At 39.9% G+C, this 56,643-nt stretch carries 70 protein-coding genes and 2 other annotated features (1 of these 72 only partly in view); of the genes, 2 read left to right on the top strand and 68 right to left on the bottom strand.

Annotation, left to right across the window (positions count from 1 at the left end; all coding sequences use genetic code 11):
• The first annotated feature begins 101 nt into the window (after positions 1–101).
• On the top strand, positions 102–908 hold the full coding sequence (locus AAFN87_RS17560) for a hypothetical protein (protein ID WP_347792370.1): 807 nt from the start codon (positions 102–104) through the stop codon (positions 906–908).
• 46 nt (positions 909–954) lie between these two features.
• Here AAFN87_RS17560 and AAFN87_RS17565 read toward each other — a convergent pair whose 3' ends face one another.
• Complete coding sequence (locus tag AAFN87_RS17565; protein WP_347792371.1) at positions 955–1,641, bottom strand: KinB-signaling pathway activation protein; 687 nt, start codon at positions 1,639–1,641, stop codon at positions 955–957.
• Positions 1,642–1,788: 147 nt separating this feature from the next.
• On the opposite strand from AAFN87_RS17565, the gene gerD reads away from it, so the two are divergent.
• Entirely contained in the window at positions 1,789–2,418 is a 630-nt protein-coding gene (gene gerD / locus AAFN87_RS17570) for a spore germination lipoprotein GerD (protein WP_347792372.1), read from the top strand.
• A 138-nt stretch (positions 2,419–2,556) separates the two neighbouring features.
• Here gerD and AAFN87_RS17575 read toward each other — a convergent pair whose 3' ends face one another.
• The 67 genes from AAFN87_RS17575 to ispF all read right to left on the bottom strand — a co-directional run.
• Complete coding sequence (locus AAFN87_RS17575; RefSeq protein WP_347792373.1) at positions 2,557–3,609, bottom strand: Mrp/NBP35 family ATP-binding protein; 1,053 nt, start codon at positions 3,607–3,609, stop codon at positions 2,557–2,559.
• A gap of 76 nt (positions 3,610–3,685) precedes the next feature.
• Positions 3,686–4,399, bottom strand: coding sequence for an N-acetylmuramoyl-L-alanine amidase (locus tag AAFN87_RS17580; protein WP_347792374.1), 714 nt, complete (start codon positions 4,397–4,399; stop codon positions 3,686–3,688).
• Between the two features lie 50 nt (positions 4,400–4,449).
• The gene (locus AAFN87_RS17585; protein WP_347792375.1) at positions 4,450–6,252 is read right to left on the bottom strand and encodes an ABC transporter ATP-binding protein; all 1,803 of its coding nucleotides are present in this window, start codon (positions 6,250–6,252) and stop codon (positions 4,450–4,452) included.
• On the bottom strand, positions 6,245–7,984 hold the full coding sequence (locus AAFN87_RS17590) for an ABC transporter ATP-binding protein (protein WP_347792376.1): 1,740 nt from the start codon (positions 7,982–7,984) through the stop codon (positions 6,245–6,247). Before AAFN87_RS17590 ends, AAFN87_RS17585 begins: the two co-directional genes overlap by 8 nt.
• A gap of 18 nt (positions 7,985–8,002) precedes the next feature.
• On the bottom strand, positions 8,003–8,257 hold the full coding sequence (locus AAFN87_RS17595; RefSeq protein ID WP_347792377.1) for a 2-keto-3-deoxygluconate kinase: 255 nt from the start codon (positions 8,255–8,257) through the stop codon (positions 8,003–8,005).
• A gap of 120 nt (positions 8,258–8,377) precedes the next feature.
• Complete coding sequence (gene rpsI, locus AAFN87_RS17600; protein WP_347792378.1) at positions 8,378–8,770, bottom strand: 30S ribosomal protein S9; 393 nt, start codon at positions 8,768–8,770, stop codon at positions 8,378–8,380.
• 28 nt (positions 8,771–8,798) lie between these two features.
• Positions 8,799–9,236 (bottom strand): 50S ribosomal protein L13, encoded by a 438-nt coding sequence (gene rplM / locus AAFN87_RS17605; RefSeq protein ID WP_347792379.1) that lies wholly within the window; start codon positions 9,234–9,236, stop codon positions 8,799–8,801.
• A gap of 191 nt (positions 9,237–9,427) precedes the next feature.
• Complete coding sequence (truA, locus tag AAFN87_RS17610) at positions 9,428–10,177, bottom strand: tRNA pseudouridine(38-40) synthase TruA (RefSeq protein ID WP_347792380.1); 750 nt, start codon at positions 10,175–10,177, stop codon at positions 9,428–9,430.
• Between the two features lie 15 nt (positions 10,178–10,192).
• Positions 10,193–10,990 (bottom strand): energy-coupling factor transporter transmembrane component T family protein, encoded by a 798-nt coding sequence (locus AAFN87_RS17615; protein ID WP_347792381.1) that lies wholly within the window; start codon positions 10,988–10,990, stop codon positions 10,193–10,195.
• The gene (locus AAFN87_RS17620) at positions 10,987–11,859 is read right to left on the bottom strand and encodes an energy-coupling factor ABC transporter ATP-binding protein (RefSeq protein ID WP_347792382.1); all 873 of its coding nucleotides are present in this window, start codon (positions 11,857–11,859) and stop codon (positions 10,987–10,989) included. Before AAFN87_RS17620 ends, AAFN87_RS17615 begins: the two co-directional genes overlap by 4 nt.
• Complete coding sequence (locus AAFN87_RS17625) at positions 11,835–12,680, bottom strand: energy-coupling factor ABC transporter ATP-binding protein (RefSeq protein ID WP_347792383.1); 846 nt, start codon at positions 12,678–12,680, stop codon at positions 11,835–11,837. Before AAFN87_RS17625 ends, AAFN87_RS17620 begins: the two co-directional genes overlap by 25 nt.
• Positions 12,681–13,115: 435 nt before the next feature.
• The gene (rplQ, locus tag AAFN87_RS17630; protein WP_332649187.1) at positions 13,116–13,496 is read right to left on the bottom strand and encodes a 50S ribosomal protein L17; all 381 of its coding nucleotides are present in this window, start codon (positions 13,494–13,496) and stop codon (positions 13,116–13,118) included.
• 53 nt (positions 13,497–13,549) lie between these two features.
• Positions 13,550–14,494: a DNA-directed RNA polymerase subunit alpha gene (locus tag AAFN87_RS17635; RefSeq protein ID WP_347792384.1), complete on the bottom strand. Its 945-nt coding sequence runs from the start codon at positions 14,492–14,494 to the stop codon at positions 13,550–13,552.
• Positions 14,495–14,638: 144 nt separating this feature from the next.
• Entirely contained in the window at positions 14,639–15,028 is a 390-nt protein-coding gene (rpsK, locus tag AAFN87_RS17640) for a 30S ribosomal protein S11 (protein ID WP_332649184.1), read from the bottom strand.
• A gap of 26 nt (positions 15,029–15,054) precedes the next feature.
• A complete protein-coding gene (gene rpsM, locus AAFN87_RS17645) occupies positions 15,055–15,420 on the bottom strand; it encodes a 30S ribosomal protein S13 (RefSeq protein ID WP_347792385.1) in 366 nt (121 codons plus the stop codon).
• A 24-nt stretch (positions 15,421–15,444) separates the two neighbouring features.
• Complete coding sequence (gene rpmJ, locus AAFN87_RS17650) at positions 15,445–15,558, bottom strand: 50S ribosomal protein L36 (RefSeq protein WP_000868344.1); 114 nt, start codon at positions 15,556–15,558, stop codon at positions 15,445–15,447.
• 37 nt (positions 15,559–15,595) lie between these two features.
• A complete protein-coding gene (gene infA, locus AAFN87_RS17655) occupies positions 15,596–15,814 on the bottom strand; it encodes a translation initiation factor IF-1 (protein WP_016839390.1) in 219 nt (72 codons plus the stop codon).
• 421 nt (positions 15,815–16,235) lie between these two features.
• On the bottom strand, positions 16,236–16,889 hold the full coding sequence (locus AAFN87_RS17660; protein WP_347792386.1) for an adenylate kinase: 654 nt from the start codon (positions 16,887–16,889) through the stop codon (positions 16,236–16,238).
• A gap of 73 nt (positions 16,890–16,962) precedes the next feature.
• On the bottom strand, positions 16,963–18,258 hold the full coding sequence (secY, locus tag AAFN87_RS17665; protein WP_347792387.1) for a preprotein translocase subunit SecY: 1,296 nt from the start codon (positions 18,256–18,258) through the stop codon (positions 16,963–16,965).
• A complete protein-coding gene (gene rplO / locus AAFN87_RS17670) occupies positions 18,258–18,698 on the bottom strand; it encodes a 50S ribosomal protein L15 (protein ID WP_347792388.1) in 441 nt (146 codons plus the stop codon). The genes secY and rplO overlap by 1 nt, the downstream gene beginning before the upstream one ends.
• Positions 18,699–18,731: 33 nt before the next feature.
• Positions 18,732–18,914, bottom strand: coding sequence for a 50S ribosomal protein L30 (gene rpmD, locus AAFN87_RS17675; RefSeq protein WP_481886495.1), 183 nt, complete (start codon positions 18,912–18,914; stop codon positions 18,732–18,734).
• Between the two features lie 10 nt (positions 18,915–18,924).
• On the bottom strand, positions 18,925–19,425 hold the full coding sequence (gene rpsE, locus AAFN87_RS17680) for a 30S ribosomal protein S5 (RefSeq protein ID WP_099425582.1): 501 nt from the start codon (positions 19,423–19,425) through the stop codon (positions 18,925–18,927).
• A gap of 21 nt (positions 19,426–19,446) precedes the next feature.
• The gene (gene rplR, locus AAFN87_RS17685) at positions 19,447–19,806 is read right to left on the bottom strand and encodes a 50S ribosomal protein L18 (protein WP_347792390.1); all 360 of its coding nucleotides are present in this window, start codon (positions 19,804–19,806) and stop codon (positions 19,447–19,449) included.
• Positions 19,807–19,839: 33 nt separating this feature from the next.
• Complete coding sequence (gene rplF / locus AAFN87_RS17690) at positions 19,840–20,379, bottom strand: 50S ribosomal protein L6 (protein ID WP_347792391.1); 540 nt, start codon at positions 20,377–20,379, stop codon at positions 19,840–19,842.
• Positions 20,380–20,410: 31 nt separating this feature from the next.
• Positions 20,411–20,809: a 30S ribosomal protein S8 gene (gene rpsH / locus AAFN87_RS17695; protein ID WP_042478650.1), complete on the bottom strand. Its 399-nt coding sequence runs from the start codon at positions 20,807–20,809 to the stop codon at positions 20,411–20,413.
• A gap of 30 nt (positions 20,810–20,839) precedes the next feature.
• Entirely contained in the window at positions 20,840–21,025 is a 186-nt protein-coding gene (gene rpsN, locus AAFN87_RS17700; protein WP_008406949.1) for a 30S ribosomal protein S14, read from the bottom strand.
• 21 nt (positions 21,026–21,046) lie between these two features.
• The gene (gene rplE / locus AAFN87_RS17705) at positions 21,047–21,586 is read right to left on the bottom strand and encodes a 50S ribosomal protein L5 (protein WP_008181719.1); all 540 of its coding nucleotides are present in this window, start codon (positions 21,584–21,586) and stop codon (positions 21,047–21,049) included.
• A gap of 28 nt (positions 21,587–21,614) precedes the next feature.
• Positions 21,615–21,923, bottom strand: a complete 309-nt coding sequence (gene rplX / locus AAFN87_RS17710; RefSeq protein ID WP_347792392.1) for a 50S ribosomal protein L24 — start codon at positions 21,921–21,923, stop codon at positions 21,615–21,617.
• Between the two features lie 37 nt (positions 21,924–21,960).
• Entirely contained in the window at positions 21,961–22,329 is a 369-nt protein-coding gene (rplN, locus tag AAFN87_RS17715; protein ID WP_008406955.1) for a 50S ribosomal protein L14, read from the bottom strand.
• Positions 22,330–22,373: 44 nt separating this feature from the next.
• Positions 22,374–22,637, bottom strand: a complete 264-nt coding sequence (gene rpsQ / locus AAFN87_RS17720; RefSeq protein ID WP_347792393.1) for a 30S ribosomal protein S17 — start codon at positions 22,635–22,637, stop codon at positions 22,374–22,376.
• 24 nt (positions 22,638–22,661) lie between these two features.
• A complete protein-coding gene (gene rpmC, locus AAFN87_RS17725; RefSeq protein WP_124766175.1) occupies positions 22,662–22,859 on the bottom strand; it encodes a 50S ribosomal protein L29 in 198 nt (65 codons plus the stop codon).
• Positions 22,849–23,283: a 50S ribosomal protein L16 gene (gene rplP / locus AAFN87_RS17730; protein ID WP_066542810.1), complete on the bottom strand. Its 435-nt coding sequence runs from the start codon at positions 23,281–23,283 to the stop codon at positions 22,849–22,851. The genes rpmC and rplP overlap by 11 nt, the downstream gene beginning before the upstream one ends.
• A gap of 1 nt (position 23,284) precedes the next feature.
• Positions 23,285–23,941, bottom strand: coding sequence for a 30S ribosomal protein S3 (gene rpsC, locus AAFN87_RS17735; protein WP_347792394.1), 657 nt, complete (start codon positions 23,939–23,941; stop codon positions 23,285–23,287).
• 3 nt (positions 23,942–23,944) lie between these two features.
• Complete coding sequence (rplV, locus tag AAFN87_RS17740) at positions 23,945–24,289, bottom strand: 50S ribosomal protein L22 (RefSeq protein ID WP_332649162.1); 345 nt, start codon at positions 24,287–24,289, stop codon at positions 23,945–23,947.
• 22 nt (positions 24,290–24,311) lie between these two features.
• Positions 24,312–24,590 carry a 30S ribosomal protein S19 gene (rpsS, locus tag AAFN87_RS17745; RefSeq protein ID WP_008181911.1) on the bottom strand — a complete coding sequence of 93 codons (279 nt, stop codon included), beginning with the start codon at positions 24,588–24,590 and terminating at the stop codon, positions 24,312–24,314.
• A gap of 60 nt (positions 24,591–24,650) precedes the next feature.
• Positions 24,651–25,481 (bottom strand): 50S ribosomal protein L2, encoded by an 831-nt coding sequence (rplB, locus tag AAFN87_RS17750; protein ID WP_347792395.1) that lies wholly within the window; start codon positions 25,479–25,481, stop codon positions 24,651–24,653.
• Positions 25,482–25,531: 50 nt separating this feature from the next.
• On the bottom strand, positions 25,532–25,816 hold the full coding sequence (rplW, locus tag AAFN87_RS17755; protein WP_347792396.1) for a 50S ribosomal protein L23: 285 nt from the start codon (positions 25,814–25,816) through the stop codon (positions 25,532–25,534).
• Entirely contained in the window at positions 25,816–26,439 is a 624-nt protein-coding gene (gene rplD, locus AAFN87_RS17760; protein ID WP_347792397.1) for a 50S ribosomal protein L4, read from the bottom strand. The genes rplW and rplD overlap by 1 nt, the downstream gene beginning before the upstream one ends.
• A 26-nt stretch (positions 26,440–26,465) precedes the next feature.
• Positions 26,466–27,095 (bottom strand): 50S ribosomal protein L3, encoded by a 630-nt coding sequence (gene rplC / locus AAFN87_RS17765; protein ID WP_347792398.1) that lies wholly within the window; start codon positions 27,093–27,095, stop codon positions 26,466–26,468.
• A 44-nt stretch (positions 27,096–27,139) separates the two neighbouring features.
• On the bottom strand, positions 27,140–27,448 hold the full coding sequence (gene rpsJ / locus AAFN87_RS17770) for a 30S ribosomal protein S10 (protein ID WP_042478628.1): 309 nt from the start codon (positions 27,446–27,448) through the stop codon (positions 27,140–27,142).
• Positions 27,449–27,915: 467 nt separating this feature from the next.
• Entirely contained in the window at positions 27,916–29,898 is a 1,983-nt protein-coding gene (locus AAFN87_RS17775) for an FtsX-like permease family protein (RefSeq protein WP_347792399.1), read from the bottom strand.
• Positions 29,888–30,649 carry an ABC transporter ATP-binding protein gene (locus AAFN87_RS17780; RefSeq protein WP_347792400.1) on the bottom strand — a complete coding sequence of 254 codons (762 nt, stop codon included), beginning with the start codon at positions 30,647–30,649 and terminating at the stop codon, positions 29,888–29,890. The genes AAFN87_RS17775 and AAFN87_RS17780 overlap by 11 nt, the downstream gene beginning before the upstream one ends.
• A gap of 105 nt (positions 30,650–30,754) precedes the next feature.
• Complete coding sequence (locus AAFN87_RS17785) at positions 30,755–31,642, bottom strand: sensor histidine kinase (RefSeq protein WP_347792401.1); 888 nt, start codon at positions 31,640–31,642, stop codon at positions 30,755–30,757.
• Between the two features lie 101 nt (positions 31,643–31,743).
• A complete protein-coding gene (locus AAFN87_RS17790; RefSeq protein ID WP_347792402.1) occupies positions 31,744–32,427 on the bottom strand; it encodes a response regulator in 684 nt (227 codons plus the stop codon).
• 93 nt (positions 32,428–32,520) lie between these two features.
• Positions 32,521–33,708 carry an elongation factor Tu gene (tuf, locus tag AAFN87_RS17795; protein ID WP_347792403.1) on the bottom strand — a complete coding sequence of 396 codons (1,188 nt, stop codon included), beginning with the start codon at positions 33,706–33,708 and terminating at the stop codon, positions 32,521–32,523.
• A 128-nt stretch (positions 33,709–33,836) separates the two neighbouring features.
• Entirely contained in the window at positions 33,837–35,915 is a 2,079-nt protein-coding gene (gene fusA, locus AAFN87_RS17800) for an elongation factor G (protein ID WP_347792404.1), read from the bottom strand.
• 77 nt (positions 35,916–35,992) lie between these two features.
• Positions 35,993–36,463: a 30S ribosomal protein S7 gene (rpsG, locus tag AAFN87_RS17805; protein ID WP_340750674.1), complete on the bottom strand. Its 471-nt coding sequence runs from the start codon at positions 36,461–36,463 to the stop codon at positions 35,993–35,995.
• A gap of 51 nt (positions 36,464–36,514) precedes the next feature.
• A complete protein-coding gene (gene rpsL, locus AAFN87_RS17810) occupies positions 36,515–36,934 on the bottom strand; it encodes a 30S ribosomal protein S12 (RefSeq protein WP_347792405.1) in 420 nt (139 codons plus the stop codon).
• A 97-nt stretch (positions 36,935–37,031) separates the two neighbouring features.
• On the bottom strand, positions 37,032–37,280 hold the full coding sequence (locus AAFN87_RS17815) for a ribosomal L7Ae/L30e/S12e/Gadd45 family protein (protein ID WP_347792406.1): 249 nt from the start codon (positions 37,278–37,280) through the stop codon (positions 37,032–37,034).
• Positions 37,281–37,409: 129 nt separating this feature from the next.
• Positions 37,410–41,099 carry a DNA-directed RNA polymerase subunit beta' gene (gene rpoC, locus AAFN87_RS17820; protein ID WP_347792407.1) on the bottom strand — a complete coding sequence of 1,230 codons (3,690 nt, stop codon included), beginning with the start codon at positions 41,097–41,099 and terminating at the stop codon, positions 37,410–37,412.
• A 158-nt stretch (positions 41,100–41,257) separates the two neighbouring features.
• Complete coding sequence (gene rpoB, locus AAFN87_RS17825; protein ID WP_347792408.1) at positions 41,258–44,821, bottom strand: DNA-directed RNA polymerase subunit beta; 3,564 nt, start codon at positions 44,819–44,821, stop codon at positions 41,258–41,260.
• Positions 44,822–45,065: 244 nt separating this feature from the next.
• Complete coding sequence (locus tag AAFN87_RS17830; RefSeq protein ID WP_347792409.1) at positions 45,066–45,668, bottom strand: class I SAM-dependent methyltransferase; 603 nt, start codon at positions 45,666–45,668, stop codon at positions 45,066–45,068.
• A gap of 100 nt (positions 45,669–45,768) precedes the next feature.
• Positions 45,769–46,128 (bottom strand): 50S ribosomal protein L7/L12, encoded by a 360-nt coding sequence (rplL, locus tag AAFN87_RS17835; RefSeq protein ID WP_347792410.1) that lies wholly within the window; start codon positions 46,126–46,128, stop codon positions 45,769–45,771.
• A gap of 72 nt (positions 46,129–46,200) precedes the next feature.
• Positions 46,201–46,701, bottom strand: a complete 501-nt coding sequence (gene rplJ / locus AAFN87_RS17840; RefSeq protein ID WP_347792411.1) for a 50S ribosomal protein L10 — start codon at positions 46,699–46,701, stop codon at positions 46,201–46,203.
• 35 nt (positions 46,702–46,736) lie between these two features.
• Positions 46,737–46,880, bottom strand: a sequence feature (ribosomal protein L10 leader region).
• 84 nt (positions 46,881–46,964) lie between these two features.
• On the bottom strand, positions 46,965–47,663 hold the full coding sequence (gene rplA, locus AAFN87_RS17845) for a 50S ribosomal protein L1 (protein WP_347792412.1): 699 nt from the start codon (positions 47,661–47,663) through the stop codon (positions 46,965–46,967).
• 118 nt (positions 47,664–47,781) lie between these two features.
• Positions 47,782–48,207 (bottom strand): 50S ribosomal protein L11, encoded by a 426-nt coding sequence (rplK, locus tag AAFN87_RS17850; RefSeq protein ID WP_042478596.1) that lies wholly within the window; start codon positions 48,205–48,207, stop codon positions 47,782–47,784.
• Positions 48,208–48,557: 350 nt separating this feature from the next.
• Positions 48,558–49,130: a transcription termination/antitermination protein NusG gene (gene nusG, locus AAFN87_RS17855; RefSeq protein ID WP_347792508.1), complete on the bottom strand. Its 573-nt coding sequence runs from the start codon at positions 49,128–49,130 to the stop codon at positions 48,558–48,560.
• Positions 49,131–49,298: 168 nt separating this feature from the next.
• A complete protein-coding gene (gene secE / locus AAFN87_RS17860) occupies positions 49,299–49,484 on the bottom strand; it encodes a preprotein translocase subunit SecE (protein ID WP_347792413.1) in 186 nt (61 codons plus the stop codon).
• A 47-nt stretch (positions 49,485–49,531) separates the two neighbouring features.
• Complete coding sequence (gene rpmG / locus AAFN87_RS17865) at positions 49,532–49,678, bottom strand: 50S ribosomal protein L33 (RefSeq protein WP_347792509.1); 147 nt, start codon at positions 49,676–49,678, stop codon at positions 49,532–49,534.
• A 78-nt stretch (positions 49,679–49,756) separates the two neighbouring features.
• Complete coding sequence (sigH, locus tag AAFN87_RS17870; RefSeq protein WP_347792414.1) at positions 49,757–50,404, bottom strand: RNA polymerase sporulation sigma factor SigH; 648 nt, start codon at positions 50,402–50,404, stop codon at positions 49,757–49,759.
• 70 nt (positions 50,405–50,474) lie between these two features.
• Positions 50,475–50,987 carry an NYN domain-containing protein gene (locus AAFN87_RS17875; protein WP_347792415.1) on the bottom strand — a complete coding sequence of 171 codons (513 nt, stop codon included), beginning with the start codon at positions 50,985–50,987 and terminating at the stop codon, positions 50,475–50,477.
• Between the two features lies 1 nt (position 50,988).
• Positions 50,989–51,735, bottom strand: a complete 747-nt coding sequence (gene rlmB / locus AAFN87_RS17880; RefSeq protein ID WP_347792416.1) for a 23S rRNA (guanosine(2251)-2'-O)-methyltransferase RlmB — start codon at positions 51,733–51,735, stop codon at positions 50,989–50,991.
• Positions 51,736–52,152, bottom strand: coding sequence for a Mini-ribonuclease 3 (locus AAFN87_RS17885; RefSeq protein WP_347792417.1), 417 nt, complete (start codon positions 52,150–52,152; stop codon positions 51,736–51,738).
• Between the two features lie 3 nt (positions 52,153–52,155).
• Positions 52,156–53,556: a cysteine--tRNA ligase gene (gene cysS, locus AAFN87_RS17890; RefSeq protein WP_347792418.1), complete on the bottom strand. Its 1,401-nt coding sequence runs from the start codon at positions 53,554–53,556 to the stop codon at positions 52,156–52,158.
• On the bottom strand, positions 53,553–54,218 hold the full coding sequence (gene epsC, locus AAFN87_RS17895; protein ID WP_347792419.1) for a serine O-acetyltransferase EpsC: 666 nt from the start codon (positions 54,216–54,218) through the stop codon (positions 53,553–53,555). The genes cysS and epsC overlap by 4 nt, the downstream gene beginning before the upstream one ends.
• 104 nt (positions 54,219–54,322) lie before the next feature.
• Positions 54,323–54,541 (bottom strand) — a binding site (T-box leader).
• Between the two features lie 97 nt (positions 54,542–54,638).
• Positions 54,639–56,099: a glutamate--tRNA ligase gene (gltX, locus tag AAFN87_RS17900; protein WP_347792420.1), complete on the bottom strand. Its 1,461-nt coding sequence runs from the start codon at positions 56,097–56,099 to the stop codon at positions 54,639–54,641.
• A 165-nt stretch (positions 56,100–56,264) separates the two neighbouring features.
• On the bottom strand, positions 56,265–56,643 hold the 3' portion of the coding sequence (gene ispF, locus AAFN87_RS17905; protein ID WP_347792421.1) for a 2-C-methyl-D-erythritol 2,4-cyclodiphosphate synthase. It continues 98 nt past the right edge of the window; 379 of the gene's 477 nt are visible here — the last part of the coding sequence; its start codon lies beyond the right edge, outside the window — the gene reads right to left on this strand; it ends in the stop codon at positions 56,265–56,267.

The following is a 56,643-nucleotide window of genomic DNA, read 5'->3' on the forward strand; positions in this document are numbered from 1 at the left end:
CGCTTCCGCTTTCGATACATAAAAACATTTGCTGGCATCAATTTTGATGTCCAAAATTTTTGTTTCATAATTAAATGAAACTTTATTGATTAACGTTTTGCTTGTTCAGTTTTCAAGGTTCATGTTGTTTCATTGTCGCGTCATCTCTTGGCGACTCACTTATAGTACCATCGCACGAGCATGAAAGTCAACACTATTTCATAAGTTTTTTAATAGAAAGCTATTTTTCTGCAAAAAACTATGTGAAAAAAGGGGCGTTTAAATCGCGAAAAGTACTGGTATTACTAGGTTTATCGGTCATTCTATTATTATTCTACAAAAACGAAATTTCTTCTGTTATTCCTGTATTTCATGTAACAAATGAGCCAAATGTAATTTCAAAAGGGCATTATGGGCAAACTTTAATATTAGAAGTTAGCTTTTCTCATGATGGTTTTGAACAATGGTTAGAAAATGTGCAACCTCCATATCCTTTACTTGTCTTACACAGTGATTGGATTGAACGATCACCTTCTACAATTGAAATTATACAAAAAAAACGACTACCGACAGCTTTACTCGGAAATGATAGTGAAACGTATGAAATTGACAGTACCATTCAGAAAGAAATTGGTATTTATGAAAAGCACTTTGGACGGAAGCCATTATGGTTTATGACACAAGATTACACATTCTCTGATGAACTAAAGCAAAAAATATTTGCAGAAAGAGTGAATATGATTACACCGACTGCTCTGTGGCAAAACGATATGCAGTTATCAGAAGGAATGATTATTGCTGTACCTATGCACGAAAGTTCTATTATAGACTTTGAACAATTAACTTCTTTTATGCAGAAGCAGCCGTTTGTTTCTATAGAAGAAAACCTATTTGGCTATACAATTAAAACAAAAAGATTTCCTCAGTAAAAAAATGCCTAGAAAGCATGGAGCATACTTTCTAGGCATTTGATATTTAATTTTGAGTTGCTTGCTGCTTCATTGTTTCTTTACGTGCTTTGCGACGAGCTTCAAGTCTTTTACGATCTTCTTCTGATTTTGAATTGTATTTTGGTAGCATTAATAGTTGGTATGCATTAACCGCTATTAATGGGAATAATAATAGTGCGACGTAAGTGTCGATATTACCTTGACGACCCATTAATGCAATAATCCATTCAAGGGATGTAACAACTATCATAAAGAATATCGCAGGAATTAGTACATATTTTTTCTCTGTCATTTTTGTTTTCTGAATTGCTGTTGCAATAGCCGCGCATACTAAAAATAGTAAGAGTCCTATGTAGAATACCCAGTCTTTGGCTGATTCTGCACCGGGGGCAAAACGGAACATTACTAGGTCAACTAAAACGATAATTATTAATAACATTTGTACCCAGTTCCATAATGTCAAAGTTCGGAAAATGTTAACCCCTACTTGGTGTAATGTTAAATATGCGAAGAACCCAGCTTGCGCAATTACGCTCATTGTAAAACCTAATAAAATCATCCATGCGAATGCAGCGATGAATTCGCCAATTTCACCTGCTGCTAAATATGGTTGGAAAAAGTCCCAACGTATAATGATGCCAGCTACACCCGTAACGCCACCACCAACTATCATTGCCATAAAGAAAAATTTAACCCAATTTCGTATTGTCACGACGTAACGTCCCCCATTTTCTAATGTCCTTTATCATTTTATCAATCGCCACATAAAAAAGCTAATACTCGTACAACCCAATACATATTATCCGTAGAAATGTGAACAATAAATGAAAGAGCCTTGTCAAGAAAGGACGGATTAAGCATGTATCGAATATTATTTGTTTTGCTTTCTTTGCTACTTGTTGCCGGTTGTACTGAATCGGACTCAAAAACCGTGTCATATGATGAAGTGAAAAAAATTATGATTGATTCTATTCAAACGGAAGACGGAAAAAAGGCTTTACGCCAAATTTTAGAGGATCCTACTTTCCGAGAGCTACTCGTACTCGATGGCGAAGAAGTGAAAAAAGCAACAGAGCAAACACTATTATCAAAAGAAGCTGAGGAGTTTTGGAAAAAGGCGTTCCAAGATCCGAAATTCAAAGAGGCATTAGCAAAAAGTATGAAAGAACAGCAGCAGGCCATTTTAAAAGATCTAATAAAGGACTCTTCGTACCAGGAGGATTTAATATCTTTTTTTGGACAAAGTGAAATGCAAAAACAATTAGAGACAATTTTAAAAAGTGCCTCTCTTCGCAAAGAAATGGAAAAAGTAGTTATGGACACAATTGATAACCCAATTTTACAATCGAAGTGGCAAGAGCTCATAAGGGCAAGTGGTGAAGCAGCTAGTAGTTCTGGCGGAGGTGCTGGTGGAGGTGCTGGATCAGGTAATGAAGAGAAGAAAGACGAGAAGAAAAACGAAGGTTCTACTAAAGGCAGTGGCCAATAGCGAGTGCTTCAGCTAGCAGGGATACACAAATAATCGACTATGACAATTAATGTAAAGATAGAAAAATCGAGTAATCATCGTTTATTAATAAAAATAGCAGCTTAAATGGGGAAACCCATTCTAAGCCGCTTTTGTTATTTAATTCGTTAATTTCTCAATTACTTTTCGAGCCATATCTAAATATAGCTGACCTGTTGGGTGATTTTCATCATAAATAGAAGGCGCAAAATCGTCATTTGTCCAGTCAGGTTGTCCTAATGGAATTTGACCAAGTAGCTCGGTGCGTAACTCATCAGCAAGTTTTGGTCCGCCGCCTTTACCAAACACGTACTCACGCTCACCTGATTTTGATTCGTACCAAGCCATATTTTCCACAACACCTAAAATGTCATGGTTTGTTTGTAATGCCATAGCACCCGCGCGCGCCGCTACGAAGGCTGCCGTTGGATGCGGTGTAGTAACAACAATTTCTTTTGAAGACGGTAGCATTTGGTGAATATCTAACGCTACGTCTCCTGTGCCCGGCGGTAAATCTAATAACAGGTAATCTAAATCTCCCCACTCAACATCACGGAAAAATTGATCTAATACTTTTCCAAGCATCGGCCCACGCCATACAATTGGTGCATTATTTTCCACGAAAAAGCCCATTGAAATGACTTTCACACCCATACGTTCAACTGGGTAAATACGGTCATCTTTAACAACAGGCATTTCCTGAATACCCATCATATCCGGTACACTAAAGCCATAAATATCGGCGTCAATTAAACCTACTTTTTTGCCGAGGCGAGATAGTGCAACGGCCATGTTTACAGACACCGTTGACTTCCCTACGCCGCCTTTACCAGAGGCAATTGAAATAAATTGCACGCTCGATAATGGTGATAAAATATCTTGCGCTTCCGCCTCAGTTGCTTGGCCACGGAAAGCTTCTAATGCTTCTGCAGAAAGCTCTTCAAAACGAATACCTACTGATTGCGCACCGTTTTCCTTTAACACTTCTACAATTTTCATTTGCAGAGTCATTTGTTCCGGTGTGTTTGTTTTGGCAATTGCCACTTTTACACTCACATGACCTTTTTCCTCTTTAATTGATACGTTTGTGATCCCGTTCGTTTGCTCTAGCGTTTTATGTAAAAATGGATCTTGTAGTTGTCCTAATAGTTCTCTAACTTGTTGTTCGTTCATCGCATGAAACACTCCCCTATTTTGATGTCCATTAGTAGTATATCATACCCATTATTGATGCATAGTAGTTGGTGCCTTATTCGAATTGTAAAAGGAAATAATTTTCGATGCCGCGCACAATCGCCAGCGCCATCTTTTCTTGATAGCCTGGATCGATTAATAATTCTCGCTCTTCTTCATTACTAATGAAACCTGTTTCTACTAAAATCGCAGGTACTTTGGCTTTCTTTAGTAAATAGATTTTCTCAATAGCCAACGCTTCACGGTCTGTATTTTGCATGTGCTCTCGAATAGATGCCTGAATTGCTTTCGCGAGCGCCTCACTTTCTTCATTACCTTCCTTATGATAAAACACTTGTGCACCACGCCATTTACTGTTCGGAATGGCATTTGCATGAATCGTAACGAATAAGTCCGGCTCACTCTTTTGAATGAGTGTCTCACGAAGGAAAATATCTTGTTTTTTGCGTTCACGTAATGTCGCGAATTCTTCTTTCGGAGCATGCTCAGATAAAACGTCCCCATCTGTATTGCGTGTCATAACCACCTCTGCACCGAGTCGCCCGAGCTGCCTGGCAACCTTTTGAGTAATCGCAAGTGTGATATCTTTCTCAATCACATCTGCCTTTGATGCACCCCCGTCAATCCCACCATGCCCTGCGTCTAATACGATTTTAACTCCTCCAAGTGGTTCAGGTAAGAAAAATCGTTTATCGGATGCACTCGTTTCATAAACAACGACAATCATACAGCAAAATAAAATTACAATTAGCGCTAGCCAACGCTTCATATGCACACCACCTTTTGCTTACTATACGCAAAAGGGGTCAAGCATATGCTTTAGTTCACAAGTTCGTTTTGTAATGTTGCATAAAAACCTTTCTGCGACATTAATGTGCCGTGATTACCGTGCTCTAAAATACGCCCATCTTTAATGACTAAAATTTGATCAGCATTTTCGATTGTTTTTAAGCGATGTGCGATGACAAAACTCGTACGTCCTTGCATTAAGTTATTTAACCCTTTTTGAATATGCACTTCTGTCATCGTATCTACACTAGAAGTAGCTTCATCTAAAATCAATATATCTGGGTCTTCTAAAATAGCGCGTGCAATGGCAATCAGTTGCCGCTGTCCTTGACTTAAATTCATCCCACCAGAAGTTAGGAGTGTGTCGTACTGTTGCGGTAAGTATTTAATGAAGTTATGTGCATACGCAATTTTCGCTGCTTGTTCTACTTCTGCATCGGTTGCCCCCAGTTTACCGAAGCGAATATTTTCTCTTACTGTACCGGAAAATAAATACGTATCTTGCAGTACAACACCAACATGGTCGCGAACATTTGACATTTTATACGACTCGATTGGCACACCGTCTAGTAAGAGTTTGCCGCCTGTTGCATCATAAAAACGCGTTAATAGCTGGATAATCGTCGTCTTCCCTGAGCCAGTAGGACCTACCAGTGCAATTGTCTCGCCTGCACGTGCTGTAAAGTCGATGCCCCGTAAAATTGGTTTACCTTGTTCATAGGAGAAAGTTACTTGTTCAAATTGAACGTCGCCATTCAATTGCTGTTTACTAATCGCATTTGGCGCATCTTCAATCTCTTCCTGCTCATCTAAAATTTCAAATACGCGCTCCGCCCCAGCAATAGCCGATTGGAATGTATTGAGTAAACTCGATAATTGGTTGATTGGACGGAAAAATTGACGTGTATATGTGACGAACGACGCGATGACCCCAATTGTCACCGAGCCATAAACGGCCATAACTGCACCTGATCCAATTACAAGTCCAAGCCCTAAGTTATTCATAAAGTTATTAATTGGTCCCATAAAACCTGAAATAATATCCGCACGCATAGCAGAACCTCGCAGTCGCTCATTTGCCTCTGTAAATTCTACTAATGTTTGCTTCTCTTTACTAAATAACGTTGTAATATCTGCATTCGAAATCGTCTCTTCAATATAGCCATTTAACTGACCTAAATCACGTTGCCGCGCAACAAAGTTCACACTGCTACGTTTAATAATTTGTTTTGTCGCCCACACAATGAGCGGAATAACTAGGAGTGTTACAATAGCTAGCATCCAGTTTAAATAAAAAAGCGCAATTGCTGTTCCAATAATCGTCAAAACCGAAGACACAATTTGAATAACACTTTGTGAAAGGGCGGCATTTAAACTTTCAATATCATTCGTCATGCGACTCATTAAATCACCTTGCTGACGTTTATCAAAAAACGAAAGCGGTAACGACTGTAACTTATCAAATAATTGCTGGCGTAATGTACGAATCGTTTTCTGCGCAACACGAATCATAACGAATGTTTGAAGCCATGTTAATAGTGAGGACACAGTAAAGATTGCCGCGAGCATAAGTGACATACTAATTGCCCCGCTCACATTTCTCTTAATAATATAATCATCTATAATAATCCCGATTAACAATGGCCCTAATAAACTTAATAGCGAGCTAATAATGACAAATGCGACAGCGCTAATCATGCCAAGCTTTTGCTGACGTAAATAAGTCCAAATACGCTTTAATGTCTGTTGTTGATTTTTCGGCTTTACGACAGGTCCGTTAAATCTTCCGCCTGGATGTCGCATTGGTAGGGGTCCCGCTGGTAGTTTATTCATTCAACGTCCCTCCCTTTTCCGCTTGCGTTTGGGCAATTTGTTGATACAGTGCGCTCGCTTTTAATAGCTCCTCATGTGTACCAATTGCCGCCAATTGACCGTCATCTAGTACAAGAATTTTATCGGCGTCCTTAATGGAAGAAATTTTAGACGATACAATAAATTTCGTCGACTGATCAAATTGCGTTCGTATTGCTTGTTGGATTTTCTTTTCAGAAATACTATCAACCGCACTTGTGACATCATCTAATACTAGAATCGCCGGCTGACGTACAAAGGCGCGTGCCATAGCAAGACGCTGCTTTTGTCCCCCCGATAAATTCGTAGCACCTTGTGTTAGTTTGTGTGCTGTTTGCTCTGGTAGCTTATCCACGAATTCAGCTGCACAAGCTGTTAAAAGTGCCTCTGCAATTTCTTCATCTGTTGCCTGCTCATTGCCGTAGCGAATATTTTCTGCAATTGTTTTAGAAAATAACGTAGCCCTTTGTGGTGCAAAACCGATCGACTCTCGAATATGCCGCACATCATATTGTGTAACTGGTACGCCGTCGATTTTCACCATACCTGTATCGACATTAAATAGTCGTGGTATCATTTTAACAAGTGTCGATTTCCCACTACCGGTCATCCCAATAATACCAATCGTCTCACCAGCTCGTGCCGTAAATGAAATGTTTTTCAACACGGGTTCTGTATCTTTATTATATGAAAAACTCACATTTTCAAATTCGATATCTCCGCGCACAGTATGTATAACGGGCTGCTCATCGTTCGTAATATCCGTTTGTTCCTCTAGTACTCGCACGATACGCTCTGCACTCGGCATCGCACGCGCCAGCTGTACAAGTACCATCGAAGAACTCATTAACCCGTTCATGACCATCATTAAATAGTTGATGAATGCTAAAATAACCCCTACTTGAATTGTGCCACTATCTACTTTAATCGCACCAAGCCACAATGCCGCTATCATTCCCAAATTCACGACAAACATTGTCAGCGGACCTAAAATCCCAACAATTTGATCTGCAGTAATATTACGTTTCATCAGCTCTGTATTCACATCAGCGAACCCGTCGATTTGATGTTGCTTACGATTGTACGCTTTTATAACACGAATACCTGCAAGATTCTCCTGTACTTTCGTGTTCACTTTGTCGACAACAAGCTGCACTTTAGAAAAAAGCTTGCCGGAAATCATCGTAAAGAAATAGACACTTACGGCTAGAATTGGTACAACGACAAGTAATATTGAAAATAGCTCCCGCGCTGTAAAAAAGACGATGACAACAGCACCGATAAACATCATCGGACCACGCACAAAAATTTTCAGTAGCATTGTGAGTGCCCGTTGTAGCATTTCCACATCACTCGTTAAATTCGTAATAAGCTTACCCAGTGTAAATTTGTCCTTACTGCTACTCGAAAAATATATAATTGTTTCGTATAGATCATGTCGTATATCTGTCGCAAAGTTGACTGCTGCACGTGATGCGTAAACGGAGCAACCAATCCCCCCGACTAACCCTAAAACAGCTGCACCAATCATAAGACCGAACATTTTTAAAATATACAGTGTATCATCCTTTGCAATTCCGTCATCGATAATGTGCTGTAAAATAGTTGGTTGTATTAAATCCATCCCAACTTCTAGTAGCATCATGAGGGGTGCAATAATTGCAAATGCCATATATGGCTTTAAATACTTTGTTAGCTTTAAAACTGCCTGCATTTATGTACCTCCCTTTATCTAGTCTTCCTGCTTACCTTGTTCTGCAAGCTCATCTAAACGAAACATCACCTTAAATTCATTCATAATTGCTTCGGTTGCTTTTAACTCCCCCGCAATCATCGGATGAATTGACTGTAGCTCCGTTGCTTCCAACTGCCCTTTTAATGTATCGCGTTTCGTTTCTAATTGTTGATAAAACATTAACGCTCGGCCACGTCTAAACGTCTGTGCACCACCACGTCTATTACCACGTCCGCATTTTTCTTCACTCATACTATCACCTCAATGAATACAATTGTATACCAATGTATACAATTTGACTACTTGCAAAAACGCAAAAAAACCCCCCAAGGAAAATCCTTGAGAGGTTGGAAGTTCGATATAAACGTAAAATTAACGTTTTGAGAACTGAGGTGCACGACGAGCGCCGCGTAGACCTGGTTTTTTACGTTCTTTCATACGAGCATCACGAGTAAGTAAGCCAGCAGATTTAAGAACTGGACGGAAATCTGGATCAACTTGTAGTAAAGCACGTGCGATACCATGACGGATTGCACCAGCTTGACCAGTGAAACCACCACCGTTTACGTTAACGTGAACGTCATAGCTACCTTTTGTTTCAGTTGCTTCAAGTGGTTGGTTGATGATTAAAAGTAAAGTTTCATATGGTAGGTAATCAGCAACGTCACGGTTGTTAATTACGATTTTGCCTTCGCCTGGTACTAAACGTACGCGAGCTGTAGAGCTTTTACGGCGACCAGTGCCGATGTATTGAACTTGTGCCAAGGTTGTATCCTCCTATTAATTTAGTATATTAACCGCGAAGCTCGTATGCTTCTGGTTTTTGTGCAGCGTGTGGGTGTTCTGTACCAACATAAACGTTAAGTTTAGTGAACATTTTGCGACCTAAAGAGTTTTTAGGTAACATACCTTTAACTGCTAACTCAATCATTTGAGTTGGGTATTTCGCTTTCATTTCTCCAGCTGTACGTTGTTTTAATCCGCCAGAGAATTGAGTGTGACGGTAGTAAATTTTACCTTCTAATTTATTACCAGTTAACTCAATTTTATCAGCGTTGATGATGATTACGTGATCACCTGTATCAACGTTTGGTGTGAAAGTTGGTTTATGTTTACCGCGTAGGATAGCAGCTACTTCAGAAGCTAAACGTCCAAGAGTTTGGCCTTCTGCGTCAATTACTAACCACTTACGGTCTACTTCGTGGCCTTTAGCCATGAAAGTTGTACGCATGTTTGTATCCTCCTAATCGATATTAAATTACCGTTATTTTTCATTATATACACTTATAAGTTTCGGGGCTTATTTTGTGGTGGTAATGAAAATACCATACATCATCATATACTTAATAACGTTTAAAGTCAAGCCATTTAATTGAACACCTGGAGAGGTTGTTAAAGTACTGAAGACGCACTTTTTCCCCGTTATTTCTCAACATCATAATAAACTTTTTCTAAATATAAACCATGTGCTGGTGCGGTTTTCCCTGCATTACCACGGTCTAATGAAGCGATTGCCGCTGCTACACTTTCAGGCGTGCGGCGGCCAATACCCACTTCCCATAAAGTACCTGCAATAATACGCACCATATTATATAGGAAACCATTTCCTTCGATTGTCATATGCAGTTCATCACCGTGCCAATTAAGCTCTAACGCATGTACGGTACGCACCTTATCGATCACACTCGTATTAGCTGCGCAAAAGCATGTAAAATCATGTGTACCCAAAATTGCATGCGCTGCCTTTCGCATCATTTCAACATTTGGTTTTACACCGTTCGTTTCAACCGAATAAAAACGATTGAACGGGCTTTGTACTGTACTACAGTCCCAAATATAGCGATAGCGTTTACCACTAACGCTATAGCGCGCGTGAAAATCATCTGCTACTTGCTCTACTGACAAAACACGAATATCTCGAGGTAGCTGCACATTTAAAGCCTTTTGATACTTATCAAGGGGAATCGCTAGTGGTGTGTCAAAATGAATGACCTGGCCGCTCGCATGTACACGTGCATCCGTGCGACCACTCGCTGTAACATGTACTTTTTCTCCTTTATGCATCGTCATAAGTACCTTTTCTAACTCCAGCTGAACTGTACGCTCACCTGGCTGGACTTGATAACCAGAAAACTGCGTACCGTCATAACTAATTGTCGCCTTTAGTCTCATTTGTAATCTCCTAACTTAACTACGATAGAAGAACAACAGCACCGCCATTGCAATTAGCGCCACTAAACTTATCGTATCACCAAAATCCCATTTCAACTGGCGATAGCGTGTTCTTCCTTCACCGCCACGATAGCCGCGCACTTCCATCGCTGTCGCTAAGTCTTCCGCACGTTTAAACGCACTAACAAATAGTGGAACAAGCAGTGGAACAACAGCTTTCAAACGGTCTTTAATAGACCCTGCACTAAGATCTGAGCCACGTGCCATTTGAGCCTTCATAATTTTATCTGTCTCATCCATTAATGTAGGAATAAAACGTAATGAAATCGACATCATTAACGCCAGCTCGTGCACTGGCATTTTTATTTTCTTCAATGGACCAAGTAACACTTCAATACCGTCCGTAATTGAGATCGGTGACGTCGTTAATGTTAAAATCGACGTCATAAAAACAAGCACTAAAAAACGTGTTGATATGAAAATCCCTTGTTTCAAACCTTCTTCATAGATTTTAATAAAGCCTAAATCTAGAATAACATTGCCTTCACGCGTAAACAGTACATGTAACAAGAACGTAAATATCATTAATATAATGACCGGCTTTAAACCGTTAATTAAAAAATATAAACGAATGCGCGAAATTAATACTACAAATAGTGTAAACGCCAGCAAGAGGGCATATGTCACTACATTATTCGCTAAAAATACGATAATTATAAAAGCAAAGACAAAGATTAACTTCGAACGAGGATCGAGCCTATGTACGAACGAGTCTCCTGGAATGTAGCGCCCGAAGATCATTTTCTCCATCATAACTCGCCACGCTCCTCTTTTATTGCCCGTGCAATTTCAACCGCGAGCTCTTCTTCTGTTAAACAAATTTTTGCTAATCGTTTATCCATCATGGCCTCCACACGTCTTTGGAAACGGACAATGCGTGGCGGTTCTAAACGATATTTCGCAAGTGTTTCAGTATCCCCGAAAATTTCACGCGGTTCTCCCGCTAATACACAACGCCCTTCATGCATAATCGATACACGATCTGCATAACGTGCTGCATCTTCCATACTATGCGTTACGAGAATTGTCGTTAACCCTTGCTCTTTATGCAGCTGATAAAACATTTCCATCATTTCTTTTTGACCGCGTGGATCTAGCCCTGCTGTCGGTTCGTCTAAGACAATCACTTCAGGTTGCATGGCAAGCACCCCTGCTATGGCTACACGGCGCATTTGTCCACCTGATAAATCAAACGGTGACTTCTCTAACACTTCTTCCGTTAAACCAACAAGTGTAATGAGCTCTCGCGCACGATGCTCTGCTTCCTGTTCTGACACTCCAAAATTCATCGGACCGAACATAATATCCTTTAATACAGTTTCTTCAAATAGCTGATGCTCAGGAAACTGGAACACAATCCCGACCTTTTGACGAATTGGCTTTAATTCCTTCGCCTTTTTCCCTGCTTCAATGACGCGGTCGCCAATGTGCACTTCACCACTAGAAGGCTTCAGTAACCCATTAAAATGTTGCAAGATAGTGGATTTCCCTGAACCAGTATGACCGATAATCGCTTGATATGATTTATCTGCAATGGCTAAATCTACATCAAATAGCGCAAATTTCTCGAATGGTGTGCCTTTGGAATAAGCATAGCTTACTTGTTGAAGTTTGATGTCCATAAATCATTCACCAGCTCTTCTTCTGTCATATGTTGTCCTACTAGCTGTACACCTTGTGCTTGTATGAGCTTCGTCATTTTCATAGCAAAAGGCAGATCTAACCCAAAGGCGATTAACTCCTCACCTAATGCAAAGATTTCACTCGGTGTACCTTCCGCATACTTTTTCCCGTCATTCATAAAAATAATACGGTCTGCTAGTATTGCTTCTTCTAAATCATGCGTAATCGAAATAACGGTTAAACCAATTTTCTCACGCAAAGCTTGTACTGTATTTAAAACTTCCTCACGTCCTTGTGGATCGAGCATAGATGTTGCTTCATCTAATATAAGGAGCTTGGGATGCATCGCAAGCGCTCCTGCGATAGCAACACGCTGTTTTTGACCTCCTGATAAATGATGAGGCTCTTGATTTAAAAAGCCTTCCATTTTAACTTGCTTCAGCGAGTCGTGTACACGCTCAACCATTTCAGCATACGGTACACCATTATTTTCAAGGGAAAATGCCACATCATCTTGTACAGTTGCCCCAACAAACTGGTTATCAGGATTTTGGAACACCATACCGATTTGTGAACGTATTTTCCATAAATTTTCTTCAGTAAGTACTTCACGCATAACGCGGACTTCGCCTTCTTCCGGGAATAGTAAACCGCTCATTAATTTTGCCGTTGTGGATTTCCCAGAACCGTTATGACCAACAATTGCAATCCACTCCCCTTCCTGCACAGCAAATGTAACAGACTGAACTGCTTTGCGTGCTTCTTTTTCATCAGGGGTATAGGAGAACGTTACGTTGTTGAATGATAATATTTCTGTCATACCTCGGCTCCTCTCTTTCTCAGCTCTACTCTTTAACTTACACCGTTTTTATATGTTGCGCTAGCATTTATCACATTTTTCAACATATATAAAAATAAAGCACGTTACTAAGCAAAGTTGCCGAACGTACTTTATGTTTGTATATGTATAACGGAAGAAGTGGTACTATTCGCCATTCTTCTTTAGAATAAAAAAGCGCGCACCTCATTCAGAGAAATGCGCTTTTGACTACATTTGAGTAAGAACACGGCTGCTCATTTCCGTATTCTTGTGAATGAGGTGCGGAGAGCTAGACGAGACGCCGTACACGATGTACCCGCTCATCATAACGCTCAGCTTAATTATTGTCGTATAAATCGAATAAAATATTATTTAAAAAAGGGAGTGCCGTTCAACAGGTGAACTAGGCACCCCCCAAAACACGCTAAGTTAGGATTAAACTAATTCAATCACAACTACAGGTGCGCCGTCTCCACGACGAGGACCTACTTTAAGGATACGAGTGTAACCACCTTGACGTTCTGTGTAACGTGGTGCAACATCATCAAATAACTTTTGAAGTGCAAATGAAGTTGTTTCGTTACCTTCTTCGTCAGTTGTAGTAACTAACTCACGACGGATGAATGCTGCCGCTTGACGACGAGCATGTAAATCACCGCGTTTACCTAAAGTAATCATTTTTTCAACAGCTTTACGAACTTCCTTCGCGCGAGCTTCAGTCGTTTCGATACGCTCGTTGATGATTAAGTCAGTAGCTAAGTCACGTAACATCGCTTTACGTTGAGAACTTGTACGACCAAGTTTTCTGTAACCCATGGACGTTTCCCTCCTTTTAAAATATCTGATCTAGCTTAATAGTATAAGTTCGCTTAGTCTTCTTTACGTAATCCTAAACCAAGCTCTTCTAACTTCGCTTTAACTTCTTCTAAAGATTTACGACCAAGGTTGCGTACTTTCATCATGTCATCTTCTGACTTATTAGCTAACTCTAGTACTGTATTAATACCAGCACGCTTTAAGCAGTTGTAAGAACGTACAGAAAGATCAAGCTCTTCGATAGTCATCTCTAAAACTTTTTCTTTTTGATCTTCTTCTTTTTCAACCATGATTTCAGCCGTTTGCGCTTCGTTTGTCATACCTACGAAGATATTTAAATGCTCTGTTAAAATTTTAGCTCCAAGCGAAATCGCCTCTTTCGGACCGATGCTACCATCTGTCCACACATCAAGTGATAACTTATCGTAGTCAGAGTTTTGTCCAACACGAGTGTTTTCAACTTGGAAATTGACGCGTGAAACTGGAGTGTAAATAGAGTCGATCGGGATCACGCCGATAGGAAGATCCTCACGTTTGTTTTGATCAGCAGGAGTGTAACCACGGCCTCGTTGTGCGTACATACGCATACGTAAATGACCGTTTTTAGCGATTGTTGCAATATATAGATCTGGATTTAAAATTTCAACGTCACTGTCATGTGTAATGTCAGCAGCTGTTATCGTTCCGTCACCCTTCACATCAATCTCAATGACTTTTTCTTCGTCAGAGTAGATTTTTAAAGCTAGCTTTTTCACGTTTAAGATAATTGATGCAACATCTTCTACTACGCCTTCTACAGTTGAGAATTCGTGTAATACGCCGTCAATTTGAATTGACGTAACAGCAGCTCCTGGTAATGAAGACAGAAGGATTCGACGTAAAGAATTACCCAAAGTGTTTCCATATCCGCGTTCTAGCGGTTCTACAACAAACTTGCCATACTTGGCATCTTCGCTGATCTCCACTGTTTCAATCTTTGGTTTTTCAATTTCGATCATTCAATTTACCCTCCTTCAAAACATCAAATGTATAGGTTCATACCATCATAGTTGTCGATCTTGATTGACCGTTATAAATTGCACAAGACTTTTTGCACAAAGAAATGATGTACTTAAAGGCATTATACCCTTAAGCTGCACCCATTACACGCGACGACGTTTTGGCGGACGGCAACCGTTATGAGGAACTGGAGTAACGTCTTTAATAGCAGTTACTTCTAAACCAGCAGCTTGAAGTGCACGAATTGCAGCTTCACGACCAGCACCAGGACCTTTAACAGTTACTTCCAACGTTTTCAGACCATGTTCAAGGGATGTCTTTGCAGCAGTTTCAGCAGCCATTTGAGCAGCAAATGGAGTTGATTTACGTGAACCACGGAAACCTAAAGCACCAGCTGAAGACCATGATACAGCATTACCTTGCATATCTGTAATCGTTACGATTGTATTGTTAAATGTAGAACGGATGTGTGCAATACCAGCTTCGATATTCTTTTTCACACGACGTTTACGAGTTTGTTGTTTACGAGCCATGTTAAGAAGGAACCTCCTTTACTTAATTATTTTTTCTTGTTCGCTACAGTTTTACGAGGACCTTTACGCGTACGCGCATTGTTTTTCGTATTTTGACCACGAACAGGTAAACCACGACGGTGACGGATACCACGGTTACAACCGATTTCCATCAGACGTTTAATATTAAGTGAAATTTCGCGACGTAAGTCACCTTCCACTTTTAGAGTGTCTAGTTGCTCACGGATTTGGTTCAATTGATCTTCAGTTAAGTCGCGTACGCGTGTATCTTCGTTGATACCTGCAGCAGCTAATACTTTTTGTGAAGTTGTTTTACCAATACCGTAAATGTAAGTTAAAGAAATTACCACGCGTTTGTCGCGAGGAATGTCAACACCAGCAATACGTGCCATGTACGTTGTGCACCTCCTTATTAATTACCCTTGTTTTTGTTTGTGTTTAGGATTTTCACAGATTACCATTACTTTACCGCGTCGGCGAATTACTTTACATTTTTCGCAGATCGGTTTCACAGATGGTCTCACTTTCATCTAACCTAACCTCCTTAGTAGTCCGGAGTGCAAAAGATTATTTAAAACGGTATGTGATACGACCGCGAGTTAAATCATAAGGAGATAACTCAATAGTAACCTTATCTCCAGGTAGAATGCGGATAAAGTGCATACGTATCTTTCCAGAAACGTGTGCAAGCACTGTGTGCCCATTTTCTAATTCTACCTTAAACATCGCGTTTGGCAAAGTCTCAACAACTGTCCCTTCGACTTCAATTACATCATCTTTCGCCATTCACTCTCGTCTCCCTTCTATATGCAAATTCTGATTACCCAGCAGATAACCAATATAACTGTTTTCTTCCTATATTAGAAGCAACTCGTCTCAACATATGCTTGGATTGTATGAGAGATGTTCGAAAGACGCTCGTCTGGTTTCGCTTCACACAATCCACGGAATGAACAGATCCGGTAAAGGAAACTGTATCCCTTATGTTAACACGATAGCCGGAATGTCTTAGATGAGAGATTCATACCCGTTACACAGATGCTTCCACGAAACCCATTATATAACGTTAAGATCATCACACCAAAAGTGCTCCCCTAATCAAGTATATACCGGGCACAATATGCTTTTGCAACTCTCAAAAAATTATGTTTCGTTGTTGCCTCCGCACGCCTCCCGCGGAAGCAGTATACTAGCGCCCGGGCGGGTATTAGCTGCGGATGCCCTGTAATAGAGCGTCAAGATCAGCAAATACTGTATCAATATGTTGCTGCCCATTAATATTCGTTAAAACACCTTTAGCTTGGTAGAAATCAAGTAAAGGTTGTGCTTGATTCATATTTACTTCCAGACGGTTTGCTACTGTTTCTGGATTATCATCGGCACGAGTGTATAACTCGCCGCCATCTTTATCACATTTCCCTTCCTCAACTGGAGGATTGAAAATTACGTGGTAAGATGATCCACAAACTTTACAAATTCGACGACCGCTTAAACGTGCTACTAATTCATCTTTTTCAACTTGGATATTAATCGTATGCTCGATTGCACGGCCAAGATCTTCAAGGATGCTATCTAAAGCTTCTGCTTGAGGAACTGTACGTGGGAATCCATCTAATAAGAATCCTTTTTCACAGTCTTGTTGGCTTAGTCGCTCACGTACGATACCAATCGTTACTTCATCCGGCACTAAAGCACCTTGATCCATAAACGATTTAGCTTGTAAACCTAGTTCAGTGCCGTCTTTAATAGCTGCACGGAACATATCGCCTGTAGAAATATGAGGGATTGCGTACTTCGCAACAATTTTGTCTGCCTGAGTACCTTTACCTGCACCTGGTAGACCCATTAAAACGATATTCATACGTAATATCTCCCCTCAGAAAAAGCTAAACTCTAGCTGGTTAAGGAAACGAAAACGTTCCCTAAAACCAACATTACTTCATAAAGCCTTTATAATGACGTTTTACTAGTTGTGACTCTAATTGCTTCATAGTTTCAAGTGCAACACCGACTACGATAATAATACTTGTTCCACCTATTTGAGCCGAAGCTGGTAGGTTCATAAAAGTAGTAAATAAAACCGGCATTATAGAGATGATACATAGGAAGATCGCGCCAACAAAAGTTAAACGATAAAGGATTTTTGTTAAATAAGCTTGTGTATCATTACCTGGGCGAATACCCGGAATGTATGCACCTTGTTTTTTCAAGTTATCAGCCACATTTTCAGGATTCACTTGAATGAATGCGTAGAAGTATGTGAATGCAACGATCAATGCAACGTAAATTAACATTCCGATTGGATGTGAATAATCAAACGTCTTCGTAATGAAATTTGTTACGCTATTTTGACCGAAGAATGTAGCCAAAGTTCGTGGTGTAACAAGAAACGCCATTGCAAAGATTACCGGAATAACCCCTGCAGCATTTACTTTTAACGGTAAGTGCGTTTGTTGACCACCAGATTGTGGCGTACGACCGGCAACTCGTTTTGCGTATTGAATAGGAATTTTACGTAACGCTTGGTTAATATAAATTACCCCAACAATAACGGCAAGAATAACTAAAGCGAGTAATGCAAGGATAACAATCCTAATGAAAAGTTGATCTCCAGCACCTTCGATTTGTTGTGCATAAATTTGGTTTATCGTGGTTGGAATCGCAGCTACTATACCAGCGAAGATAATGATAGAAATACCATTACCAACACCATGTGCAGTAATCTGTTCAGATAACCAAAGTAAGAAAGCAGTACCAGCTGTTAACACAACTGCGATCGTTAAATACGATGTAATGCTAGTATCTGTAATCAGTGTTCCACCGTAGAACTGGTTAAACCCGAACGACATTGCGAAAGACTGAATAAAGGCTAACACAATCGTAAAATAACGAGTGAACTGAGCTAACTTGCGTCGCCCAACGTCACCTTGCTTTGCCCACTCTGCAAATTTCGGTACAACGTCCATTTGCAGTAACTGAATAATAATTGAGGCTGTGATGTACGGCATAATTCCCATCGCAAAGATAGAGAAATTTTTAAGTGCACCACCGCCAAACGTATTAAGGAAACCTACTAAGTTAAACTCATCCGTTGCCTTTAATACATCTGCGTTAACGTTTGGTACCGGGATGAAAGTCCCGATACGAAAAACGATTAACATTAATAATGTAAAAATGATTTTATTTCTTATATCTCGAACGCGCATAAAGTTAGAGATCGTCTGAAACATTAAATCACCTCAGTTGTTCCGCCAGCATTCTCGATTGCTTCTTTAGCTGAAGCCGAGAATTTATGAGCTTTTACTGTAAGCTTTTTAGTTAAAGTTCCGTGTCCTAAAACTTTAATACCAGCCTTTTCGTTGCTCACAACACCCGTTTCTAATAATAATGCAGCTGTTACCTCTGCACCATCTTCAAAACGGTTTAATACGTCAAGGTTAACGATAGCGTATTCTTTACGGTTAATGTTCGTAAAGCCACGTTTCGGTAAACGACGGAAAAGTGGGTTTTGACCCCCCTCAAATCCTGGGCGAACGCCGCCGCCAGAACGAGCGTTTTGACCTTTATGACCTTTACCTGCAGTTTTACCGTTACCAGAACCGATACCACGACCAACTCGGTTACGTACTTTACGCGAGCCTTCTGCTGGTTTTAACTCATGAAGTTTCATATTGGTGGCACCTCCTTGTTCAATGATATGAAATTAAATTTCTTTTACAGTAACTAAGTGAGCTACTTTTGTTAACATACCGCGAATAGCTGCGTTGTCAGCATGCTCAACAGTTTGGTTAAGTTTGTTTAAGCCAAGAGCTTCAACAGTTTTACGTTGACCTGGTTTTGACCCGATCACAGATTTAGTAAGGGTGATTTGTAATTTAGCCATTATAATTCCCCCCTTATCCTAATAATTCTTCCACTGATTTACCGCGAAGTTTTGCAACGTCCTCAGCGCGTTTTAATTCAGTTAAACCTGCTACAGTTGCACGCACCATGTTAATTGGTGTGTTTGAACCTAGAGATTTTGAAAGAATATCAGTAATACCAGCTAGTTCTAGTACGGCACGAACCGGACCACCAGCAATTACTCCTGTACCAGGAGCTGCAGGTTTAATTAAGATTGAACCTGCACCGAAGCGACCTTGCACTAAGTGTGGAGTAGTTCCACCCACGCGTGGTACTTCGATTAAGTTTTTCTTCGCGTCTTCAACAGCTTTGCGGATTGCGTCTGGAACCTCTTGAGCTTTACCAGTACCGAAACCTACATGACCGTTTTTATCTCCAACAACAACTAGTGCTGTGAAGCGGAAGCGACGACCACCTTTAACAACTTTAGCAACACGGTTAATAGTAACTACGCGCTCTTCAAGTTCTAATTTGTTTGCGTCAATGCGACTCATGAAGTATGTCCCTCCTTCTTATTAAAATTCTAAGCCGTTTTCACGTGCAGCTTCAGCTAAAGCTTTCACACGTCCATGATATAAGTAACCACCACGGTCAAATACAACAGCAGTAATATTTTTTTCCGCAGCGCGTTTTGCGATTATTTCACCGATTTTAGCTGCAGCTTCAACGTTTGAGCCAGCACCCTCGAAATCTTTTTCTTGAGTGTTAGCAGAAACTAAAGTTACACCAGCTACGTCATCGATTAATTGTGCGTAAATATTCTTGTTAGAACGGAATACGTTTAAGCGTGGACGCTGAGCAGTACCCGAAATTTTAGAACGTACACGTGCATGACGTTTTTTACGAACTTGATTTTTATCTTGTTTCGTAATCACAGAGGTCACTCCTTTCTAATGCTTTAAGCAGCATTATTTACCTGTTTTACCTTCTTTACGACGAACGAATTCGCCTTCGTAACGAATACCTTTACCTTTATATGGCTCTGGTGGACGAACGTCACGGATGTTTGATGCTAAAGCACCAACGCGTTCTTTAGAAATACCTTTAATAATGATTTTAGTGTTTGAAGGTACTTCCACTTCTAAACCTTGTTCAGGTGTGAACTCTACTGGATGAGAGTAACCTACGTTAAGTACAAGTTTGTTACCTTGTAATTGAGCACGGTAACCTACACCAACAAGTTCTAGAGCACGAGAGAAACCTTCAGAAACACCCGTTACCATGTTAGCTAGTAGAGCACGAGTTGTACCATGGTTAGTACGGTGTTCTTTCGATTCAGATGGGCGTGAGATTTTAATAACCGCACCCTCTTGCTCGATTTTCATATCACTATGGAATTGACGAGTTAATTCGCCTTTAGGACCTTTAACTGTAACTGTGTTGTCGGCAGCGACTTCAACAGTTACGTTAGCAGGTACCTCGATAAGTTTTTTACCTACGCGAGACATTTAAGTTGCACCTCCATTCTTTTGTTACTAATTACCAAACGTATGCTAAGATTTCTCCGCCAACTTGTTTAGCGCGAGCTTCTTTATCAGTTAATAAACCTTGTGAAGTAGATACTAAAGCGATACCAAGACCGTTTAATACTTTTGGTACTTCATTTGTTTTAGCATATACACGTAGACCTGGTTTAGAAATACGTTTTAAGCCAGTAATAACGCGCTCGTTATCTTTACCGTATTTTAAGAAGATACGGATGATACCTTGCTTGTTGTCTTCTACGTACTCAACGTCACGTACGAAACCTTCACGCTTTAAAATTTCAGCGATTTCTTTCTTTAGGTTAGAAGCTGGAACTTCTAACTTTTCGTGACGAACCATGTTCGCATTACGAATGCGAGTAAGCATATCTGCAATCGGATCAGTCATTGTCATGAAAATTTACCTCCTTCCCAAATTAGGGGATTACCAGCTGGCTTTTTTAACGCCAGGAATTTGTCCCTTATATGCAAGTTCACGGAAACAAATACGGCAAAGTTTAAATTTGCGATATACAGAATGTGGACGGCCACAGCGTTCACAACGTGTATATTCTTGTACTTTAAATTTTTGCGTGCGTTGTTGTTTAACGATCATTGATTTTTTAGCCACGTTTTCGCCCTCCTTACTTTATTACTTTTGGAACGGCATACCGAATTGTGTCAATAACTCGCGAGCTTCTTCATCAGAATTCGCAGTCGTTACGATCACGATGTCCATACCGCGTACTTTCGAAACTTTATCGTAATCGATTTCAGGGAAAATTAATTGCTCTTTTACACCTAAAGTGTAGTTACCGCGACCGTCAAACGCTTTTTTAGAAACGCCACGGAAGTCACGTACACGAGGTAAAGAAATTGAGATTAATTTATCCAAGAATTCATACATACGCTCACCGCGTAATGTAACTTTAGCACCGATAGGCATACCTTCACGTAGGCGGAAACCTGCGATCGATTTTTTAGCTTTAGTTACAACTGGTTTTTGACCAGTAATAATTGTTAGTTCTTCTACAGCAGCATCTAATGCTTTTGAGTTTTGAACAGCGTCACCAACACCCATGTTGATTACGATCTTGTCAACTTTCGGCAATTGCATTACTGATTTATATCCAAACTTGCTCATAAGAGCAGGTGAAACTTCATTTAAATATTTTTCTTTTAGGCGGCTCATGTTTGTACCTCCCTTCTTATTTTACTTATTAGTCGATTACTACACCTGATTTTTTTGCAACACGAACTTTTTTACCGTTTTCGATTTTGTAACCTACGCGAGTCGGCTCGCCAGATTTAGGATCGATTAGCATTACGTTCGAAACGTGGATTGCAGCTTCTTGAGATACAATACCACCTTGTGGGTTTAGTTGGTTAGGTTTCACGTGTTTTTTCACAATGTTTACACCTTCAACAAGAACGCGGTCTTGTTTAGGGAAAGCAGCTAAAACAACGCCATCTTTACCTTTATCTTTACCAGTAATAACTTTTACCTTGTCGCCCTTTTTAACATGCATTATGTGTCGCACCTCCTTGATTGGTACTGTCATATAATTAAAGAACTTCTGGAGCTAGAGAAACGATCTTCATGAAGTTGCCATCACGTAATTCACGTGCAACTGGTCCGAAAATACGAGTTCCGCGTGGTGATTTATCGTCTTTGATGATTACACAAGCGTTTTCGTCAAATTTGATATAAGTACCGTCTTTACGACGAGCACCAGATTTAGTGCGAACGATAACAGCCTTAACAACGTCGCCTTTCTTGACAACGCCACCTGGTGTTGCTTTCTTAACTGTACATACAACGATATCGCCGATGTTAGCAGTTTTACGTCCAGAACCACCAAGCACTTTAATTGTTAATACTTCACGTGCACCTGAGTTGTCAGCAACTTTCATACGACTTTCTTGTTGGATCACTTAGGTTACCTCCCTTCGGAAATTGGTATGTTCCGAAATAGTTATTAAATAATAACCGCTTTTTCTACAACTTCCAATAGACGGAAACGTTTAGTAGCTGATAGCGGGCGAGTTTCCATGATACGTACGATATCACCGATTTTCGCTGTGTTTAACTCATCATGAGCTTTAAACTTTTTAGAGTATTTTACACGCTTACCGTAAAGCTTGTGCTTTTTGTGTGTTTCAACTAAAACAGTAACAGTTTTGTCCATTTTATCTGAAACAACACGGCCCGTGTAAACTTTGCGTTGGTTACGCTCAGTCATACTTGAAAACCTCCTTTATCAGTATTATTTTGCACTGATTTCTCTTTCACGAATCACAGTTTTCATACGCGCGATCGCTTTGCGAACTTCGCGGATACGAGCTGTGTTTTCTAATTGACCAGTCGCCAATTGGAAGCGAAGGTTGAAAAGCTCTTCTTTCAGTGATTTCACTTTTAATTCAATTTCAGAAGTGGCAAGGTCACGGATTTCATTAGCTTTCATTAGATTCACCACCAGTTTCTTGACGTTTTACAATCTTACATTTAACAGGAAGTTTGTGTGATGCTAAACGAAGTGCTTCACGTGCGATCTCTTCAGATACACCAGCAATCTCGAACATTACTTTTCCTGGTTTTACTACTGCTACCCAACCTTCAGGAGAACCTTTACCAGAACCCATGCGGACTTCTAGAGGCTTTTTAGTGTAAGGTTTATGTGGGAAGATTTTGATCCATACCTTACCGCCACGTTTCATGTAACGAGTCATTGCGATACGAGCAGATTCGATTTGACGGTTAGTAATCCAAGATGCAGTAGTTGCTTGTAAGCCCCACTCACCGAAAGTTACTTCTTTACCGCCTTTCGCTTCTCCACGCATGTTACCACGGTGTTCACGACGATATTTTACGCGTTTAGGTAATAACATATTATTTGCCTCCTTCCACAGAGTTCTTCTTAGTAGGAAGGACTTCACCACGGTAGATCCATACTTTAACACCTAGTTTACCGTAAGTAGTGTCAGCTTCTGCATGAGCATAATCAATGTCAGCACGAAGAGTATGAAGTGGAACAGTTCCTTCGCTATAGTGTTCAGCACGCGCGATATCAGCGCCACCTAAACGACCAGATACTTGTGTTTTGATACCTTTTGCACCAGCGCGAATTGTGCGTTGGATTGCTTGTTTTTGAGCACGACGGAATGATACGCGGTTCTCAAGTTGACGAGCGATGTTTTCTGCTACTAGACGAGCATCAAGATCAGCACGTTTAATTTCTACGATGTTAATGTGTACACGCTTACCAGTTAAATCGTTAAGATATTTACGTAAGTTTTCTACTTCCGTACCACCTTTACCGATTACCATACCTGGTTTCGCAGTGTGAATTGTAATGTTTACGCGATTTGCAGCGCGTTCGATTTCCACTTTAGATACAGATGCATCTTTTAGTGTAGATTCGATATATTTACGAACTTTGATGTCTTCGTGTAAAAGGTCTGCATAGTCTTTTTCTGCGAACCATTTTGATTCCCAATCACGAATAATACCAACGCGTAGTCCTATTGGATGTACTTTTTGACCCACGGATTATCCCTCCTTCTTCTCTGATACCACGATTGTAATGTGGCTTGTACGTTTATTAATTGCGCTTGCGCGTCCTTGAGCACGTGGACGGAAACGTTTTAATGTTGGACCTTCGTCAACGAAAACTTCAGATACAACTAAATTGTTAACGTCTAACTCATAGTTATGTTCAGCGTTTGCAACTGCAGATTTTAATACTTTCTCAACGACTGGAGACGCCGCTTTTGGAGTATGACGTAAAATTGCAACTGCTTCACCGATTTGCTTGCCTCGAATTAAGTCTACTACTAGACGTACTTTGCGAGGAGCGATACGAACTGTACGAGCGATAGCTTTAGCTTGTGTCATTAGGATTTACCTCCTCTCAAAATTAGCGTCTTGTTTTCTTATCGTCTGCACCGTGACCTTTGTAAGTACGTGTCGGTGCGAATTCACCTAGTTTGTGACCTACCATATCTTCTGTCACGTATACAGGAACGTGTTTACGTCCATCATATACAGCGATTGTTAATCCGATGAAGTTCGGGAAGATAGTAGAACGGCGAGACCAAGTTTTAATAACCTGTTTTTTCTCAGAAGCCTCTTGTACTTCCACCTTTTTCATAAGGTGATCATCGACAAAAGGTCCTTTTTTCAAGCTGCGACCCATTTAGGAACCTCCCTCCGTGATCCGACCACGGTCCTCACATAGAACCGTAGTTTAACCACATTATTTTTTACGACCACGAATAATAAATTTAGATGATTTATTTTTCTTTTTGCGCGTTTTATAACCAAGAGCTGGTTTGCCCCATGGTGTCATTGGAGATTTACGTCCAATTGGAGAACGTCCTTCACCACCACCGTGTGGGTGATCATTAGGGTTCATTACAGAACCACGAACAGTTGGGCGTTTACCTAACCAACGAGAACGACCTGCTTTACCAATATGGATAAGTTCATGTTGTTCATTACCAACTTGACCGATAGTAGCACGGCAAGTAGCTAATATTAAACGAACTTCACCAGATTGAAGACGAACGATTACATATTTACCTTCACGACCAAGTACTTGTGCAGAAGTACCAGCAGAACGTACTAATTGTCCACCTTTACCAGGTTTTAACTCGATGTTATGGATTGTTGTACCCATTGGAATGTTTACTAATGGTAAAGCGTTACCTACTTTAATGTCTGCCTCTGGACCTGAAACGATCGTTTGACCTACTTCAAGACCTTTCGGAGCTAGGATATAACGTTTTTCACCGTCAGCGTAGTTGATTAATGCGATATTCGCAGAGCGGTTTGGATCATATTCGATAGTAGCAACGCGTCCTGGAATGCCGTCTTTAAGACGTTTGAAGTCGATTACGCGATATTGCTTCTTATGACCACCACCGTGATGACGAACAGTAATTTTACCTTGGTTGTTACGACCAGCTTTGCGTTTAGTTGGCTCTAATAAAGACTTTTCAGGTTTATTAGTAGTAATTTCAGCAAAGTCAGATGACGTCATATTACGACGACCATTTGAGGTTGGTTTATACTTTTTAATCGCCATGTGTTTTCCCTCCTTCTTGATTGTTCAATTCATAAAATCCGTATTGGATATTATACTTCGAATAATTCAATTTCTTTTGAGTCAGCAGTTAATTTAACAATTGCTTTACGGCGTTTGTTAGTATAGCCACTGAATTTACCAACGCGTTTGAATTTACCTTTGTAGTTCATGATGTTGACTTTTTCAACTTTCACGCCAAAGATTTCTTCTACTGCGTCTTTAACTTGAGTTTTGTTAGCGCGAGTGTCTACTTCGAAAGTGTACTTTTTCTCTGCTAAAATTTCTGAAGAACGCTCAGTAATGACCGGACGTTTGATGATATCACGTGCTTCCATTATCCAAGCACCTCCTCAACTTTTTCTACTGCAGCTTTTGTGAATACAACTTTGTCATGACCTAATAGATCTAGAACGTTGATTCCTTCAGCTGTTAAAACAGTTACACCTGGGATGTTACGAGCAGATAACGCTACGTTTTCATTAAGGTCTGCTGTAACGAATAGAGCTTTTGTGTTAATTTCAAGAGCTGCTAAGATAGCTTTGAAATCTTTAGTTTTTGGTGCATTTAATGTTAATGCATCAAGTACTACGAAGTTTTGTTCTACAACTTTAGCTGATAAAGCAGATTTAAGAGCTAAGCGACGAACTTTCTTCGGTAATTTGTAAGAATAGCTACGTGGAGTTGGACCGAATACGATACCACCGCCGCGCCATTGTGGAGAGCGGATCGAACCTTGACGAGCACGACCAGTTCCTTTTTGACGCCATGGCTTACGACCACCACCAGCAACTTCAGAACGGTTTTTAACTTTGTGATTACCTTGACGTAGAGAAGCGCGTTGAGCGATTACTGCGTCGAATAATACTGCTTCGTTTGGCTCGATTCCGAAGATCGCATCGTTTAATTCGATTTCACCAACTGAAGCACCTGTTTGACTAAGTACAGATACTTTTGTCATTCCTGTTTCCTCCTTTCTTCGAGAAATTATTTAGATTTAATAGCAGTTTTAACTGTTACTAATGCTTTTTTAGAACCAGGAACATTACCTTTTACTAATAGTAGGTTACGTTCAACATCAACCTTAACGATTTCAAGGTTTTGGATAGTTGCAACGACGCCACCCATTTGACCAGGTAATTTCTTTTGTTTGAATACGCGGTTCGGAGCAACTGGACCCATTGAACCAGGACGACGGTGGTAACGAGAACCGTGGGCCATAGGACCACGAGATTGACCATGGCGTTTAATTACACCTTGGAAACCTTTACCTTTAGTAACACCTGTTACATCAATTACATCGCCTTCTGCGAAAATTTCTACTTTGACTTCTTGACCAACTTCGTACTCTTCCACGTTTACGTTGCGGAATTCACGAATGAAGCGCTTAGGAGCCGTATTTGCTTTTGCTACGTGACCTTGTTGTGGTTTGTTAGAAAGCTTAACGCGCTTGTCTTCGAAACCTACTTGGATCGCTTCGTAACCATCAGTTTCAACTGTTTTCTTTTGAAGAACTACGTTTGGAGTAGCTTCAATTACTGTTACAGGGATTAAATCTCCGTTTTCAGCGAAAACTTGAGTCATACCGATTTTTCTACCTAAGATTCCTTTAGCCATTTGTCACACCTCCTGTAAATTTTAAAAGTTCTATTTTTTTACCATTAAAGTTTGATTTCGATATCAACGCCAGATGGTAAATCAAGTTTCATTAACGCATCAACAGTTTGTGGTGTTGGGTTAACGATATCGATTAGACGTTTATGCGTACGCATTTCGAATTGTTCACGAGAATCTTTGTACTTGTGAACCGCACGAAGAATCGTATACACAGATCTTTCAGTTGGTAACGGAATCGGACCTGATACGCTAGCACCTGAACGTTTTGCAGTTTCAACAATTTTTTCAGCAGACTGATCAAGAATACGGTGATCATACGCTTTTAAACGAATACGAATTTTTTGTTTTGCCATTACTTTCCCTCCTTCTCGCCTATTTTCTAGACATTCTCCACGAAAATTTCTCCTACACACCGCCATGGCAAAGCGGCCGGGTGTGTCGGCAACCTCTCGCTTCATCGCAGTCAAAGACCAACATTCAATATTATATACAATCCTAATACAATAAGCAAGTGTTTTGGAAAGTTTTTTTGAATGCTGTTCTTTTTAGTTAAATCAAATTAAATACTATGTTTCGCTTTTATAAGCCGTTTTTTAGTATATAAGAGTATTAAGATGAGCGCAACAAAAAAGGTGCAAAATACTGTATATCTAATATTCTGATTACTATGAGAAAAACTGTGGCATAATTTCTGCATTTTTTATCTCTATTATATAGGAAGGCTAATTTCGTATTCATTTAATCCACTACCCTAAATTGCACTAACAGCACAATTCAAATAAAAAAGCGCCCCCAAAAATTAAGAGCACTTTTCTACATTTTATAATGATTGTTTAATAACTTTTTTATAATACTGAATCGATAGAATTGCAAACACAACATACATCGCAATATAAAGGCTCATCGTAATGACAAGCGGTGCAAGAAGTTCTGAGCCGAATAAAAACCAACCTGACTTTACTGCAAATGTACTATGGAGTAAACCGATTAAAAGGGGTACTCCAAAGTTAAATGCTTGTTTTGCATAAATTCCTCGCATAATTTCTTGCTGTGAAAATCCGATTTTTCGCAAAATCGTATAGGATGACATTTCTTCATCAGCCTCTGACATTTGTTTAAAGTATAAGATGCTACCCGTTGCTAGTAAAAAGGCTAACCCTAAAAAGGCTGTTGTAAATATAGCTACGCCCATAGACTGAATCGTTGAGTTACGTGCTTGCTCATAGGAAGGCTGAATAAACGTTTCTGTAATCATTCCATTACTTTCTTCATCAAGAACTTCTCTAGACAGCTTCCTTAATTCTAATGCCTTGTAAAGTGATTCTGCCTGTGCTATATATTTACCATCAACTTCTACAGAGATCTGTTTTGAAAAAGGATTGGTCACTGATGCTGGAATTGCCTCGAAACTTTCATCTGTCATAATAAAGATCGGCGCTCCCCCACCAATAGCCCAACCAGTAAATATATCCTCTCTAACATCTTTAATGTGCATTTTAAAATACTCGTCACCTACACGTAAGCTTGCTTCTGCACCTACATTCATAGGAAGCATTTGCGCCATTGTACCTGCATAGTTCGTTATTAATAGCTCATCATCATTCAAATTATAATCTGATACAACTTGTTGGAAATCCGATAGCGGTATGACAGTTGTTCCCGCATCTAAATTAATTAGTGGACTATTTTTTAAGTCGACTTCTACTATTTCACTCACGTTCACAAAAACCTGCTTTAATCTGAACGTCGTTGTCTCATAAGGAATATTATTAAGGTCAAGTGCCTCTAAAAACTTTTCACCTTCCTCATCATACACTGTAAAATCAGTAGGTGAAGATAGCCTAGCTTGACTACTCGCCGAATAATAAGAAATATATGAAAGTGTTGTAATAGCTAAGGACACAGCTGTGAGCACTGTAATAAGTGTTAACGACTTCGCATTTCCTTTCATCCTGTGCATAATTGGTGTAACAGCTAGTACATCAACCGAGCTTAAATGACCGTTTTTCTTAAGGCGAATTAAATTCATCACAAAGGACACAGAAAAACGGAATACTAAAAATGTCCCACCGATTGTCGTTACTAAAATGATAATCATATTTAAGAACATGTTACCCATAGTTTCTAAATCAAAAAGCTTTGTAGAAGCATAGTAACCATACGCAATAAGCCCTATACCAAATGCACCGATAATCATTTGCATCGGGCTAAAACGTTTCACTCGCTCATCCGCCTGTTTAGACGCCGTAAATAATGATAATAGAGACACACGGCGAATGATAAACGCCATTTGAACTAATATGATCACTAATAAAATACCAAAAATAGTTGCCGTTTGTTTAATAGCCTGTGTACTTAGCGTCATGCTAACTACCGACTCGAAAGCTAGAACCTTTAATAAAATCATGGCAAATAATCGTGAACTTAAAAAGCCAAGCCCCATGCCAATAATTACTGCACCTACAAATAACAAAATGTTTTCTAATGCTATTAAACGGGTGATTAACCCTTTCGTCATCCCGATTAACTGATAAAGTCCTACTTCTTTGCTGCGGCGCTTCATAAACAAATGATTCGCGTATAAAACGAAAAATGTCACGATAAAATAGAGTAAATATGAAGCTGCTTCAAATCCCGAAGCTGCTGTGCCACTTTTTTCTGTAGCTTTTAAAACGGATTCATTATACTGCAATGTAATAAATGAAAAATACAACGTCACACTAAAAATAAGTGCAAAAAAGTATAAGTAGTAGTGCTTAATGTTTTTTTGCATACTGCGTAGCACGAGCTGGCTAAGCGTCATAACCATCACCGCCTAGTACACTTTGCGTATTTAGAATTTGCTGAAAAAACTCGTTACGTGCCTTATCTCCTTTATAAAGCTCTGTATATATTTTTCCATCTTTTAAAAACAGCACTCGACTACAGAAGCTTGCTGCTACCGCATCATGTGTTACCATCATAATGGTCGCTTGTTTATCCTTATTAATCCTTTCTAAATTTGAAAGTAACGCTGTAGCAGATTTAGAATCCAATGCACCAGTCGGCTCATCTGCAAATATAATGGAAGGGTTTGAAATTAATGCGCGCGCTGCAGAAGTTCGTTGTTTCTGTCCGCCCGAAATTTCATTAGGATATTTACTTGTTATGTCCTCTATACTTAATATACTTACAAGCTCCTTGAACCTTGCTTCCGCTGCTGCTTTTGGTATTTTACTAATTGAAAGCGGTAGTAAAATATTTTCCTTAACCGTTAATGTATCAAGTAAATTATAGTCTTGGAATATAAATCCTAGCTGCTCTCGACGGAAATTTGCTAATACCTTTTCTTTCATCCCTTGTAATTGTTGACCGTTAATTTCTACAAGTCCTTCAGATACTGAATCAATCGAGCATAGTACATTTAATAATGTTGTTTTACCTGAACCAGAGGGACCCATAATCCCGACAAATTCACCTTTACTAACTTCTAAATCAATGCCTTTTAATACTTCTTGCTTTAAAGCACGCTTACCATATGTTTTACGGACTTTTCTCGCTACTAAAATTGACATGTTTACTCACCCTTTACTTAATACTTGTTGCTTTAATTGTATCTTGTTTATACACTTGTTTCGTGCGTTTTGGATGACAAATGAAAACGGTACATGACATTTTCGTCACATACCGTAAGATTTTAAATACTCATTGTTCAGTGGGAATTGAATGGCCACAGTTGTTCCTACACCTTCTTGTGACTCAACCTTTAAGCGAATCCCTAATTTTTCTGCTGATTGCTTTGCTAAGTAGAGCCCCATCCCTGTTGCAGCCGTTGTTTCTCGTCCGATTGTACCTGTATATGACTTTTGAAAGACTCGTGGTAAGTCTTCAGCAGCAATACCACACCCAAAGTCTTGTACATATAGTAATACGTGCCCTTTCGTGTCTCGAGCTGTATATATGTGAATTTCAGTATTTGGTTTACTGTACTTTACAGCATTTGAAAATATTTGTCTGAAGATGAAGGCTAACCATTTAGAATCTGTTGTCACTATGTCCTCCAATTTATCAACTTCGATACCTATCCCTTTTTCAAAGCACCAAGATCGTAACTCGCCAATCTCTTTATAGACAACTGATTGTAAAGCGACTTTCTCCAGTCTGTTATCCTTTTCAATTGTAGATAATCGTGTAGCATGAAGCTGTTGATCCAGTAGTAAGTGTATTCGAATCCACTCATTTTCCATTCTTTCTTTCAACGTATAAGGTTCTATTTGATCACTCATTAATTTCATTGCAGTCATGGGGGACTTCATTTCATGGACCCATGCTATAATTTCATCTTGCCTTTCCAATGCATCGATTTTTTGCTTGTTAATTTGTTGCTCTAGCTCATCAATAGTTCTAGTTACTTGCTGTAATATTTTTTGTTGAAACGGCGATAGGTCGCCCACTACGGCACCACCACTACATAAGAGGCGCAATTGCTTCATTTCCTTTACATAGCGCCAAAGTAAAAAGAGAAGAAAGATAAGTATATTTATTACATTAATATATTGTATTGACACTTTCGAAAATCCTACATCCAAAAAAAATAAAACATTCATCCATAATTGTAGGAAGGAGAATATCCCAATCCAGGCGCGCTTTTCTTTTAAAAACAACCACATTATTTTGTCACCGCCATATAGCCAAGCCCCTTTTTCGTCACAATCACATCTAGCAGACCTATTTCTTCTAATCGTTGGCGCAGACGGTTCACATTAACGGATAGTGTATTATCATTCACGAACCGCTCATCATCCCATAATTTACGCATGAGTTCATCACGCGATACGATTTTATCAACATGATTAAGAAGCACACGTAAAATAAAAAACTCATTTTTCGTTAACTCAATCGTTTGTTCTTTATACGCTATAGTACTTTTAGAAAAATCGACAACTGCTCCATTCCATGTTGTTAATTCTGCTTTTTTCTCCTGGTAATCGTATGTACGTCTTAACATTGCTTGCACTTTCGCCAGTAGTACTTCCATATTAAAAGGTTTTTGTATAAAATCATCGCCCCCAAGTTGCATTGACATAACCATGTCCATCGGGTGATCGCGTGAAGATAGAAATAGAATAGGCACTTTCGAATGCATACGAATTTCCCTACACCAATGAAAACCATCAAATGCAGGTAGCTGAATATCAATTATGACAAGCTGTGGCTGTTCCTTTATAAAATCATCCATCACCTTTTGGAAACTAGATACGCCTACTACACGTAACGACCATTGCGTAAAACGCTCTTGAATTGCGGTAAAAATTGATGGATCATCTTCTATCAGCAATACTGTGAATTCCATGCAAAAATCCCTCCCTCTACCATTTTAACACAAAAAAACCAACTAGTAGGCGTCCCTAAAAGTTGGTTTTTTAAAATTAGCAGTTAGCTAAAATTATTTTTGGATAGAAGCTACTACACCAGCGCCTACAGTACGGCCACCCTCACGGATAGAGAATTTAGTACCTTCTTCAAGAGCGATTGGAGCGATAAGTTCTACTGTCATTTCGATGTTATCACCAGGCATAACCATTTCTACGCCTTCTGGTAAGTTACAAATACCTGTTACGTCAGTTGTACGGAAGTAGAACTGAGGACGGTAGTTAGTGAAGAAAGGAGTATGACGGCCACCTTCTTCTTTTGATAAAACGTAAACTTCAGCTTTGAAGTTTGTGTGTGGAGTGATTGAGCCTGGTTTAGCTAATACTTGACCACGTTGGATTTCTTCACGAGCTACACCACGAAGTAATGCACCGATGTTGTCACCAGCTTCAGCGTAGTCTAATAATTTACGGAACATTTCTACACCAGTTACAGTTGTAGATTTAGCTTCTTCAGTGATACCGATGATTTCTACAACGTCACCAACTTTAACTTGACCACGTTCAACACGGCCAGTTGCTACTGTACCACGACCAGTGATAGAGAATACGTCCTCTACTGGCATCATGAATGGTTTGTCAGTTTGACGTTCTGGAGTTGGGATGTAAGAATCTACAGCGTCCATTAATTCAACGATTTTTTCTTCCCATTCTGCTTCGCCTTCAAGAGCTTTAAGAGCAGAACCTTTGATTACAGGAATATCGTCGCCTGGGAAGTCATATTCAGATAGTAGGTCACGGATTTCCATTTCTACTAATTCTAATAATTCTTCGTCGTCAACCATATCACATTTGTTCATGAATACTACTAAGTATGGAACACCTACTTGACGAGATAAAAGGATGTGTTCACGAGTTTGTGGCATTGGGCCATCAGCAGCAGATACTACTAAGATACCGCCGTCCATTTGTGCAGCACCAGTGATCATGTTTTTAACATAGTCAGCGTGTCCTGGGCAGTCAACGTGTGCATAGTGACGAGATTCAGTTTCGTATTCTACGTGAGAAGTATTGATTGTGATACCACGCTCTTTTTCTTCTGGAGCGTTGTCGATGTCAGCGTAAGATTTAGCTGTACCACCCATTTTTTTAGAAAGAACTGTAGCGATTGCTGCAGTTAAAGTTGTTTTACCATGGTCAACGTGTCCGATTGTACCAATGTTAGCATGCGTTTTCGAACGGTCAAATTTTTCTTTAGCCATTAGAGAATGCCTCCTAAATATCTATTTTAGTTTTTTTATGTTACAACTGCTGGCTCGAACCGGGCCCAGCCGAGCCAGTCAATCATAGCTTACAAATTAGTTATACTTTATGCAAGATGAAAATTCAATTATTCACCTTTATTTTTTTTAATGATTTCAGCAGCGATTGATTTTGGTACTTCTTCATAATGATCAAATGTCATTGAGAATACACCGCGACCTTGCGTTGCAGAACGAAGAGTTGTTGCGTAACCAAACATTTCCGATAAAGGAACCATTGCACGAACAACTTGAGAGTTACCGCGAGCATCCATACCCTCAACGCGTCCGCGACGAGAAGTAATGTTACCCATGATATCACCAAGGTACTCTTCAGGAATTACAACTTCAACTTTCATCATTGGTTCTAAAATTACTGCGTCACATTGTTTCGCAGCTTCTTTAAGAGCCATAGATGCAGCAATTTTGAACGCCATCTCATTCGAGTCAACGTCATGGTAAGAACCGAATACTAATTTCGCTTTAATGTCGATTAATGGGTAACCAGCTACTACACCGCGGTCAAGAGAGTCACGAAGACCCGCTTCTACTGCAGGAATGTATTCACGAGGTACTACACCACCAACGATAGCGTTTTCGAATTCAAATCCTTTACCTTCTTCGTTTGGAGAGAACTCAATCGTTACGTCTCCGTATTGTCCACGACCACCAGATTGGCGAGTGAATTTACCTTGAACTTTTGCAGAGCTACGGAATGTTTCACGGTAAGATACCATTGGAGCACCTACGTTTGCTTCTACTTTAAATTCACGGCGCATACGGTCAACTAAGATATCAAGGTGAAGCTCACCCATACCTGAGATGATTGTTTGTCCAGTTTCTGTGTCAGTGTGAGCACGGAAAGTTGGATCCTCTTCTTGAAGTTTAGCTAAAGCTTGACCCATTTTATCTTGGTCAGCTTTTGATTTTGGTTCTACAGAAAGAGAAATTACAGGCTCTGGGAACTCCATTGATTCAAGAATAACTAGGTTTTTCTCGTCACATAGAGTATCACCAGTAGTAGTATCTTTAAGACCTACTGCTGCTGCGATATCCCCTGCAAATACTTTAGAAATCTCTTCACGAGAGTTAGCGTGCATTTGTAGGATACGACCTACACGCTCACGTTTACCTTTAGAAGAGTTTTGTACGTATGAACCTGAATCTAATGTTCCAGAGTACACACGGAAGAAAGTTAATTTACCTACGAATGGGTCAGTCATAACTTTGAATGCAAGAGCTGAGAATGGCTCATCATCAGAAGATTTACGTACTAACTCTTCGTCACCATCAACTGTAGTACCTTTGATTGCTGGTACATCAATTGGAGATGGTAAATAATCGATAACTGCATTTAACATTGGGCGTACGCCTTTGTGTTTGAATGCAGTACCACAGATTACTGGGTAGAATTCTACTGCGATTGTAGCACGACGGATAGCCGCTTTAAGCTCAGCAACAGTAATTTCTTCGCCTTCTAAATATTTTTCCATGATATCTTCATCAACACTTGCAACAGCGTCGATTAATTTTTCACGGTATTCTTCAGCTTGTGCGCGGTATTCTTCAGGAATTTCACCTTCAGTTACTGCTGTACCTTTTTCGTCGCCGTAGAAAGTAGCTTTCATTTCAACTAAGTCGATGATTGCAGAGAACTGATCTTCGGCTCCGATAGGTAATTGAATAGGGTGAGCGTTTGCTTGTAAACGATCGTGCAGAGTTCCTACAGAATATAAGAAGTCTGCTCCTGTTTTATCCATTTTATTAATGAATACAATACGTGGAACACCGTATGTTGTAGCTTGACGCCATACAGTTTCAGTTTGAGGCTCAACACCAGATTGAGCATCAAGTACTGTTACAGCACCGTCTAGTACGCGTAATGAACGTTCTACTTCTACAGTGAAGTCTACGTGTCCAGGTGTATCAATGATGTTTACACGGTGTCCTGCCCATTGAGCTGTTGTTGCAGCAGAAGTGATTGTGATACCACGTTCTTGCTCTTGCTCCATCCAGTCCATTTGAGAAGCACCTTCGTGAGTTTCACCGATTTTGTGAATCTTACCAGTGTAATAAAGGATACGCTCAGTTGTTGTTGTTTTACCAGCATCAATGTGAGCCATGATCCCAATATTACGAGTATTCTCTAGAGAGAATTCGCGTTTCATAGGAAATTTCTCCTTCCATATTGGGTTAAAACTATATATAACCTTGTGTTAGCTAAGCAGCTAACACAAAGGTCGAATTACCAGCGGTAGTGAGCAAATGCTTTGTTTGCTTCTGCCATTTTGTGCATATCTTCACGTTTCTTAACTGAAGCACCTGTGTTGTTAGATGCATCTAAGATTTCGTTAGCTAAACGCTCTTCCATAGTTTTTTCACCACGAAGACGAGAGTAGTTAACTAGGTAGCGAAGACCTAAAGTTGTACGACGTTCTGGACGTACTTCAACCGGTACTTGGTAGTTAGAACCACCAACACGGCGAGCGCGTACTTCAAGAACTGGCATTACGTTGTTTAATGCTGCTTCAAATACTTCTAAAGGATTTTGACCAGAACGCTCTTGAACTAATTCGAAAGCTCCGTATAAAATCTTTTGAGAAGTACCTCTTTTACCATCAACCATCATTTTATTGATTAAACGAGTTACTAGTTTTGAATTGTAAATTGGATCTGGTAACACGTCACGTTTGGAAACAGGACCTTTACGAGGCATGTGTTTTCCTCCTTTCAAATAGTGAATTATCTATTTTATTTAGACGTTATATTATTTTTTTTCTTTAGGGCGTTTTGTTCCGTATTTAGAACGTGATTGCATACGACCGTTTACACCAGCAGTATCAAGAGCACCACGTACGATATGGTAACGAACACCCGCTAAGTCTTTTACGCGTCCGCCACGGATAAGAACAACACTGTGCTCTTGTAAGTTGTGGCCTTCACCTGGGATATACGCTGTAACCTCAAGTAGGTTAGATAAGCGTACACGAGCGTATTTACGTAAAGCCGAGTTCGGTTTACGTGGTGTCATTGTACCTACACGAGTACAAACACCGCGTTTTTGTGGAGATTTAACATCAGTTAAAGATTTTTTAAATGAGTTGTATCCTTTGTTTAACGCTGGTGATTTTGATTTCGTGATTTTAGATTTACGAGGCTTACGTACTAATTGGTTAATTGTAGGCATCGATATTCCTCCCTTCATTAATTCCTTGTCAATACCACACATCCAGGTGGTTCATTTTTTGGGTAAAAACAAAGTCTTTGTGTACACTACACAAAAACTACATCGCAGTAATCGCAATAACCGCAGCTCCAACATGAATGCCGCAAGCTTTTCCAAGCTCTTTTTTTGACTCGACCAAAGTAATTGGTATACCGATTTCTTTCGCGAGAAGAATGGCCGGATCGGTTACCCAATTGTCTGCATCAAGTGCGACAAAAAGCTCTGTAACTTGACCAGCATGCATTGCTTTCACTGCTTGCTTTGTACCTATGATTGTTTGACTAGTCTTTACTTTATCATAAGACATTTTCATATCCTCCAAAAGCACAGACAGTTAACTATCAACCTTCAATATATTATCATTGACAAATTCCACTGTCAACTAATATCTTTAAAAATTCCGGCAGAGAGTGTTCTCTCCACCGGAATAAAAAGCTTATTCAGCCGAAGTTAATTCTTCTTCCGATTCTACATTATCTTGCATCATACGGATTTGACGATAACGTTGCATACCAGTACCTGCTGGAACAAGTTTACCGATAATTACGTTTTCTTTCAGACCAAGAAGTTCATCACGTTTACCTTTAATTGCAGCATCCGTTAAGACACGAGTCGTTTCTTGGAATGATGCAGCAGATAAGAATGATTCTGTTTCAAGAGAAGCTTTTGTAATACCAAGAATTACTGGGCGACAAGTTGCAGCGTTTTTGCCATTCATGACAGCTTCTGCGTTTGCTTCTGAGAATTGGTGAATATCAAGTAATGAACCTGGTAATAAATCAGTATCACCTGCTTCAATTACACGCACTTTTCGAAGCATTTGGCGAACCATTACTTCGATATGTTTGTCACCAATTTCTACACCTTGCATACGGTATACTTTTTGTACTTCTTTTAACAGATACTCTTGTACTGTTGATACGTCTTTTACTTTTAATAATTGCTTTGGATCGATAGAACCTTCTGTTAGAAGTTGTCCCGGTTCGATTGCATCGCCTAATTGAACTTTTAATCGAGCGTTATAAGGCGCTTGATATTTACGCGTTTCTACTTCACCGTGGACTGTAATTTCTTTTAAGCCTTCACGAATTTCATCAATATCTGATACGACACCTGAGATTTCTGAAATAACCGCTTGCCCTTTCGGATTACGCGATTCGAAAATCTCTTGGATACGCGGAAGACCCATTGTGATATCGTTTCCGGCTACCCCACCTGTATGGAATGTACGCATCGTTAACTGTGTACCTGGCTCACCGATTGATTGAGCTGCGATAATACCTACCGCTTCGCCAACTTCAACCTCTTCACCAGTTGCTAAGTTCATGCCGTAACATTTTTTACATACACCGTGTTTTGTATTACATGTGAATGCAGAACGGATTGTGATTTCCTCAATGCCCGCTTCTTCAATTACACGCGCTACATCTTGAGTAATTAATCCATCACGCTCTAAAATTACTTCGCTTGTTTCAGGGTGCAAGATTGTTTTCTTCGCATAACGACCTACAATACGCTCATCTAATCCTTCGATTAGTTCATTGCCTTCCATTAACGCACCGATTAGTAATCCACGGTCAGTACCGCAGTCATCTTCACGTACGATAACATCTTGTGCAACGTCTACTAAACGACGAGTTAAGTAACCTGAATCGGCTGTTTTTAGTGCTGTATCGGCAAGACCTTTACGCGCACCGTGTGTAGAGATGAAGTACTCTAATACCGTTAAACCTTCACGGAATGAAGATTTGATTGGTAACTCGATAATACGACCAGCCGGGTTGGCCATCAGACCACGCATACCAGCTAATTGCGTAAAGTTAGACGCGTTACCACGAGCTCCTGAGTCAGACATCATGAAGATCGGGTTCGTTTTCTCTAACGATTTCATCAGTTTTGATTGGATCTCATCTTTCGCAGTTGACCAGCTAGAGATTACACGATCGTAACGCTCTTCTTCTGTAATTAAACCACGACGGAATTGAACCATTACTTTATCTACTTTTGCTTGTGCTTCATCTAGGATAACGCCTTTATCTGGTAAAACGACGATATCTGATACACCTACTGTAATACCTGCACGAGTAGAGTATTTGAAACCTAAATCTTTCATGCGGTCAAGCATTTTAGATGTTTCAGTAATATGGAATCGCTTGAATACTTCTGCAATAACATTACCTAAGAATTTTTTGCGGAATGGTGGTACTGCTGGAACAGAAGCAAAGTGTTTTTGTAACACTGCTTTACGCTGTGCTTCTACTTTTTCTGATTCTGACAGATTCGCATACCCTTCCGTAGCTTCTAACTCTGATAATAGTTCTGCATCAATTGATAACTTCACAAAATACTTTTCAGGTGTTTTTTGCTCTAAGTTTATATCAGTCGGTTCATTAATATAAGGGAATGTTTCAGGAAGAATTTCATTGAAAATTACCTTACCAACCGTTGTTAATAAGAACATATTATTTTGCTCTTCTGTGAACGTTTGGTTGTTTACTGAACCAGCTTTAATTGCAATACGTGTGTGTAAATGCACATGACCAGTTTGGTATGCGATTAACACTTCATTTGGACCGTAGAAGATAGAACCTTCACCACGAGCACCTTCACGCTCAAGCGTTAAGTAATAGTTACCTAATACCATATCTTGAGATGGAGTTACGACTGGTTTACCATCTTTCGGGTTCAAGATGTTTTGTGCTGCTAACATCAGTAGGCGAGCTTCTGCTTGTGCTTCAGCTGACAATGGTACGTGTACCGCCATTTGGTCTCCATCGAAGTCAGCGTTATAAGCTGTACATACTAATGGGTGAAGACGAATTGCACGACCTTCTACTAATGTAGGCTCGAATGCTTGAATACCAAGACGGTGAAGCGTCGGTGCACGGTTTAGAAGTACTGGATGCTCACGAATTACGTCTTCTAAAACGTCCCAAACTTCATTATGCATACGCTCAATTTTACGTTTTGCACTCTTAATATTATGCGCTAGGCCACGTTCTACTAATTCTTTCATAACGAAAGGTTTAAATAGTTCGATTGCCATTTCTTTTGGCAGACCGCATTGATACATTTTTAAATTTGGACCTACTACGATAACCGAACGACCAGAGTAGTCTACACGTTTACCTAGTAAGTTTTGACGGAAACGACCTTGTTTACCTTTCAACATATGTGAAAGTGATTTTAAAGGACGGTTACCAGGACCTGTTACCGGACGACCACGACGACCGTTATCAATTAACGCATCGACCGCTTCTTGTAACATACGTTTTTCGTTTTGAACGATAATGCTTGGAGCACCTAAGTCTAATAAACGTTTTAAACGGTTGTTACGGTTGATAACACGACGATAAAGATCATTTAAGTCAGATGTAGCGAAACGACCACCGTCTAATTGCACCATTGGACGAAGCTCTGGTGGAATGACTGGTAGTACGTCTAAAATCATCCATTCTGGTTTGTTGCCAGAATTACGGAATGATTCCACTACTTCAAGGCGTTTAATCGCACGAGTACGACGTTGCCCCTGTGCAGTTTTCAGCTCTTCTTTAAGCATTACTGTTTCTTCTTCAAGATCGATTTTCTCAAGAAGTTTTTTAATCGCTTCCGCACCCATTGCAGCATCAAAAGTTGCGCCGAATTTTTCGCGATAAGCGCGGTATTCTTTTTCAGAAAGAAGCTGTTTGTTTTCTAAGTTTGTACCTGCAGGGTCGATTACTACGTAAGATGCGAAATAAATCACTTCTTCAAGTGCGCGTGGAGACATGTCTAAAATAAGACCCATGCGACTAGGAATCCCTTTAAAGTACCAAATGTGAGAAACAGGAGCAGCTAATTCGATGTGACCCATACGTTCACGACGAACTTTTGCACGTGTAACTTCAACACCACAACGATCACAAACTACGCCTTTATAGCGAACACGTTTGTATTTACCACAGTGACATTCCCAGTCTTTAGTTGGCCCGAAAATGCGTTCGCAGAAAAGACCATCTTTTTCTGGTTTAAGTGTACGGTAGTTGATTGTTTCAGGTTTTTTTACTTCACCATATGACCAAGAGCGAATCTTGTCAGGAGAAGCTAAACCAATTTTCATATATTCAAATTCATTAACATCTATCAAGGAGCCTACCTCCCTTTAGTATAAGTCCTTTAATGACTTTTCCGTAGCTCGACATTCAATCGTAAAAAGTATGCACTTTTATACGTTAAATTTACGTTTGATTTTATTACTAGAAAAAATCGGGCAGGGCAATACCTGCCCGATTTTGTTTGAAAATATTATTCAATAGTTTCGACTGGGTCTTCTTCTTTCTCTGGAGGAATTATATTTAATGCATCCGCCGGTTGAAGATCTTCTTCTTCGTCAAGATCACGAAGTTCTACTTCTTCATCGTTGATTGTCAGCATTTTTACATCCATACCTAAAGATTGAAGCTCTTTAATTAATACTTTGAATGATTCCGGAACACCTGGCTCTGGAACACTTTCACCTTTAACGATTGCTTCATATGTTTTCACACGACCGACAACATCATCTGATTTTACAGTTAAAATCTCTTGTAATGTGTACGCAGCACCGTATGCTTCAAGGGCCCATACTTCCATCTCACCGAAACGTTGTCCACCGAACTGTGCTTTACCGCCAAGTGGCTGTTGAGTAACAAGTGAATATGGTCCAGTTGAACGTGCGTGAAGCTTATCGTCAACCATGTGGGCAAGTTTAATCATATACATGATACCTACTGATACGCGGTTATCAAATGGCTCACCAGAACGTCCATCATACAAAATTGTTTTACCGTCACGGTTCATACCCGCTTCTTCCATCGTTTCCCAAACGTCTTCCTCATTCGCACCATCGAATACTGGTGTCGCCATATGAATACCTAAGTAACGTGAAGCCATACCTAAGTGTAGTTCTAAAACTTGTCCGATATTCATACGAGAAGGTACGCCAAGTGGGTTTAACATGATATCAACAGGAGTACCATCTGGCATGAATGGCATATCCTCTTCCGGTAAGATACGTGAGATTACCCCTTTGTTACCATGACGTCCGGCCATTTTGTCCCCAACGCGGATTTTACGTTTTTGAACAATGTAAGCACGAACTAATTGGTTAACACCCGGTGGTAATTCATCGCCGTCTTCACGGTTGAATACTTTTACATCAAGAACTATACCGCCAGCTCCGTGAGGTACACGTAATGAAGTATCACGTACTTCGCGTGCTTTCTCACCGAAGATTGCATGTAATAGTCGCTCTTCAGCAGTTAACTCAGTAACCCCTTTAGGCGTTACTTTACCAACTAAGATATCACCATCACGAACTTCCGCACCAATTCGGATAATACCGCGTTCGTCTAAGTTGCGAAGCGCATCTTCCCCAACGTTTGGAATGTCACGTGTGATTTCTTCAGGTCCAAGTTTTGTATCACGAGACTCTGATTCGTATTCTTCGATATGAACAGAAGTGTAAACGTCATCTTTTACAAGACGCTCGCTCATGATTACGGCATCCTCATAGTTGAAACCATCCCATGTCATGAAAGCAACAAGTACGTTACGACCTAGTGCTAGTTCTCCGAGTTCCATAGAAGGACCATCAGCTAAAATGTCACGAGGCTTCACGCGGTCGCCAACTTTAACGATAGGACGTTGGTTATATGATGTACCTTGGTTTGAACGGATGAATTTTTGTAATTTATATTTTGTTAAATCGCCTTTAACTTCTTTACCATCAACAGTTTCGATGCGACGTACGTGGATCGAACGAGCTTCAACGTGCTCAACAATTCCATCATACTTTGCAACTACTGCAGCACCAGAATCACGTGCGTCAACATGTTCCATACCTGTACCAACGAATGGTGCTTCTGGGTTTAATAAAGGTACCGCTTGACGTTGCATGTTCGCTCCCATTAAAGCACGGTTAGAGTCATCGTTCTCTAAGAAAGGAATACATGCAGTGGCAGCAGACACTACTTGTTTAGGAGATACGTCCATGTAGTCAATACGATCTTTCTTGAATACCGTATTATCGCCTCGGAAACGTCCAACAACTTCTTCCTTAGCGAATGTACCATCTTCATTTAATATAGAGTTCGCTTGTGCTACTACGTAGTTATCTTCCTCATCTGCCGTTAAATAGTCGATACGATCTGTTACTCGACCCGTTTCAGGATCTACACGACGATATGGTGTTTCGATAAAGCCGAATTTATTCACTTTCGCGAACGATGAAAGTGAGTTGATCAAACCGATGTTTGGTCCCTCAGGCGTTTCAATCGGACACATACGACCATAGTGAGAATAGTGAACGTCTCGAACTTCCATACCTGCACGTTCACGTGTTAAACCACCTGGCCCTAATGCAGATAGACGACGTTTGTGCGTTAACTCTGCAAGTGGGTTTGTTTGGTCCATGAATTGTGATAATTGAGAGCTACCGAAGAACTCTTTAATCGACGCAATTACAGGACGGATATTGATTAGTTGTTGTGGTACAATCGCAGCCGTGTCGTTAATCGACATACGTTCACGTACTACACGCTCCATACGAGATAAACCGATACGGAATTGGTTTTGTAATAACTCACCAACTGAACGTAAACGGCGGTTACCTAAATGATCAATATCATCTGTATTACCAACGCCATATAATAAGTTGAAGAAGTATGAGACAGAAGCGATTACGTCAGCTGGCATAATGTTCTTCACTTCTTCATCAATATAAGCGTTTGAGATTACATTAATTTCTTTTTGTGCTTCGTCATTTGGAGCATAGATTTTAATTGATTGTACTGTAATATCATCTTCTAGTACGCCACCAACTTGTGTTAACGTACGGAAGCCGATGCCATTTTCTAAATAAGGGATAATCTTATCTAGATTACGACGATCAAGAACTGTACCTTTTTCAACTAAAATTTCGCCTGTTTCTGGATCAGCAAGCGTTTCTGCAATCGTTTGGTTGAATAAACGATTTTTAATGTGAAGCTTTTTATTCATTTTATAACGACCGACATTCGCTAAATCATAGCGTTTAGCATCGAAGAAACGAGAATATAATAAGCTTTTTGCACTGTCTACAGTTGGTGGCTCACCTGGACGTAAACGCTCATAGATTTCAAGAAGCGCTTTTTCAGTGCTTTCTGTGTTATCTTTTTCAAGCGTATTACGAAGGTACTCATTGTCACCGATAATATCGATGATTTCTTGATCTGAACCAAAACCTAAAGCACGTAATAAAACAGTTACAGGAAGTTTACGTGTACGATCGATACGAACATAGACAACATCCTTTGCATCTATTTCATACTCGAGCCACGCACCACGGTTTGGAATTACTGTAGCGCCAAAGCCTTTTTTACCGTTCTTGTCAGTTTTATCATGGAAGTAAACACTTGGTGAACGAACTAACTGTGAAACGATAACGCGTTCGGCACCATTAATAATAAATGTGCCCGTTTCCGTCATTAATGGGAAATCACCCATGAAGACGTCTTGCTCTTTTACTTCATCTGTTTCTTTGTTGTGAAGACGTACTTTTACGCGTAATGGCGCAGCATAAGTTACGTCACGTTCTTTACACTCATCAACATCATACTTAGGTTCTCCTAAAGTATAGTCGACGAATTCAAGTGAAAGATTGCCTGTAAAATCTTCGATTGGAGAAATGTCGTGGAACATCTCGCGCAATCCTTCTGCAAGGAACCACTCATAAGATGCTGTTTGAATCTCGATTAAATTCGGAAGCTCTAGCACCTCATTAATACGCGCAAAACTTCTACGCTGACGGTGTTGTCCGTACTGAACTAGTTGACCTGTCAACTCATTCACCCCTCAATAAAGCGATAATAGGTCTTTGCAAAATCATCCAAATAGTGTATGATTTCGAAAGATAGAAAGAAAACGAGTATCATAACGACCTCATTTTCGGTTAAACTAAACTTAATTCTTCGTGAGTATACCCTAAAAAACATCTTTTTAATGCAAATGGGCATACTTCCTCAAAATAATAATTTTGCATTTTATTATGTTATCATAGTCGATTTGTCAAGTCAATATTTTAAATCGTACAGATTTATTTTGTCGCACGGATAATCCAATATCCTTTTTTCTTCTCAACAACATCCACTTCTGAAAACATCTCTTCTAAATGGCTAACCGTCGATGGCGCACCTTGTTTTTTTTGGATAACAACCCATAACTCACCACTAGCGGCTAACATATTATAGGCCTCATCATAAAACTTAAACACTGTATCTTTCCCAGCGCGAATTGGCGGATTCGTTAAAATAGCAGCCACTTGTATACCAACTTCAACATTCGCTAGCCCGTCACTTTCAAATATCTGTACATTTTGAATCCCGTTCACTTGTGCATTCTTTTCCGCTAAAGCTACCGCTCGCGTATTAATATCCATCATGTGAACAATTCGCTCCGGATACGCTTTGGCAAGTGATAACCCGATTGGTCCATATCCACAACCAACATCAAGTAATACGCCCGAAATTTCAGGCATTTCAAACGCATCAATTAACACACGGGAGCCAAAATCTACTTCGCTTTTACTAAATACACCTGCATCTGTTTCAAATACAAATTCAAATCCTAGCAAAGTAAATTTCCAACGGCGCGGTTTACTGTCCGTTTGAGGCTTATTAGAATAATAATGTTCTGACACGCCAGAGCGCCTCCTTACTAGTCGTCCCTAAAATACTTAGATAAAAAGAAAAGCCCGTCGAAATGACGAGCTTTTCCTATAAAGTAGTTGTAAGTAAAAATTACTTAACTTCTACAGTAGCGCCAACTTCTTCAAGTTTAGCTTTGATTTCTTCAGCTTCTGCTTTAGAAGCGCCTTCTTTAAGAGCTTTAGGAGCGTTGTCAACAACCTCTTTAGCTTCTTTTAGACCTAAACCAGTGATTTCACGAACCACTTTGATTACTTTAATTTTTTCAGCACCAGCAGATGCTAATACTACGTCAAATTCAGTTTGCTCTTCAGCAGCAGCAGCGCCACCAGCAACTACAGCTACAGGAGCAGCTGCTGTTACACCGAATTCTTCTTCGATTGCTTTTACTAAGTCGTTTAATTCAAGAACTGTCATAACTTTGATAGCTTCTAAGATTTGCTCTTTGTTCATTTTAAATTTCCTCCTACTTGGATGTTTTTAGTATTTTAGGCAGTTAAGCCTGATTTTGAAGTTAAGATGCTATTAAGCGCCTTGTTCTTCTTTTTGTTCTGCAACAGCTTTTGTTGCAAGTGCGAAGTTGCGCACTGGAGCTTGAAGTACAGATAAAAGCATAGAAAGTAGACCTTCGCGTGATGGAAGTTCCGCAAGAGCTTTAACGTCTTCAACAGATGAAACAACACCTTCAATGATACCAGCTTTAATTTCTAACGCTTCGTTTTTCTTAGCGAACTCGTTAATGATTTTAGCTGGAGCTACTACGTCTTCGTTTGAGAACGCAACAGCGTTTGGACCAGTTAAGAATTCATTAATTGCTTCAACACCCGCGATTTCAGTTGCACGACGAGTTAAAGTGTTTTTGTACACTTTAAACTCAACGCCAGCTTCACGAAGTTGTTTACGAAGTTCTGTAACTTGAGAAACAGTAAGACCGCGATAGTCAACTACTACTACAGATGCAGCAGCTTGGAATTTCTCAGCGATTTCTTGCACTTGAACTACTTTAGTTTCAATTGCTTTGCTCATCTTGATGACACCTCCTATTAGAATGAGTCATTTATACCGACAAAAGAAAAGCCTCTATATCAAATAGACATAGAGGCTGAAAGTCATCATCTTAAAAAGAATCCGAATTCCGATGTCCTCGGTAGGAACATTAAGTGACAAGTCACTCCTACTGTCTACGGTACAAATGGATGATTCACAACAGCATCCATCTTATCAAGTAAGAGGATTGTTGTCAACTATTTTATATTATCAGTGAAAAACACCGAGTCAATAACGATTTATTATTTAACTACTACGTTTGAAGCGTCAACTTTAATAGCTGGACCCATTGTTGTAGTAACGTTTACAGATTTCATATAAGTACCTTTAGCTGCAGCAGGTTTTGCTTTTTGAACTACATCAAATACAGCTAAGAAGTTTTCTGCTAATTTTTCTGTACCGAATGAAACTTTACCGATAGGAGCGTGGATAATACCAGTTTTATCAGCGCGGTACTCTACTTTACCAGCTTTAATTTCTTCGATAGCTTTAGTTACGTCGAAAGTAACTGTACCAGTTTTAGGGTTTGGCATTAAGCCTTTAGGACCTAATACACGACCAAGTTTACCAACTTCACCCATCATGTCTGGAGTTGCAACGATCACGTCGAAGTCGAACCAGCCACCTTGGATTTTTTGGATGTACTCAGCATCGCCTACATAGTCTGCACCTGCAGCTTCTGCTTCTTTTAGTTTTTCACCTTTAGCGAATACTAATACACGTTGAGTTTTACCAGTACCGTGTGGAAGTACTACTGCACCACGGATTTGTTGGTCATTTTTACGAGTATCGATTCCTAGTTTGAAAGCTACTTCTACAGTTGCGTCGAAGTTTACTGTGCTTGTTTTTTGCGCTAAAGCTACTGCTTCTTCTACAGAATATAGAGTTGCGCGGTCGATTAATTTAGCTGCTTCTTGCAGTTTTTTACCTTTTTTAGCCATTATAATTTCCTCCTTGATTGTGGTTATAGCGGAATATACCTCCCACGAATAAAGGTTGCGCGCTCACCTGGAGCGCAGCAACCTTCCAAAAACAAAAGCGTCATCAAGTAAATGGGAATTAGTCTTCGATAACAATACCCATGCTACGTGCAGTACCTTCAACCATTAACATTGCAGCTTCAACTGAAGCAGCGTTAAGGTCTGGCATTTTTTGTTCAGCGATTTCGCGAACTTTATCACGTTTAACCGTTGCAACTTTTTTACGGTTTGGTTCACCAGATCCAGATTGGATACCAGCTGCTACTTTAAGTAGAACTGCTGCAGGTGGAGTTTTCGTAATGAAAGTAAATGAACGGTCTTCGAATACTGAAATTTCAACCGGAATGATTAGACCAGCTTGATCAGCAGTACGAGCATTGAATTCTTTACAGAATCCCATGATGTTTACACCTGCTTGACCTAGTGCGGGACCAACCGGTGGAGCTGGGTTTGCTTTACCAGCAGGGATTTGAAGTTTTACAACTTTAATAACTTTTTTAGCCACGAGACACACCTCCTTAAGTCCGTGATGTGGTAATTGGGTTGCCCCTCCCACTCAATATCTGTCTGTCAGCTAATTTGCCGATAACATTAAACATTTATCAGGCAGACTGAAATTTTTTTACAGTCTGACCTATGAAATAATAACACTTTTAAAGTGTATACGCAAGCACAAATAAAAACCAAATTTGTCTCTATGTGCTTGTATTTAATTTTTGAATTACGTTAAATCCTGTATATTACAGCTTCACACAGCGGTAGCGCACTTATATCAATACTTTATCAATATCCACAAGAGTCTTCTACACCAGCCATATAAACATAGCTTTATTTTACCTAAAACGCGAAATGAAGCTAGATTTTACGAATTTGTTCAAAGTTTAGTTCCATAATTGTTTCGCGACCAAACATATCAACACTTACTTTCACTTTTCCTTTGTCGATATCAATTTCTTCGACTTTACCTTGGAAGTGAGCGAATGGCCCCTCTAACACTTCAACCGCTTCGCCAACTGTTACAGCTATTTCACCAATTGCCGTTTCGTTCATGCCCATCTGAGCAAGTAGGCGTTCTGCTTCTTCAGGAAGTAATGGCGTTGGTTTGGCACCGCCGCCTGAAGAACCAATAAACCCTGTTACACCCGGTGTATTGCGCACCACATACCATGAATCATCTGTCATAATGATTTCAACAAGTACATAGCCCGGAAAAACTTTACGCATTACTGTGCGTTTTTTGCCATCTTCTTTTACATCAATTTCTTCTTGCTCAGGTACGATTACTCGGAAAATTTTATCTTGCATTCCCATTGTTTCAACGCGTTTTTCAAGATTCGCCTTTACACGGTTTTCATAACCTGAATAAGTATGAACTACATACCAATTTTTTCCATAATCGTGAGGACTACTCGTCCGCCCCTCCTTTATTTCTTACAAATAATACGTACAACAATATTTATTTACTGAATTACAGCTTGATGAATTCCTAGCAAATAAATGCTTTGAACTCGCAAGTTAACTCATTTGCAAAACAAATGAAAAAACCCGTTGTTCCACATGGACGGGCTATTTCACAAATATTAATATTGCTTTTCTTTATAGACTTAAGAACCAACGGAATAATTCTGAAATTCCTAGATCAACGACAACAAAAAATAAAGCCATAACGATAACAGTTAAAACTACAACAACAGTATACTTTGTTAACTCTTTACTTTTTGGCCAGCTTGTTTTTCTCATTTCTACGCCGACTTCGTGTAGAAAACTCGTAACTTTGCTCATTTTAGTCTAACCCCCGAACAAATCGTTTCTTCTATGTTTCAATCATTTTATAATGTTTGCTTATGCACTGTATGCTCATTGCAATGCGAACAAAATTTTTTCAACTCTAAACGCTCTTTTGCACTATCCTTTGCTAGTTGCGTATAGTTTCTTGAGCCACATTTTTCGCAAGCTATAACGACTTTCCTTGCCATTTGAATCACCTTTTCGGCAGTTTGTCTTTTCAAGACTAACACCTAATAATCAGACTGTCAACAAGCGCAACAGCTATATTAACTGATTTCTCCAAATTCTAAATGACGCTCTAGTTTGCGCTTTACACGCTGCAAGGCATTATCAATCGACTTCACGTGGCGGTTTAATAGTTCAGATATTTCATGATAAGATCTGCCCTCTAAATAAAGAGTTAGTACTTGCTGTTCCAGCTCACTTAACACTTCCGTCATCTTTTCTTCTAGGTGGCTATATTCCTCTCGATTAATCATTACATGCTCTGGATCATCAGATAACGGGCTCGTAATAATATCCATTAGTGTGCGCTCCGATTCCTCATCATATATAGGTTTATCAAGAGATACATACGAATTAAGCGGTATATGTTTTTGGCGCGTAGCCGTTTTTATAGCTGTAATAATTTGGCGCGTAATGCATAGCTCTGCAAACGCTCGAAATGAAGATAGCTTGTCCCCTTTAAAGTCACGGATCGCTTTGTATAAGCCAATCATTCCTTCTTGTACAATATCTTCCTTATCTGCTCCAATTAAAAAATATGAACGAGCCTTCATTTTTACAAAGAGACGGTATTTCGTAATTAAAAAATCTAATGCATCTGTATTACCTAGATGAACTTGCTCTACAAGCTCTTCATCTGAAAATCTTTCAAATTGCTGTATGACTTGCACTTTACTACTTTTAAGCAACAGTATCACCTCAGTCACGCCAGAATCATTAGGAACAGTATAATTGAATTGGAAAATATAGGTCAATAAGTTATTTGATTCCTCGTCGCCATTTTTCAAACATTAGTTCTACATCTTTTGATAACGGAATGCGCGAGGCAGGTCTTTCCGTTTGAGTTGTTTTTACTTTAGACGAAATTTTCGATTGGATAATTTGCATTTCGATTTCTAACTCACGCGCAGACTTCCGAAGTGCTCCTTGTCCAAATACGACGCTTTGTTCTGTCATATCCGATGTCGCTACATGAATTTGTATCTTTCTACCTTTTAGCTCATTCGTTAATTTTTCTATGCGTTCGTCTGCCGTCTCATTTTTTCTTGTGTAAATGACTTCCAGCGCATGTTGTACATATAATTGTTCGGTGCCGGGAACGAGATGGGCATCAAATACAATAATAACACGCCATCCCATTGCCGCTTTATATTCAGCCATCAATTCAATTAGTCTATCCCGCGCATCTTCAAAATTTTTATCTCGGAGTGGTCGGAGTTCTTTCCAGGCACCAATCATATTATAGCCATCTACTAGCAAAATATTTTGCATATTAGATTTCTTGACGTTTACGGTACACTTCGTACATTAGTAGTGCCGCCGCAACCGACGCATTTAACGAAGTAACATGGCCAACCATTGGCAAGTTATAAAGGAAATCACATTTCTCTTTTAAGAGACGACTCATACCTTTACCTTCGCTACCAATAATAATTGCTAGTGGTAATGTCGCATCCATTTTACGATAATCCGCTGAGCCCTTTGCATCTGTACCAGCAATCCATACACCACGATCTTTTAACTCATCCACTGTTTGTGCCAAATTCGTAACACGTACGACAGGCACATGTTCAATAGCGCCTGTTGATGCTTTTGCTACAACCGCTGTTAAACCAACTGCTCGTCGCTTTGGAATAATAATACCATGTACACCAATCGCATCAGCTGTACGCATTATTGAACCTAAATTATGAGGATCTTCCAACTCATCCAAAATTAAAAAGAACGGATCTTCGTTTTTTGCTTGTGCTGCTGCAAATAAATCGTCTAATTCTGCATAATCATAAGCCGCAACCGAAGCCACAATGCCTTGGTGATTAGCATCTGATAATTGGTCCACTTTTTTCTTTGGTACGAACTGCACTAACACTCCGCGCTCACGTGCTAAATCAAGCAGCTCATTTATCCCAGCTTTTTTCACGCCTTCAGCAATCCATAGTTTGTTCATTTCGCGTCCCGAGCGTAACGCTTCTAGTACAGGGTTTTTTCCTGCAATCATTTCACCTGTTTGTTCCGTCATCTAAGACACTCCCTTTGATTCTTCGATAATTGTTATTGCGTAGTCAATAATTTCGTAAACACGATCCAGTTGCCGTGATAAATACAAGCTACCTAATACCGCTTCAAAGCCAGAGCTATTACGATACGTTTGCACATCTGTATTTTTCGGTACCGTGCCTGATTTAGCATTGCGTCCACGTTTAAAAACAGCCATTTCCTCTTCTGTTAAGAAATTCTCATCCATAAAACGATACATAATCATCGACTGCGCTTTCGCCGATACATATTTTGTTGCTTCACGGTGGAGCGTATTAGGTTTCACGCGACCAGCAAGCAAAAGATGTTCACGCACCTTTTGCTCGAGTACCGCGTCGCCCATATACGCAAGGGCTAATGCATTTAGTTGTTTAACATCTTCAATACGAAGCTTTGACATACATTACCCTCGTTTCCATCGTGTACCTTGGCGTGTATCTTCTAGTACGATATTTAAGCTAAGGAGTTGGTCACGAATTTCATCAGAACGGGCAAAGTCACGATTTTTACGTGCCGCATTTCGTTCTTCAATTAATGCTTCGATTTCTTCATCTAGCAATTCTTGGTCAACTTTAAATGTAATACCTAAGACGTCACCTAGCGTATCAAAAGTTGCCAGGAAGGCATTTAAAATATGTGCTTCTGTATTACTTTCCGCCAGATATATATTCGCTAAACGGGCTAATTCAAATAATGCTGAAATAGCATTGGCTGTGTTAAAATCATCGTTCATCGCTTCTTCAAATTGGGCTTTTACTTCCGCCATTTTCGCTAACCACATATTGCCATCCTCGGCTAAGTCTGCTGCTGTAGCTAGACGGTGCTCTACATTGTGATAAGCAGTTCGTAAACGTTCTAAACTTGCACGTGCCGCTTCCACTAAATCTTGTGCAAAGTTAATTGGATGGCGGTAATGTACTGATAGCATGAAGAAACGTAATACTTGTGGGTCAATTTGCTGACGAATATCATTTACTAATACAAAGTTGCCCAGTGACTTTGACATTTTTTCATTGTCGATATTAATGTACCCATTATGCATCCAGTAGCGGGCAAATGTTTTATTATTATGCGCTTCGGATTGCGCAATTTCATTTTCATGGTGCGGGAATGTTAAGTCTTGACCACCTGCGTGAATATCGATTGTGTCACCTAAATGTTCACGCGCCATAACCGAACATTCAATATGCCAGCCAGGTCGACCGTCACCCCAAGGACTCGCCCAATATATCTCACCTTGTTTCGCGGCTTTCCACAATGCGAAATCAAGTGGATCTTCTTTCTTTTCGCCTGCTTCAATACGAGCCCCTACTTTTAAATCGTCAATTGATTGATGTGATAGTTTCCCGTAACCATTGAATTTACGTGTACGATAATAAACATCGCCTTCAGATTCATATGCATACTCTTTATCAATTAACACTTTTATAAATTCAATAATATCATCCATATGCTCTGTTACACGTGGATGTGCATCGGCTTTTTTGCAGCCAAGCGCTGTAATATCGTCAAAGTAAGCGCCAATAAAGCGTTCTGTTAACTCAAATACTTCTTCACCAAGCTCATTTGCTGCTTTAATAATTTTGTCATCTACATCTGTAAAGTTCGATACAAATTTCACTTCATAGCCAGCATATTGCAAGTACCGACGCACTGTATCATAAACAATGACAGGGCGGGAATTTCCTATATGAATATAATTATAAACAGTAGGTCCACACACATACATTTTCACTTTTCCTTCTTCTAATGGGACGAATGGTTCTTTTTGTCTCGTTAACGAGTTGAAAATTTGAATACTCATCGTTCGTTCTCCTTTTTTAAAGCTGTAATTTCTTGTTGTAGTTTTTTCATTGTTTTCTCTAAGTCATCACAACGGTCACCCATTGGATCAGGAATATTTTGATGGTCAAGTTTTTGCATTTTTTTACTCGGGTCTGTATAGCGTACCCCATCTAACATAACAACTTTCCCCGGAATACCAACGATTGTTGCATTTGGCGGTACGTCTTTCAATACGACCGAGCCTGCCCCTACTTTACTATTTTCACCGATTGTAATCGAGCCCAACACTTTTGCACCTGTAGCAACGAGCACATTATCTTCTAATGTCGGATGGCGCTTCCCTTTCTCTTTTCCCGTACCACCTAATGTTACTCCCTGATATAACGTTACATTGTCACCTATTTCACATGTTTCACCAATCACAACGCCCATCCCGTGGTCGATAAAGAAACGGCGTCCAATTTTTGCTCCTGGGTGAATTTCGATACCCGTAAAGAAGCGACTCACTTGGGAAATGACGCGTGCAATAAAATAAAAGCGTCGTTTGAAAAACCAGTGTGCGATACGATGCGACCATGTTGCATGTAATCCTGAATAAGTTAATACAACTTCTAACACACTCCGCGCAGCAGGGTCGTTTTCGAAAATATTATTAATATCTTCTTTCATTCGCTTAAACATCAACATACCTCCTTTTTTGTCATTCTAGTTACTCTAAAAGAAGCCGTTCCCTCTTATTGCAATTTTCACAAAAAAATAAAAACGCCCCCGCCACCACTGATGGTGACAGAGACGCTTACTTAGCGCGGTTCCACTCTGGTTGAAAGAATCAAATTCTTTCCGCTTAACGTCTTTTTAACGGGGACGAAGCCGGCTTGCCTACTGATTTCAGCGAAGCGCTCAAAGGTGCATTTCGGTGTTGCATTGGCTCAGACCATTTTCAGCCGGTGATGGTCCTCTCTTTAGAGCGTGCGCGACGTACTTCTCCTTATCAAAGCTTTCTATATGGCCACTAACAGACATTTGTATGGCAGCCTTAAATTCTACTTTAATTAATGTTGTAGCTTTATTTTACATAAATTTTCTAATAAATCAAATATTTTATTCCGCGTATTTTTCTACACGTGCAATAGCTTTTTCTTTACCAATTAAACTAATGGCATTTGGTAGTTCTGGGCCATGCGTTTGACCTGTTGTCACAACACGGATTGGCATAAATAAGTTCTTCCCTTTATGACCTGTTTCTTTTTGTACCGCTTTAATAGCCGCTTTAATTGAATCTGCATCGAATGTTTCTAGCGCCTCTAGCTGTGCTTTGAATGCAGCCATTACTTCCGGTACTTGTTCTCCGGCTAGTACTTCGTTTGCCGCTTCATCATATTCAATTTCATCTTTGAAGAATAGCTCAGAAAGCTCAACGATTTCTGCACCGAAGCTCATTTGGTCGTGATACAGACCGATTAAATCAGAAGCCCAAGCTGCTTGTTCTTCTGTTAACTCAGCTGCTACTAAGCCTGCTTTTTGTAAATGTGGTAAAGCTAATGCCACTACGTCTTCACGAGATAGTTTTTTAATATATTGATTGTTCATCCATGTTAGTTTCGTTTTATCGAACATAGATGGTGATTTCGAAAGGCGTTTTTCATCAAATAATTTGATGAATTCTTCTTTCGAGAATATCTCTTCCTCACCTTCAGGAGACCAACCTAATAAACCGAAGAAATTGAACATTGCTTCCGGTAAATAACCTAAATCTTTATACTGTGCAACGAATTGGATAATGGATTCATCGCGTTTGGATAATTTCTTACGATCCTCATTGACGATTAGCGTCATATGACCGTACTCAGGATATTCCCAACCAAATGCATCAAAAATCATCATTTGTTTTGGTGTGTTTGATAAATGCTCCTCACCGCGGAAAACGTGTGAAATTTCCATAAAATGATCATCAAGCACTACTGCATAATTATATGTTGGAATACCATTTGCTTTTACAAGTACCCAATCACCAATATCTTTTGATTCGAATGTTACTTCACCACGAACTAAGTCTGTAAATTTATATGTTGTATCCGCTGGTACGCGCATGCGAATTGTGTACGCTTCACCCGCCGCTTCTTTTGCCGCTACTTCATCAGCAGTTAAATGACGGCATTTCCCATCATATGTCGGCGCTGCTACGCCTGACTCTTTTTGCGCTTCACGTGACGCCTCAAGCTCTTCAGACGTACAGAAACATTTATACGCTTTACCTTCTGTAAGTAAGCGCTCTGCATGCTCTTTATAAACATCTAAACGCTCCATTTGGCGGTACGGTGCATATGGGCCACCAATATCGATTGACTCATCAGGAATAATACCTAACCAACGTAAGTTATCAAGCTGCGATGCTTCGCCGCCTTCAACGTTACGCTCAATATCTGTATCCTCAATGCGCACTACGAAAGTACCGTCATGATGTTTTGCATATAAATAGTTGAACAATGCTGTACGTGCGCCACCAATATGTAAAAAACCTGTTGGAGACGGCGCGTAACGAACACGAACTTGTTTCGTCATAAGTAAAACCCTCCTAAAATTACGTCTGAAAAAAAATTTCCCGACCTAGTTAACTTCGTTCATTTTACCACTCTGCTTGAGAGAATAAAAGTGGCGCGTGTCAAGGAATTTCACACACGCCGCATTTACTTGCAGAGCGTCTGCGAACGTAAATACACTTTATTATTATTTTTTTATTAATAAAATTGTCGCCATTGCAGCAATGCCTTCTTCACGACCGACAAAACCTAATTTTTCTGTCGTTGTCGCTTTAACATTTACTTGTGATGGCTCTGCGTTTAATAATTCTGCAATACGGTTTTGCATTGGCTGAATATACGGCGCCATTTTTGGACGTTGCGCCATAATTGTACAGTCTACATTACCAAGTACATAACCGCGTTCCTCAACAATTTTCCAAATGTATGCTAGTAATTTCGCTGAATCCGCATCTTTCCATTCCGGATCTGTATCTGGGAAGTGACGACCAATATCACCCTCACCAATTGCTCCAAGTGCCGCGTCTGTTACTGTATGCAATAATACGTCAGCATCTGAATGTCCA

The organism is Solibacillus sp. CAU 1738 (assembly GCF_039888725.1).
In the GTDB taxonomy this organism is placed as follows: domain Bacteria; phylum Bacillota; class Bacilli; order Bacillales_A; family Planococcaceae; genus Metasolibacillus.

What these genes read in the sequence shown, in the direction of transcription:
- gerD (WP_347792372.1), top strand. Translation starts at nt 1,789, where the DNA reads ATGTATCGAATATTATTTGTTTTGCTTTCTTTGCTACTTGTTGCCGGT.
- AAFN87_RS17575 (WP_347792373.1), bottom strand. Translation starts at nt 3,609, where the DNA reads ATGAACGAACAACAAGTTAGAGAACTATTAGGACAACTACAAGATCCA.
- AAFN87_RS17580 (WP_347792374.1), bottom strand. Translation starts at nt 4,399, where the DNA reads ATGAAGCGTTGGCTAGCGCTAATTGTAATTTTATTTTGCTGTATGATT.
- AAFN87_RS17585 (WP_347792375.1), bottom strand. Translation starts at nt 6,252, where the DNA reads ATGAATAAACTACCAGCGGGACCCCTACCAATGCGACATCCAGGCGGA.
- AAFN87_RS17590 (WP_347792376.1), bottom strand. Translation starts at nt 7,984, where the DNA reads ATGCAGGCAGTTTTAAAGCTAACAAAGTATTTAAAGCCATATATGGCA.
- AAFN87_RS17595 (WP_347792377.1), bottom strand. Translation starts at nt 8,257, where the DNA reads ATGAGTGAAGAAAAATGCGGACGTGGTAATAGACGTGGTGGTGCACAG.
- rplM (WP_347792379.1), bottom strand. Translation starts at nt 9,236, where the DNA reads ATGCGTACAACTTTCATGGCTAAAGGCCACGAAGTAGACCGTAAGTGG.
- truA (WP_347792380.1), bottom strand. Translation starts at nt 10,177, where the DNA reads ATGAGACTAAAGGCGACAATTAGTTATGACGGTACGCAGTTTTCTGGT.
- AAFN87_RS17615 (WP_347792381.1), bottom strand. Translation starts at nt 10,990, where the DNA reads ATGATGGAGAAAATGATCTTCGGGCGCTACATTCCAGGAGACTCGTTC.
- AAFN87_RS17620 (WP_347792382.1), bottom strand. Translation starts at nt 11,859, where the DNA reads ATGGACATCAAACTTCAACAAGTAAGCTATGCTTATTCCAAAGGCACA.
- AAFN87_RS17625 (WP_347792383.1), bottom strand. Translation starts at nt 12,680, where the DNA reads ATGACAGAAATATTATCATTCAACAACGTAACGTTCTCCTATACCCCT.
- rplQ (WP_332649187.1), bottom strand. Translation starts at nt 13,496, where the DNA reads ATGGGTTACAGAAAACTTGGTCGTACAAGTTCTCAACGTAAAGCGATG.
- AAFN87_RS17635 (WP_347792384.1), bottom strand. Translation starts at nt 14,494, where the DNA reads ATGATCGAAATTGAAAAACCAAAGATTGAAACAGTGGAGATCAGCGAA.
- rpsK (WP_332649184.1), bottom strand. Translation starts at nt 15,028, where the DNA reads ATGGCTCGTAAACAACAAACTCGTAAACGTCGTGTGAAAAAGAATATC.
- rpsM (WP_347792385.1), bottom strand. Translation starts at nt 15,420, where the DNA reads ATGGCACGTATTGCTGGTGTTGACATTCCTCGCGACAAACGCGTGGTA.
- rpmJ (WP_000868344.1), bottom strand. Translation starts at nt 15,558, where the DNA reads ATGAAAGTGAGACCATCTGTGAAACCGATCTGCGAAAAATGTAAAGTA.
- infA (WP_016839390.1), bottom strand. Translation starts at nt 15,814, where the DNA reads ATGGCGAAAGATGATGTAATTGAAGTCGAAGGGACAGTTGTTGAGACT.
- AAFN87_RS17660 (WP_347792386.1), bottom strand. Translation starts at nt 16,889, where the DNA reads ATGAATATCGTTTTAATGGGTCTACCAGGTGCAGGTAAAGGTACTCAG.
- secY (WP_347792387.1), bottom strand. Translation starts at nt 18,258, where the DNA reads ATGTTTCAGACGATCTCTAACTTTATGCGCGTTCGAGATATAAGAAAT.
- rplO (WP_347792388.1), bottom strand. Translation starts at nt 18,698, where the DNA reads ATGAAACTTCATGAGTTAAAACCAGCAGAAGGCTCGCGTAAAGTACGT.
- rpsE (WP_099425582.1), bottom strand. Translation starts at nt 19,425, where the DNA reads ATGAGTCGCATTGACGCAAACAAATTAGAACTTGAAGAGCGCGTAGTT.
- rplF (WP_347792391.1), bottom strand. Translation starts at nt 20,379, where the DNA reads ATGTCTCGCGTAGGTAAAAAACTTATCGAGGTACCTGCTAACGTAACT.
- rpsH (WP_042478650.1), bottom strand. Translation starts at nt 20,809, where the DNA reads ATGACAATGACTGATCCGATTGCAGATATGCTTACTCGCATTCGTAAT.
- rplE (WP_008181719.1), bottom strand. Translation starts at nt 21,586, where the DNA reads ATGAGCCGCCTAAAAGAAAAATATTTAAATGAAGTTTCACCTGCTCTT.
- rplX (WP_347792392.1), bottom strand. Translation starts at nt 21,923, where the DNA reads ATGCATGTTAAAAAGGGCGACAAGGTAAAAGTTATTACTGGTAAAGAT.
- rpsQ (WP_347792393.1), bottom strand. Translation starts at nt 22,637, where the DNA reads ATGACTGAGCGTAACCAACGCAAAGTTTACACGGGCCGTGTTGTTTCA.
- rpmC (WP_124766175.1), bottom strand. Translation starts at nt 22,859, where the DNA reads ATGAAAGCTAATGAAATCCGTGACCTTGCCACTTCTGAAATTGAATTA.
- rplP (WP_066542810.1), bottom strand. Translation starts at nt 23,283, where the DNA reads ATGTTATTACCTAAACGCGTAAAATATCGTCGTGAACACCGTGGTAAC.
- rplV (WP_332649162.1), bottom strand. Translation starts at nt 24,289, where the DNA reads ATGACACAAGCTAAAGCTATCGCTCGTACAGTTCGTATCGCTCCTCGC.
- rpsS (WP_008181911.1), bottom strand. Translation starts at nt 24,590, where the DNA reads ATGGGTCGCAGCTTGAAAAAAGGACCTTTTGTCGATGATCACCTTATG.
- rplB (WP_347792395.1), bottom strand. Translation starts at nt 25,481, where the DNA reads ATGGCGATTAAAAAGTATAAACCAACCTCAAATGGTCGTCGTAATATG.
- rplW (WP_347792396.1), bottom strand. Translation starts at nt 25,816, where the DNA reads ATGGAAGCACGTGATATCATCAAACGTCCGGTCATTACTGAGCGTTCT.
- rplD (WP_347792397.1), bottom strand. Translation starts at nt 26,439, where the DNA reads ATGACAAAAGTATCTGTACTTAGTCAAACAGGTGCTTCAGTTGGTGAA.
- rplC (WP_347792398.1), bottom strand. Translation starts at nt 27,095, where the DNA reads ATGGCTAAAGGAATCTTAGGTAGAAAAATCGGTATGACTCAAGTTTTC.
- rpsJ (WP_042478628.1), bottom strand. Translation starts at nt 27,448, where the DNA reads ATGGCAAAACAAAAAATTCGTATTCGTTTAAAAGCGTATGATCACCGT.
- AAFN87_RS17775 (WP_347792399.1), bottom strand. Translation starts at nt 29,898, where the DNA reads ATGACGCTTAGCCAGCTCGTGCTACGCAGTATGCAAAAAAACATTAAG.
- AAFN87_RS17780 (WP_347792400.1), bottom strand. Translation starts at nt 30,649, where the DNA reads ATGTCAATTTTAGTAGCGAGAAAAGTCCGTAAAACATATGGTAAGCGT.
- AAFN87_RS17790 (WP_347792402.1), bottom strand. Translation starts at nt 32,427, where the DNA reads ATGGAATTCACAGTATTGCTGATAGAAGATGATCCATCAATTTTTACC.
- tuf (WP_347792403.1), bottom strand. Translation starts at nt 33,708, where the DNA reads ATGGCTAAAGAAAAATTTGACCGTTCGAAAACGCATGCTAACATTGGT.
- fusA (WP_347792404.1), bottom strand. Translation starts at nt 35,915, where the DNA reads ATGAAACGCGAATTCTCTCTAGAGAATACTCGTAATATTGGGATCATG.
- rpsG (WP_340750674.1), bottom strand. Translation starts at nt 36,463, where the DNA reads ATGCCTCGTAAAGGTCCTGTTTCCAAACGTGACGTGTTACCAGATCCA.
- rpsL (WP_347792405.1), bottom strand. Translation starts at nt 36,934, where the DNA reads ATGCCTACAATTAACCAATTAGTACGTAAGCCTCGTAAATCTAAAATC.
- AAFN87_RS17815 (WP_347792406.1), bottom strand. Translation starts at nt 37,280, where the DNA reads ATGTCTTATGATAAAGTAAAGACTAGTCAAACAATCATAGGTACAAAG.
- rplL (WP_347792410.1), bottom strand. Translation starts at nt 46,128, where the DNA reads ATGAACAAAGAGCAAATCTTAGAAGCTATCAAAGTTATGACAGTTCTT.
- rplJ (WP_347792411.1), bottom strand. Translation starts at nt 46,701, where the DNA reads ATGAGCAAAGCAATTGAAACTAAAGTAGTTCAAGTGCAAGAAATCGCT.
- rplA (WP_347792412.1), bottom strand. Translation starts at nt 47,663, where the DNA reads ATGGCTAAAAAAGGTAAAAAACTGCAAGAAGCAGCTAAATTAATCGAC.
- secE (WP_347792413.1), bottom strand. Translation starts at nt 49,484, where the DNA reads ATGAGCAAAGTTACGAGTTTTCTACACGAAGTCGGCGTAGAAATGAGA.
- rpmG (WP_347792509.1), bottom strand. Translation starts at nt 49,678, where the DNA reads ATGGCAAGGAAAGTCGTTATAGCTTGCGAAAAATGTGGCTCAAGAAAC.
- AAFN87_RS17875 (WP_347792415.1), bottom strand. Translation starts at nt 50,987, where the DNA reads ATGCAAAATATTTTGCTAGTAGATGGCTATAATATGATTGGTGCCTGG.
- rlmB (WP_347792416.1), bottom strand. Translation starts at nt 51,735, where the DNA reads ATGACGGAACAAACAGGTGAAATGATTGCAGGAAAAAACCCTGTACTA.
- AAFN87_RS17885 (WP_347792417.1), bottom strand. Translation starts at nt 52,152, where the DNA reads ATGTCAAAGCTTCGTATTGAAGATGTTAAACAACTAAATGCATTAGCC.
- cysS (WP_347792418.1), bottom strand. Translation starts at nt 53,556, where the DNA reads ATGAGTATTCAAATTTTCAACTCGTTAACGAGACAAAAAGAACCATTC.
- epsC (WP_347792419.1), bottom strand. Translation starts at nt 54,218, where the DNA reads ATGTTTAAGCGAATGAAAGAAGATATTAATAATATTTTCGAAAACGAC.
- gltX (WP_347792420.1), bottom strand. Translation starts at nt 56,099, where the DNA reads ATGACGAAACAAGTTCGTGTTCGTTACGCGCCGTCTCCAACAGGTTTT.